The organism is Desulfoplanes formicivorans (genome assembly GCF_001748225.1).
GTDB classification, from domain to species: domain Bacteria; phylum Desulfobacterota; class Desulfovibrionia; order Desulfovibrionales; family Desulfomicrobiaceae; genus Desulfoplanes; species Desulfoplanes formicivorans.
Genome location: NZ_BDFE01000015.1, coordinates 173,015 through 230,685, shown reverse-complemented (window position 1 = coordinate 230,685; position 57,671 = coordinate 173,015). Strand labels below are relative to the sequence as shown.

Sequence of the window (57,671 nt, the reverse complement as noted above, 5' to 3'; positions counted from 1 at the left end):
TTTTTGCCCATGTTTTTGCCATTGAGGCGTTGATCGGGATGATTTTTGCCATGCACGTCAAGGACAAATACCAGCATATTGCCGCAGCCTTGTACGTGGCCGGAGGCTTTGGATGCGTGTTTTCCGGTGACTACGTGACCCTGTTTCTGTTCTGGGAGCTCATGTCCGTGGCCTCCACCTTTGTCATCTGGCTGGGCAGGAACAAGCGTTCCACCCAGGCGGGTTTCCGATACTTCCTCTTCCACACCCTGGGCGGTCTTTTTCTGCTGGCCGGACTGCTGTTGCGGTACGGGGATCTGGGAACCTTTGCCTTTACCGCGGTTCAGCCGGGTTCGGCCCAGCTTTATGACTGGCTGATTCTCCTTGGCTTTTGCGTCAACGCTGCGGTTGTTCCCCTGCACGCCTGGCTGCCTGATGCCTATCCCGAGGCAACCGTGACCGGTGCCGTGTTTTTGAGCGCCTTTACCACCAAGACGGCTGTATACGTTCTGGCCCGTGGTTTTTCAGGATTCGAGATCCTCGGGATCATGGGTGTGATCATGACCATCTACGGTGCGGCCTACGCGACCATTGAGAACAATGCCCGGCGTATTCTCGCCTATCACATTGTTTCCCAGGTGGGCTACATGGTGGCTGGTATCGGTATCGGTACGGCCATGACCGTCAACGGTGCCTGTGCCCACGCTTATGCCCACATCCTGTACAAGGGGCTGCTGTTCATGGCTGCCGGCTGCATTCTCTATGCAACAGGCACTGCCAAACTGACCCGCTTGGGCGGTCTGGCCTCCAGGATGCCACTGGTCATGTTCTGCTACATGGTTGCTGCTGTTTCCATTTCCGGATTTCCCCTGTTTAACGGGTTCATCTCCAAAAACATCACCATTGCCGGAGCTGCCATGTCCCATCACACCTGGCTTGCTCTGGGCATGGAAATCGCTGCTGTTGGTACCTTTCTTTCGGTTGGCATCAAGCTCCCCTATTTCGCGTTCTGGTCCAAACCCGAGTACACCGGCGAGGTCAAGAAATTGCCCGCCAACATGTATGTTGCCATGTTCATGGCCGCCTTCCTGTGTTTCTTCACGGGTGTGTATCCCCAGGCCTTGTACCGGCTGCTGCCGTTTCCCCTGGATTATCATCCCTTTGCCCCCTGGCAGGTGCTGGCTTCCCTGCAGCTTCTGGGATTCACCGGGCTTGGCTTTTACATCTGCCGCAAGGTCATAGCTCCCCACGAGGGGCGGAATTTTGATTTTGATTTTCTCTATCGCATCGTGGGATGGATCGGGCTGTTTCTGGCCAAGTATCCTGTTGCCCTTGTGGATTCCTGGTGGACCTCCGTGTATCGCAAGGTGGGGCTTGCCGGACTTCTGGACATGGCCCGCGGCTCTTCCCGGTTTGATGCTTCGACCATTGACGGGGTGGTGGACGGAACAGCCACTTCGGTTGTGGGGATTGGAGGTTTTCTGGCCAAACTCCAGACAGGCAAACTGTCGGATTATGTGGGCCTCTCCGCCCTGATTGGCGTTGGCATCATTGCTGCGGTCTATTTCATCCTCTAACACAAACATGGCATCAGACCCACGGCCGGGTGCGTTCCTGGCCTCAACCATCTGATCGGAGTCGGCATTCATGACCCTCACGAGTCTTATCGTCTTTCCCCTTGCGGTTTCGTTTCTTCTGGCCTGGTTGCGTAACGACCGGACGATCCGGCTGGTCACCCTGGCAGCCGGTTTCGTGGAAATGGCCCTGGCCTTTCCGCTCATCGGGTTCGACATCCACGCCACGGGTTTCCAGTTCGTGGAGCAGGTTCCCTGGGTTCCCCAATGGGGGCTTTCCTATTACCTGGGCATTGATGGAATCAGTCTGCTCATGATCCTGCTGACCATTCTGCTTCTGCCCCTGTGTGTGCTCTGCTCGTGGAACTACATTGGCAAACGGGTCAAGGAATTCCACATCTGCATGTTGCTAATGATCGCGGTGTGCATCGGGGTTTTTGCCGCCCTGGACATGGTTCTGTTCTATGTTTTCTGGGAAGCCATGCTCGTGCCCATGTTCCTGATCATTGCCGTATGGGGCGGCCCCAGGCGCAAATACGCTTCCATCAAGTTCATCGTGTACACCCTGGCCGCAAGCACCCTGCTTCTGGTGGCCATCATTGCCTTTTATTTCCAGACCGGAACCTTTGCCATTCCTGTCATCATGGAAAGCGAATTTTCCTTCAGGTTCCAGTTCTGGGCCTTTTTGGCCCTGGCCCTGGCCTTTGCGGTCAAGGTGCCCATGTTTCCCTTTCACACATGGCTTCCGGCCGCCCATGTGGAGGCGCCCACTGCCGGTAGTGTATTGCTGGCATCTGTTCTTCTGAAGATGGGCACCTATGGGTTCTTGCGCTTCTGCCTGCCCATGACTCCTGATGCTTCCGTGTATTTTGCTCCGCTGATGATCGCCATTTCCATTGCTTCCATCATTTATGGCGGTCTGGTTGCTCTGGGGCAGAAGGACATGAAAAAGCTCATTGCCTATTCTTCGGTGGCTCACATGGGGTTTGTCACCCTGGGAATCTTTGTTTTCACCACCCGGGGGATTGAAGGCGCGGTCTTTCAGATGCTGAACCATGGTATCACCACGGGCGCCCTGTTCATGCTCGTGGGGGCCATTTATGAACGAACTCACAGTCGGGAGATTGCCGATAACCTTGGTCTGGCCAAATATCTTCCCGCGTATATCGGCTTTTTCGGATTGTTTTCCATGTCATCTCTGGGTTTTCCCGGAACCAACAGCTTTGTGGGCGAGGCTCTGGTGCTGATCGGAGCCTTCCAAAACAACGTCATTGTCGGTGCTCTGGCCATTCCCGGAGCCATGCTCGCAGCAGCCTACATGCTCAGATTGCTGCAGAAGCTCGCCTGGGGTGCTCCTTCCGCAGGTAAGGAATTGCCTGATCTGGACCGTCGCGAGTGGGCCTATATCCTGCCCCTGGCTGTGCTGGTCCTGTATCTTGGTCTGGCCCCTACCCTGACAAGGCTGACCATTGACGCGTCCATTCCCAAAACCATCAAGCGGGTGCAGACCGTGTTGCAGGATAAGCGACCCGATCTGGTTACCCACATGTCCGTCTCCATCCCGATGTCCCGCCAAGGAGTGCAGTAACGATGACCAACTCCCCCATGATTTCCTTCATTGTCACCCTCGGCCCCGAGCTTTTTCTGCTTCTGTTCATTGCCGCCCTGTTTCTGGTTTCAATATGCAGACGTGAAACCGAAAAAACCGAATGGATCGCATGGACCTCTCTGGTGGGCGTTCTCATCGCTTTTGCCGGATTGGGTAGTCAGGGCATGTTTTTCGCCGATGCCTACCGGGTTGACGGATTGTCGCAGTTTTTCAAGCTGGCCATTGCCGTGGGCTTCTGCATCACGGTGTTCAACGGCAAGAAACTTCCCGGAGTGGAACCCTTCAAGCGTACGGATTACTACCTCATGCTCGCCCTGAGCACCTGGGGGCTCATGCTCCTTGCCAGTGCGGTGGAGCTGATGACCATGTTCATCGCCCTGGAAATTTCCTCCTACAGCCTGTATTCGCTCATTTCCCTGCGCAAGGGGGACAAGCCGGCGGCCGAGGCAGCCATCAAGTATATCCTGTTTGGAGCGGCAGCCACAGCCATTTCCCTGTTCGGCCTTTCCTTTATTCTGGCCTGCGCCCACACCTCGTATCTGGGCGAGCTGACCGGCAAGATCTCCATGGATTGTCCCATCGCCATGATCGGAACGACCATGTTTCTGATATCCTTTTTTTACAAGCTGGCCCTGTTTCCCTTTCATTTCTGGTGTCCTGACGTGTACACGGGAGCCACCAACGAGACAGCCGCGTTTGTGGCCACGCTGCCCAAACTCGGCGCTGTTGTGGCCCTGATCCGGATCACCAATCTGGTTTTGCCGGGTGTTGCCATGACCGACGTCCTGGCCATCCTGGCCGCCCTGTCTATGACCTATGGCAACCTGGCCGCTCTGGCCCAGAAGGACGTCAAGCGCATCCTGGGGTATTCCGGTGTGGCCCATGCCGGGTACGTGCTCATGGGACTTGTGGCCGGAACAGCCAGCGGACTTGCTGCAGCCGCTTTTTACGGATTGGCCTACGTCTTCATGAACCTGACCTGCTTCTGGGTTATTGCCCGGATCTCCCCCACCGGTGAAAATCTGGAACTGGAGGATCTGTCCGGCATGTACAAGTACGCGCCAGCCTATGCCCTGGCCCTGGCTGTCGGGGCCTTTGCCCTGGTGGGCATGCCCCCGACCATGGGATTTACGGGCAAGCTCTTTCTGTTCACCTCCCTGTGGGGTCATGGGTACGATTGGCTGGTCATTCTCGGGGCCATTAACACGGCCTTTTCCATCTTTTATTACCTCAATCTGGTCAGGTACGCCTACACCCGTGAGGCACAGTCTCCACGGACCATTGACCTTTCCCCCGGAGCCAGGCTCACTGCCTTGGGACTGGCAGGAATCGTTCTGGTTCTCGGGTGTATCCCCTCAAGCGTGTACCAGACCGCTTTGGCCGCCACCCGTTCCATATGGGGGGTCTAGCTCCCTTGTAGCGAGCAGGATTGATTACGTGGCTACCACCTAACTTTTGTGGCTGCGGGTGATCAGCACACATTCTCAACCGGCTCTGCTTCATCCGCACCATCTTCCTTGCCCTTGTGCTTCATGAACGCCCTGAGGCGTGATTCCCTTGTACGGAATCACGCCTCTTTTTTTGGCGGATTAGCGGCAGGTTTTGCCTGAAGATCTGAAAACGGCACTGTCCTTGCTCTGTCGTAGGTGTTTATGGCGCAACAGAATTTTGACTCTTTTTTCCATTCTGTAGGATTTCATGTACAAGCCTCGCACTCCCTTGACGCACCATGAGGAAACCATGGCCGGGTTGCTCGATCAGAGCCCGGATCAGGGCTCTGATCCCGGTTCCTGGTCGGTTCCCTGGTCGGACCTGATGATGACCATGTTCATCCTTTTTGCGGTTCTGTTTGTCTATGCCAGCGCCAAGCGCGATTTTTTTCGAGAGGTAAGTGAGGCCTTGACTGGTTCAACTCAGGATGTACGTCAAGAACTTGACCGGCCCGAGTCCCGGGTCGCAAAGGTGCGGCCCGTGCACCGGGATATTTCCGCCGGTGTGGAGGCAAAGACCGCTCCCAGCTTGCGCTTAGGCGATGAGGAACAGAGCCAGGACACGCCGGATCGGAAGGCTTTTTCCCTGGAGAAGCCGCTTCTTTTTGACCATCTTTCAGACAAGCTTGAGCCCGAGGCCCTTTCCCTGCTGCAGTCCATGCTCCCTGTTTTGCAGCAATCTCATTTGGACGTGGAAGTCATCGGGTATACTGATGGGATGCCCGTGCATACCCCGACCTTTGCAGGAAATTGGGAACTGGCCATTGCCAGGGCCATGAGCGTTGCCCATTGGCTTATGCATGAGGGCGGTATTGCGCCCTCGAGGATCACGGTGAGCAGCCGTGGAGCCAACGATCCCCGGGTACCCAACACGTCCCGGGCCAACAGAATCCACAATCGACGGGTTGAGATTTTCTTGACCAGAAACCGTCAGGGAACATGATCATGACCAGAAAGAACTTTTATGGAGCGGCCGTGTGCCTGTGTATCTTTTTGATGGCCTTTGTGTTCATGGACAATGGGCTTGCCTTTCTGAATCTGAGCGGGTTGGCTGTTGTTGTCTGCGGCACCCTCGGCGCCATTTTTTTGAGTCATCCTTATGATGCTTTGATCAGGGCATTCAAAACCTGCAAACATATCTACACCACAACCCCTCCCCCGCCAGCGTCCATTGTCCAATCCCTGCTGGAGCTGTCCATCAAGTCCCGCTGTCACGGCCTGTTGAGCCTGGAAAAGAGTGCGGGCAAGCACGGCGTCGCGTTTCTACGCAATGGACTTGAACTCTTGGTTGATGGGTACTCCCAAGAGGAAATCCGGGAAATCCTGTCCATGGAAATGGTTTTTTTCAAAAATCGTCGTCAACAAAGCGAAGTCATCTTTCGGAACATGGGGCGTATTGCCCCGTCTTTTGGGGTGGCCGGAAGCGTGATCGGGCTCATCGGGATGCTTTCCGGACTCGGTGATACCGAGATCATCCTGCAGACCATTCCCATGGCCCTGACCTCGACCCTGTACGGGATCGTTTTCAATCAGTTTTTTTGCACTCCCCTAGCCGAAAGTGTTCGTGGCAGGACCAATGACGAATTGCTCAACGCCTCGATCATTCTTGAGGGAGTACTGGCCATCAGGAAGGAACAGCATCCGCGCAAGCTGGAAAAGCGCCTTGCCTCGTTTCTCGCTCCTGCCGAGCGGTATGCTACAACCCGTGATTTTCAGGCCATTCGCCAGAAGTACATTCGCATGGTACGCACGCGCCACCAGGAAGAAACAGCGGACCTGTCCGGACCATCTGCCGTGACCTCGTTGCACACGGTCCCAACCCGGTCCTGACAGGGGTCCGGGTTGGTGCGTGTCCTAAAATTGTAGGACAACTCTGCAGTTAATCCGTATTCGAAAAAATAAAGCCGCTTGTTTTCAGTATGTTGGAAACAAGAGGCTTTTGCATTTTTTTTCGTTGCTTCTGTCAGACAATACGGGCAAACTGACCACCATGCCATGTTTCGTTTCCCGTTTTCTTCAGGTCTTCGTGATCAGCGTGTCCATTGTAGGCGTTGTCGCTTATTCGGCGGTTTCTTGGGCCGGAAAAAACGACAAGGTGTTTCGGGTCTTTGTGGTCCACAGCTATGGCCCTGATCATATCTGCGGGGCACCGCAGTTTCGCGGCATTGAACGGGCTTTGACCGAACGCCTTGGCAAGGGGCGGTTGGTTTTCGAGCATTTTTATATGCTGACCAAGACGCAGTACATAACCCCGGACGAGATTCGGCAACGGGGTGATCTTGCCTTGCGGGCCATCAAGGACTTTGATCCCGACCTGATCATGACCCTTGACGATAATGCCTTTCGTACCGTGGGCCTTGATCTTGCCGGAGATGCAACTCGCCCCGTTGTCTTTTCCGGGCTGAACAACCCTCCGGAAGTTTACAACCAGACGCACAGGTTCATGCAGTCGCGTTCGTATCCGGGCGGAAATATCACCGGAATTTACGAGAAGCTCTACCTGTACAAAACCCTGCAGGTCCTCAAGCAGGCTCTACCCCAATGCCGTCGGGTTGTGGGCATCACCGACGAGTCCTTCACAGGTCAGGCCCTGTACCGTCAGATGCTCCTGGAAGCCGAGCAGAACAGGGGCTCCTTGCCTGTTGAGTGGGAGCTCCGCCAGGTTCGTACCTTTCGTGAGTACAAGCAGCTCGTTGACGCATTGAACAGGGACACAAGCGTTGACGCCATTTTCCCTCTGGCCTTTCTGCTGGTCGATGAACAGGGCCGTCCGGTTTCGGGCAGGGCCATTTTGTCATGGACCCTTGTCCACTCTTCCCTTCCCGAGCTCGCTATCAACTATGAATTGTGCCGGCTTGGCCTGTTTGGAGGGGCAGCCGTCCATTTCGAATCCATGGGGTATGCGGCCGGGCTTTTTGGTGTTGCAATTCTTGAAGGCCAGCATCCCGGCAATCTCCCCATTGTGGATGCGCCCGAATTCGCCATTGTCTTTAACACGTCTCGTGCGGCCATGCTCTCCAAGAAGATCCCGCTTCCCCTGCTTATGGCGGCTGATGCGGTGTACACCTCCATGCCGCTGATTGAACAACAATAATGAGCTCTTCCAATATTTCTCTGCAGAAACGGCTGCTCAATGCGTGGCTGATTTTCCTGTGTCTGCTCGCCTTGGTGGGCGCGCTTGTTTTCAGCTACATCATCCATCTTCAGCAGCAGACCGTGATTTCCGAACTCCATCGGGAAGTAGTCCTGGTGGAGCAGATGCTTGAAAATCGTCTGCTGTTCAACCGCCGGCATGCGGCAAGAATGGCTGCGGACAATTCCTTGAGGGTTCTTGTTCAGCTCAAATTGTGGTCGCAGGCCAGGAACGTGCTGGCCCAATCAACTTTGCAGGCTTCTGTTCGGGCGGCATGGCTAATGGGGCCGGATGAGACCATCAACTGTGCCTATCCTGTTTCGGAAGCCGATTTCTGCCCCATGGGCTTTTCAGGGCCTTCTGACCGGTTTCTGGTGGCCAAGGGGCGTCTCAACCATCTTGTTCGCAAGCCCATTTACAGCCGAAATCGTCATTTGCTGGGATTTCTGGTTGTCGCCTTTATCTATCCCGAGCAGTCATTTCTTGACCAACTGGGGACGGATCAGCCCCAGTACATAGCCGTGGTTGCCGATAACCAGGTTGTTGCCGCGTCAACCCAGCTTCCCCTGGAGCATTTCACGGCGGAAGATCTGCTTGACCACAAGGAGATCCATCTGGTCAGCGAGGGCGAACCCGCCCATTTCCTGGTGGGAAACACAACCCTGTTTCTTTCCAACCAGAAGTTGGGCATCTATCTTTTGCAGGATTTTGCTCCGGTGCAAAAGCCCTTGCAAACCCTTGGGGTCATCCTGGTTCTTTTTTCCCTTCTGGTGGCAGGCGGTTGTTTCGGATTCTATGCCTACCTCAAGCACCGGATCATTTTTCCCATTGTTGCCCTTTCCCGGGCAGCCCGGGAGATTCAGAAAACCGATTCCATCGCCCCTCTGGAAAAGCTGGTCTATCCTTCTCCCTCCAAGGACGAGATCCGTTCGCTCATCAATTCCTTCAAGGCCATGGCCGGATATTTGAACAAGGCCAGAACCCAGGCGGAATCCGTCAGCGCCATGAAGGATGCCTTTCTTGCTACGGTCAGCCATGAAGTCCGAACTCCCTTGAATGGTATTTACGGCATGACGCAGCTTTTGCAGCGTTCCGGCCTGACCCCCAGGCAGGAGCGGTATGCCTCCAATATGCTCATTTCCATTCACAACCTTCTGGACATCATCAACGATGTCCTCGACATTTCCAAACTCAAGGCCAAGGGATTTTCCGTTCACGAGCAACAGGTTGATCTTGCAGAGCTTCTTGGCTCCATCCAACAGATGCACGTTCCCATTGCCGAGGCCAAGGGGCTTGAACTGCGCCTTGAGTGTGATCAGCTTCCCCGGTTTGTTCGGACCGACTCCCTGCGTCTGCAACAGGTCCTGAACAACCTGGTGGCCAATGCCATCAAATTTACTTCTTCGGGGTATATTGCCATCCAGGCCCGCCTTGAGACCCCTCAGGAGACCACAGGCAGGGTGGCCAGGATCCAGTTTGCTGTCCAAGACACGGGCATTGGCATTCCTGATGATCGTCAGGATGTCGTTTTTCAGCCGTTCACACAGATCGACGACGGCTTGGCCCGAAAATACCCTGGTACGGGCCTTGGTCTTTCCATTGCCTCGAAAATCGTTGCCTTGCTGGGAGGCGACAAAATCATGGTTCAAAGCGCTTGCGGCAAGGGAAGCAGGTTTTTTTTCTCTCTGGATTTGGAAGTCATGCACGAGATGCCCGCAGACAGCGGGGAGGCTGCAGACGGCTTGAAAGAGGGAACGTGTCCGTGTTCTGCAGTGCCTGCCTCATACCAGCATCTGCGCATTCTGGTGGCCGAGGATAACGCCATGAATCAGGAGTTGATCCTTGAAATCTTTGAGGTGCTCGGCATTGGCAAGTATCATGTGTGTGCAAACGGCACTGAAGCGCTCACCGCGCTGGTGGACCATCCCCATCGGTACGATGTCCTGCTTTTGGACATTCAGATGCCCGGGATGGATGGTTTTGAAGTGGCCAGAACCATCCGGGATCAGGGCAACAGGATCCCCATCATTGCCATGACCGGGCTGGCCAGTGACAAGGATCGCACCAAAAGCCGCATCAGCGGGATTGATCATTTTCTGACCAAACCCTTTACCCTCACCGAACTGGAAACCATCCTCGTCTCCCTTGCCGGATAGATCGCACCTCCGGCATTGTTCTTCATCAAACAGCCAAGGGCCCCCAGTGCTTTGTTGTAACGTCAAGCACAGGGGGCCCTTAGCTGTTTGTTCTGGAAGCTGGCGATCACGTTGCGCCATGGCGTTGATGCATCACGTTCAGGGCGCGTTTTTCGTGGGTGACGCAGTGTCTGGTTGCGTTCCCGGCCTTGGCTCGGGAGAGCTCGTTTATGGGGATGAATGCCGGCCTGCAATCAGTTTTCGAACCTTTAACAGACCCCTCAATCCACCTGCCTGACCATATTGGTTACATTTTCTTGTCTCTGACGATCATCTGTTCTTTGCGCAAGGGACACCATTCGGGACGCTTTTTTTCTTCATCCGGAATCTGCTGGTAAACGACCGAGGCGACCTTGCATTTTCTCTTGCCGTCAATCACCTGGTGAAAGGGGCAGTCATTGCATTTGCTGACCACAAAAATCATGTTGTATCCTCCTGGTTAACAGCGTTGTGGACCCACGGGTTCACTGCTTTGTACACGTGGGTGTGCTTGTTGGTGACGATTTATGTCGTGTTGTTCTGGTCATCGTTTAAAAAGGAAGCCGAAGGGCCAGGATGAACGGAACCAGTACCGGGACCAGGCAGGTCAGCACGATCCCGTTGATCACCGAGGTCATGGCGTATGCCTTGCCGGAATATTTGACAATGATCGGCAGGGTTGTGTCCATGGTGGTGGCTCCTCCGCTGGCAATGGGCCCCAGGGGGCCGACAAGTCTGACCATGACGGGAGCGGCCAGAATGGTGGTCACTTCCCTGACAATGTTTGCCACCAGGGCGATGGTGCCCAGTTCATCCCCCCTGAGCTGCGAGAGGAGCACGCTGGACAGGCTGTAGTAGCCAAATCCGGCACCAACGGCCGCTCCTGCAATGACATCAATATCAGCCAGAGCCAGGGAGATGAGGGAGCCGCCCGCAAGGGAACCAACAACCACTGCAATGGGCACGATAAGGTCTTTTTTCCCGACATTCAGGATATTGTGCAAAAATTTGCCGTCACTGCCCATGCCCATGCCCACCAGAAAGATGAGCGCGTACAGGGTGCCCATTTCCAGCGAGGTTGTCAGGTATTCCTCGGGGATCATGCCGCATAGTCCTCCCCCTATGCCGAGCATGAAAAAGCCGATCAGGATGCAGGTGTCTTTCATTCCCGATCACCCCAGACCTTGGCGAGGAAAAAGGCACAGACAATGCTCCCGACCACTGCGGCCAGGGCCAGGACAAGTCCGGTCAGTCCCAGATGCGGCAGATCGGCCATGAGCTGCTTGTCCACGCCCAGAGACAGGCCCAGGATGAACAAGAGGGTGTACAGGGCCAGGTCAGCAAGACGTGATCCAAGATGCAGCAGGTTCTGGTGACCGCGCATGACAAATCCCAGGGTTATCCCGGCCATGAATATTCCGATAATTGTCAGCATGTTTGCAATTTGGTTGTGCGTTGATCACGCGTGGTTGATGCATGCCCCCAGGGCCTGGTGAATATGTCCGTTACTGGCAAGAATGTCACGGTCGCCGAGGTGGTAGGGTTTGCGGGCATCAAATCGGGAAACCCGGCCCCCGGCCTCGGTGACCAGCAGCATGCCTGCGGCCGTGTCCCATGGTTTGAGACCGATTTCGTAAAATCCGTCCACCCGCCCGCAGGCCGTATAGGCCAGGTCCACGGCAGCCGCCCCTGCCCTGCGTACGCCCTGGGCATTGACAAGAACATGTCTGAGGCTTTGCAGAACAGGATCAATCTCCTGGTCGATATCATAGGGAAAGCCCGTGGCGATGACGCTTGCGCTCAGTTCTTCTGTTTGGGAAACCCTGATGGGTTTGCCATTGCAAAAGGCACCTTGGCCCTTGATGGCGTGAAACAACTCACCCATGACGGGCAGATTGACAACCCCGAGCACGGGTTCCCCCTGTTCCCACAGGGCAATGGATGTGGCCACAAAGGGGATTTGGTGAACAAAATTGGTTGTGCCGTCAATGGGATCAATGATCCAGGTCGAGGTGTGCAGACCCGAGGACGCGTGGGTCTCCTCCGACCAGAACGTTGACCCGGGAATGATCGCCCCGAGGCGGGAGACCAGCAGATTTTCCACCTGGACATCAGTTGTGGTGACCAGGTCGATCCTGCCTTTGTGCGATACATCCTTGGGCCGGGACCAATCCTTTTTGATGCGTGCGCCCGCTTCGTGGGCCGCATTGATGACGTGTTCCATTACCTTGGCGTACATGGGTGCTCCCTGTTGACGTACAGATGACGATCAGCTTGCTTTGCCGATCATTCTGGTTTCCTGGTATTGCCAAGAGACTTTGACAGGTTTACTGTTCAGGCAGATTCTCATGCAGTGGTTGTGCGCTGTTTACGGGTTTTCCCGAGAGGCGTTTTTGTCAACCGATCTTAAGCCCGGGAGGCTTTATGCGTTCGTATCGCCTGTTCGCCCTGCCCTTTGTTTTTCTTTGTCTTTTTGTCTTGTTGTGGGGTTGTGCAACCTTGCCCACCCCTCCCCTTGTCCATCCGTCACGTGCGGGAAGCGATCTTGATCTTGCCGCGATCCTGGAACATGTGGACCAGTACCAGACCTATTTTTCCGCCAGGTCCTTCAACCCGTCAGGACTCTTGTTTGTACCCAGAAACTCCCCGTTTGTCCTGATCCCTGAAAATCGGGGCCTGGGTCAGGGATGGAATCCGGTGGAAGACCCTGCGGCCATTACGACCATGGTTGCGCTGATCAGGGAACGGGACCGTCTTGAACAGCCTGCGCTCAAGGCGCTGCTCAGGCCCCTGGACTCCGGTGCAACGCCCACCAGGGACGATATTCTCGGATATGTTTTCAGTGCCCGTTCCACCTATGCACGCAAGATGGATGACGATCCTGTTACGTACAAAGTCTATCAGATTCCCGAGATTCCACGCATGGGGAACAGGGATGAAAAAGGCTTTTTGTGGCGGGGAGGATTCAGACGCTGATCCGTTAGCATCTTTGTCGTCATCCTTCATCACGGCCGGGTCATGATGGCGATACCGCCCCTGGTTGTGTGACGCTGGTCAGTGATCCCGTCGTTGACAGCTCTGCAAAATCTTCGATAATTCATGGCCGTGGTTATCTTGGTCTGTAAGACAAACCACTTGAGATATCACTTTTTTCCTGGGACCGCTTACTTGTCTATGCCAGAAGCGTTGTCCGTACACCCTTTTTTGCGAGGACACCATGAACGATTGGCTGAGCCTGACCGCCATGGCCCGACGTCTTCAGATCCCGGAACCAACAGCTCGTCGCTATGCAAAGCTTTTTTCCGATTACCTGCCCCACCGTAAGGTGGGACGCATGACCCTGTACGCCCCTGATGCCGGCCCCATTTTGACCAGAATTTCTCAGCTGTATTCCGACGGACATAAAAAGGACGAGGTGGAGGCCCTGCTCAAGCAGGAACTGCCCAAAACCATTGATGTGGCATCTTCCCCACTGTCCGAGGGCCGGTCCCTGGTCAGGTCCGACAATTCTGTCCTGCAGGAAAAGTTGTTCCAGTTTCTGGAAATTGTCAGCGATCAGAGCCGCAAGATCGACGCTCTCATGGAGCGTGACAATCAGACGTCAGCGACCATTGCCCGGCTGCAGGAGGAGCTTGCAACCGAAAAGGCCCGCCGTGAGACCCTTGAAAAGACCTCTGCCCAATACAAGCAGGCCCTTTGCACCCTGTATCGCGGGTACAAGGATCACCATGCCCTCATCCAGGCCCTTCGGGATCAGCCCCTTGAGTCCGGTTCCAACCCAGCCATCGACCGCATCAGCAATCGGTTGACCCAGCTTGAAGACATGTTTCTCGAGGACATGGGCAAGCTGCAGAAAATGATGAATCATGTCTTGAAAAGTCAATGATCACCAGGTGGCCTGCCAGTGATTTTCTCGTCATTCCCACGGGGTGATGCGGGGAAGGGCTATGGATTCCAGGCTTGCTGCAAGTTTCTCCGGGCTCACGGATGCGGTGCCCACGTGGCCGACCACAATGCCGGCTGCGCAATTGGCGATCACGCAGCTTGTCAGCAGATCCAGGCCGCTGCTCAGGCAAAGGGCCAGCACACCGATGACCGTATCCCCGGCACCGGTCACGTCATAGACATTCTGGGCAACCGTGGGGATATGCAGGGTGGGTTGCCCCTGTCTGAACAGGGCCATCCCCCGGCTTCCCAGGGTGATGAGCAGGTTGTCCAGTTGCTTGTCCTTGAGGATTCTTGTGCCCACTTCCAGAATTTCCGGGATGGATCCCATGGGGCCATGGGCGCTTTCCCCGGCCTCCTTGGCATTGGGGGTCATGATGTAATGCCCCTTGTACATGGGGTAGCTTTCGATCTTGGGATCCACAAGGACCTTGTCCAGTCCTCCCCCGTGCTGCATGCTCTCCAGAAGTTCCTCTGAAATGACGCCCTTGCCGTAATCCGATACCACCGCGACCTGGTATTGTGATCGCAGGGATGCGAGTATGGAGGCAAACCGCTTCCAGGTTGCAGACGACATTCTTTGTTTCTTTTCCTGATCCACGCGCAGCATCTGCTGGTTGGCGGCAATGATTCTGGTCTTGATGGTGGTTGGGCGAAGGGAGGTGACCAGGTGGTGATGGATGCCTTCCTTGTCGAGCATTTGGGCGATTTTTTTCCCTGCGGCATCGTCTCCCACCAGGGATACCAGGCAGGGATTACCCCCAAGGGCCCTGATGTTCCGGGCCACGTTGCCCGCGCCCCCCAAATTCCAGGATTCCCGTTCCACCTGCACCACAGGCACTGGTGCCTCGGGAGAAATTCTGTCCACGCATCCCCATTGATAGTGATCAAGCATGCAGTCGCCTACAATGAGAACGGGTTTGCCCTGAAGTCGTTTCAATCCCTCAAGCACATCGGTCTTGCTGACTTGGTCCATGGGTGTTTACTCCTGATTATCCACGTGCCCGGCACCCTGTTCCATGATGCGCAACACCCGTTCCCGTTCCCTGGCATTGGCATAGGACAGGGTGATGGATCCCTTGGCTGGTCCACCGCTGACCCGAAGGGAAAGTCCCTTGCGTTTCCCCAGCACCTTTTCAATGGTTGTTTTGCATTCCTGGCAAAAACGCTTGTTTGCCGCCTTGTCCTTGAGGTCGTCAGCAGGGCTGTCTTTGGCAGGGGCCGCATTCATCTGTCGAACCAGGGCTTCGGTCTGCCTGACGTTGAGATGGTTTTTCACCACCTTGTCATGCGCCGTCTTTTGGCTGTCCGGATCATTTAGGGCCAGATAGGCCCGCGCATGGCCCGGCGTGATAACGTGAGCCGCCAGATCCTTCTGGATGGAGGGAGGCAGGTTGAGCAGGCGCATGCTGTTGGCAATGGCCGACCGACTTCTGCCCACCTGCCGGGCGAGTTCTTCCTGACTCAGCTCCAGTTCCTGTTTGATACGTTCCAGGGCCATGGCTTCCTCAATGGGATTGAGGTCTTCACGCTGGAGATTTTCGATCAGGGCGATGGCCAGGGTTTCCTTGTCATCAATGTCGCGCACCAAGGCGGGGATGGTTTTCAGGTCGGTGCGCTGACTGGCGCGCCATCGGCGTTCACCGGCCACGATTTCATAGCCGTGGCGCGCTCCAGAGCGGGGACGAACCAGAATGGGTTGGAGAACGCCCTGACTGCGGATTGATCGGGCCAGCTCGTCCAGACTTTCCTCGACAAATTCCTGTCTGGGCTGGGAGGGATTGGGAAAAATATCCGTGAGGGGAATTTCCCTGATTTCCAGACGTTCATCTGTTGTATCCGGGGTGCTGCCCTTGAGCAACAGATCCAGCCCCTTGCCTAGTCCTCTGGTTTTGACGCTCATATCGTTACCTTGCTTTTTCGTGCACCATGGTTATAAACCTGACAGCCGTCAGGGGATCGTCCGGACAATCCCCTGATTGTTGCGGTACGAGAGCCGTGGGCTTTCCAGAACCAATGTCTTGTGGTGATGTCGACAAAATACCTTGTGTCACGCTTGTTTCACAACATACGAACGGAGTTGGCGAATATGAAAAAAAAGAAAGATATAACAGCTCTTTATGATAAGCAGGGGAACATGTTCGGCATGTTCATTTCCCCGGAACTCTGGGCGGCCATTCACAAGGACGTCCAGCCGATCATCGACAGGTACCTTGAAAAGACCCGGACTCCCCTTCCCGAGCCCATGGACGATTGGAATCGCCTCATGGATTTCTGGGATTTTGCCTATGAGGTGGACATGGATGTCACCTGCGACCTGTGCGGCAATACTACTCAGGATTGGCAGGCCGATGATCCCCGGAAATTCCGTCTTAAGGCCGCCAATATCGGCGGGTTGACCTGCTTTGAATGTCTGGCATGCAAGGCCAGGGTGACCAAGCAGCATTTCAAGGACAAGATTACCTGCTTCTGCACCCCTTTTTGCGATCACAAATAACGCATCTACCCCCGTTCCAGAACTTCGCGGGCCAGGGAGATATAGGCCTGGGTTCCCGTGGATCGGATGTCATAAGTGATGGCGGGCTTTCCATGGCTTGGTGCCTCGGAAAGCCTGACGTTCCTCGGGATTTTCGTCGCAAAGGTCTTTTCCGGAAAATAGGTTCTGACTTCGCGTTCCACCTGAAAGGAAAGGCGGTTGCGTTTGTCGAACATGGTCAGCACCACTCCCATGATTTCCAGCCGCCGATTCAGCCTTTTTTTCACTGCTTCATAGGTCTGTAGCAACTGGGCAATTCCTTCCAGGGCATAATACTCGCACTGCAAGGGAATGAGCAGTTCCCTGCCTGCGCAAAGGGCATTGATGGTCACCAGCCCCAGGGATGGGGGGCAGTCCAGAAAAATGTATTCGTACTTCTCTCCAATGCTTTCCACCAGGTTGGCCACATAAAATTCCCGTTCCCGTCGGTCCACCAGTTCCAGGTCGGCCCCCACAAGATCATGGGTCGACGGAAGAACATGGAGGTACGGGAGTTCGGTTTCACACACGGCGTCACGAACCCGTGTCTCATCAAACATGGCCGTATACAGGTTGTCTTCCTGCTCTCCCACATCAATTCCCAATCCGCTTGAGGCGTTGGCCTGAGGGTCGCAGTCCACGATCAAGACCTTTTTTTCCATCACGGCCAGCGATGCCGCCAAATTGACGGTGGTCGTTGTTTTACCCACCCCCCCCTTCTGATTCGCCACAATAATCGTCCGAGCCACTTTTGCCTCGCTTGTTGGTTGAGTATTGTTTCACGTGAAACATGAAGTGACGGCCATTCGTCACGGTGTATACTGGGATCAATGATTCGGTGTCAATGGAAAAGGCATCAAAACCACGGTGGATTCTGTGTGCGGCGGGAGGTGGGGACCCGCAGGCAATGCAGGCTCTTGCGCTGGATTCGTGACGTCTTGGGCTTGGGATGGATGCCCTTTCCGCAAGGCGCTGTTGGCAAGGTTTTCTCAGCTGGAGTGTGTCACACACGCCCAGCACGGGGTGCTCAAGGGTAATGGGCAGAGGTGAAAAGATGTTGTGGTGGCGATCAATGGAGGTGTGAGCGGGCTGCCAGGGCATGCCCGCTCAGGAATCAGGTTGCTTCAACTGATGTGGTAGTATTCCTTGTACCAGGCAATGAATTGACCAATACCCTCTTCAATGGGGGTTTGGGGTTTGAATCCCGTGTCGTGAATGAGGTCATCCACGTTGGCATAGGTGGCCTCAACGTCGCCCGGCTGCATGGGAAGCATCTCCTTGATCCCCTTGCGTCCCAGCTGCTCCTCGATAACCTGGATGAAACGGCCGAGTTCAACGGTATTGTTGTTGCCGATATTGTAGATTTTGTAGGGGCAGGGGGCCGAACCCGGATCCGGGGCCTTGGCATCCCAATGGGGATTGGGCTTGGGGGCGCGCTCTGTCACGCGGACCACACCTTCGATGATATCGTCAATATACGTAAAGTCCCGTTTCATTTTGCCCTGATTGAAAACCTGCATGGGCTTCTGGTCGAGAATGGCCTTGGTAAACAAGAACAGGGCCATGTCGGGCCGACCCCAGGGGCCATACACGGTGAAAAAGCGGAGTCCTGTACAGGGAAGGTTGTAGAGATAGCTGTAACTGTGGGCCATGAGCTCGTTGGATTTTTTGCTGGCCGCATACAGGCTGATGGGGTGGTCGACATTGTCGTGAACGGAAAACGGCATGGATGCGTTCAGGCCGTAAACCGAGCTGGACGAGGCGAATACGAGGTGTTGCACCCTGGTGTGCCGGCACCCTTCAAGAACATTGGCAAAGCCCAGCAGGTTGCTGTCAACATAGGACAGGGGGTTCTGGATGCTGTACCGGACACCTGCCTGGGCCGCCAGGTTGACCACATGGGTGAAAGCGTTGGAGGCAAAAAGCTGCTGCATCCCCTCCCGGTCGGCCAGATCCAGTTTGAGAAAGGTGAACCCGTCTCGGCCCTGGAGCAGGGCCAGGCGATCCTTCTTGAGCTGTACGGAGTAATAATCATTCAAATTGTCAATGCCCGTGACCGTGTGGCCCATGTCCAAAAAGCGTTTGCAAAGATGAAAGCCGATAAATCCGGCTGCACCCGTGACCAATATGTTCATAAAGTCTCCTGACGTGTAGAGGATAAACGAGTTCTTCCTGGCGGGTTACAAGCACGAAACCCTGCCCGGGTCAAGAATGCCAAAAGCCCGAAGGCACGGCCTCCGGGCTTTTGGCATGGACAGCGATCAAAGGCTGCTACAGCAGGGGAAAATACTTCTTGATTTCATAGTCCGTGATCTGGGTACGGTAATCATCCCATTCAACCTTTTTATTATCGATGAATTTGTTGAAGATGTGCTCACCCAGAGCTTCGCGTATAACTTCGCTTTTTTCAAGGCAATGGACTGCCTCGATAAGGCTACCGGGGAGGTTGTCGATTCCCTTGGCCGTGCGCTCGGCATTGTCCATCCTGAAGATGTCTTCTTCCACTGGCGGTTCAAGGATATAGTTCTCTTCCATGCCCTTGAGCCCGGCAGCGAGCATGGACGCATAGGCCAGGTAGGAATTGCACGCCGGATCAGGGGAGCGGAGTTCAATGCGGGTGGCCGCTTCCTTGCCGGGTTTGTACATGGGTACGCGCACCAGGGAGGAGCGGTTGCGCCGCGCCCAGGCAATATACACCGGGGCCTCATAGCCTGGAACGAGGCGTTTGTAGGAGTTGACCCACTGGTTGCAGATGGCCGTAAGTTCCTTGGCATGCTTGAGAATGCCGGCAATATAGGATTTGCCTTCGGCGCTCAGGCTGTATCCGTCCTTGTCATGAGCGTCGAAAAAAATGTTACGACCGTTTTTGAACAGGGACTGATGCACATGCATGCCTGAACCGTTCTCCCCGAACACGGGTTTGGGCATGAACGTGGCGTAACATCCATGCTTGCGGGCCACTTCCTTGACAATGACCTTGTAGGTAATGGCCGTGTCGGCCATTTTCAGGGCCTCGTCGTAACGCAAGTCAATCTCGTGCTGGCTGGGAGCAACCTCGTGATGGGAGTATTCGACCTTGATGCCCATGCGTTTGAGAGAAAAAATGATATCCCGGCGAATGTCATTGCCAAGATCCAGGGGAGGCGCATCAAAATAGCCGCCCAGATCGGTGTAGGACGGTTCACGGTCGTTTTCAAAGAGAAAAAATTCAAGCTCGGGACCGACATACATGGTGTATCCCTTTTCCGCAGCCCGTGCGAGCATGCGTTTCAGGGCGTAGCGGCTGTCCCCTTCATAGGGTGTGCCGTCCGGTTTGACGATATCGCAAAACATCCGGGCAACAGGTCGTTCCGTGGGACGCCAGGAAACCATCTGAAACGAGGAGGCGTCAGGAAAGGCGATCATGTCGCTTTCATGGATACGGCAGAATCCCTCAATGGATGAACCATCAAAACCCATCCCCTCTTCAAAGGCGGCCTCGAGCTCACTGGGAGTGACCTGAAAACTCTTGAGGGTTCCCAGAACATCCACAAACCAGAACTGGACAAAGGAAATGTGATAGTCCTGAACGGCCTTGATGACATCATCCGAGGTCTTGCAGTTGAAAATGGGATATTCTTCCATAATGCTTTCTCCTGGCAAAGAGGTGGCAAAAACATGCGTCATGGGTTCATGACATGGATTCGAACGCGACCGTGATGTACGGTTGAACATGAAGATGCACAAATAGACAATTTTGTAGATAATGGCCAGCAGATTATTGCCACCAGTGAAGAGCCTTGTCCCGGAGAAGTTCGTAATCCCCGGCAGCGGCCAGGCCAAGCATCTTCAGATGTTTGCGGATGGCCGCTGCCATGAAGGGATTGTTGTCGCACAGGGCTGCGAACAAAGGGCCGTCCTGGACCACCATTTTCCGGGCCGCTTCCATGCGTCGGGCAAAGGATGGGGTAATGAATTGCCTGAGGCCGTCCTCCTGGTCTTGGGCGCAGAAGTAGGCCAGAGTTCCCACGTAATTGAGCCCCTGAATAAAGGCCATGGCCTTGTCGTGACGGGTGGGGTCGGTTCGAAAGGTGGTCAGGGAACACATGGCACAAACCTCTTCCAGTCGTTCGGCAGCAAGGGGGTCTCGAGCCGGGCAGATGGCCATGCGCAGCTCCTCGTCACGCGGCTGCGGTCCGAACAGGGGATGGGTGCCGACAACAGGTCCGGAAAAGGCCTGAAGCATTTTTTTTACGGGCAATGTTTTTACGGAACAAAGATCAGCCAAAATGGTGGTCGGCTTCAAAAGGCGGGAAATTGCGGCCAGACACGCATCCATGGCCGGAATGGGTACGGCCAGGAGCACCAGGTCCACCGTGGGGATGACCCGGCAAAGGAGGTTGATGTCCATGGGCAGATCAAATCCATAGACATCCAGACCAATGTTCAGGAACCGGTCCATGAAAAAACCGCCCATGTTGCCGCGAGATCCGAAAATGGCCACTTTTTGCAAAAATGGTGAAATCATTGGGTATCCTGCCTTATCAAGCAGCATGATAATGGGTTTGCAAGGATTTCCTGACAAACCATGTCAGGTTGGGGACGGTCAGGCTGCCAAGGAAAGGTGCTGTCGTGATCATGACTTTTGCTCCGTGCAACGCGCAGGTGCCAGCCATCCCCGGCCGCTGTCGAGTTCCTGTGGCAAGAACCGAGAGGTCGCGGCCTCATAATAAAGCGCTGCGCAAAGGCATCACGAAGATGCAACGTGCCCCTTGGGAATACGGGCCCAGAGATCCCAGAAATCGGGAAAGGATTTGGAGACGCATTCGGGGTCATCAAAGACAATCCTGCGCCCGCTGCATTCAAGAAGACTCAGACTCATGGCAATGCGGTGATCGCTGAAGCTTGCAAGGGAGAGCATGTCTCCGGCTTGCATGGGCCTGGGATGAATAATCAGGCCGTCGTCCAGAATGGTCACGTCCTGCCCTGCCAAACGCAGCTGGGAGGCAACGGCCTGCAGGCGATCGCTTTCCTTGAATCGCAAGTGAGCCACACCCCGAATTTCGGTGGGACCGGTTGCAAAACAGGCTGCCGTGGCCACGGTGGGAACGATATCCGGGCAGAAAGACATATCCACCCGTGTGCCGGTCAGGCGTGAGGGAAAGACCGTGCATCCGTGTGCATCCCACACGGATGCTGCCCCCATGGTTTGGAGGATGTCGAGAATGGCCCGGTCCCCCTGCATGGAATCGGGACGAATGCCGTGAACACGAACAGGCAGGGAGCCTACAGCTCCGGCAGCCAGAAAATAGGACGCATTGCTCCAGTCCCCTTCAACATGATAGTTCTGGTCCATGACATATTGCTGCGGTTTAACCCGAAAGCGAACGGATTCAGGGGAGACGGCCCTGAGGGATCGCCAGTCCACAGATTCCCACAGATTGCCCGTTTTGGTCTGGACATCAACATGAACTCCGAAATCTTCCATGACCTGAAGAGTAAGGGCCACATACGGCCAGGAGACCACCTTGGTCCCGGCAAGACTGATGGTCACGGAGGTTGGGGCACATGGAGCCGCAAGAAGCAAGGCGGACAAGAACTGACTGCTTTCGGAAATATCAATGGCAATGGTATCGCCCAGGGTGCCGGGGCTGCGGGCGATAAGAGGGAGAAATCCCTGCTTGTCTTCAAAGGTAAAGGACACCCCCCACTGGGAAAGGGCTTGGATCAGCGCGGTCATGGGGCGATCATGCATCCGCCCTGCTCCATGCATGCGGAATGTGCCGGCAAAAGCGGCAAGCACTCCGGCAAGGAGTCGGCATGTGGTCCCGGATTCACCCACAAAGAGATCAACCGTATCGTCTGGAAGGTGACGGGTGGGCACGCCCTGAACATGCATGGCGTTGTGGGAAAGGCGAAACCGCGCGCCCAAAGCGGCAAGTCCTTCCCGGGTTCGGGCCAGATCGTCACTGGCCAGGACATTTTCGACCACGGCCTCGGATGTTGACAAGGCAGCGCAGATAAGGGCTCGATGGGACAGGGATTTGGACGCGGGAGCGGTAATGGAAATGGTTTGCATGATGGTCAGGGGGTTAAGGATGAAGGGAAAGAGCCCGGCATATCATGCGGACCACGTGGTGTAGCTGCCAAGAACACGCAATGACTGGGATTGATCCCGAAGCCTGTCCATGACGGGCTGTGCGTCAGGAACACTCAGATCAGCCTGGACATCAATAAAAAAAGCGTACTTCCATTTTTCAAAACGAAGGGGTCTTGATTCCAGTTTGGTCATATTGATGTGTGCCTCGGAAAAAATGGTCAAAACGCGCTGCAGAGCTCCGGGTTTGTCGGGAAGGGTGAGCAAAAGGGATGTTTTGTCTCTGGCTTCACCGGCATAGGGTTGCCGGGTGAGAATGAGAAAGCGCGTCCAGTTGTCGGGTTCGTCCTGGATATCCTGGGCCAGACAGCGCAGGGTTGCTCCCGAACCCAGCGTGACATGGCCGATGACAGCTCCTCCCGGATGTTGGAGAGCCAATTCCACGGCAGCTCCCGTACTCACCGTGGGCACGAGTTCTGCCTGGGGAACGGTATTCCTGAGCCACCGGGTACATTGGGCCAGTGCCTGGGGATGGGAAAATATATGGGAGACGCTTTCAAGATCCTGGGTCCTGCCGTGCAGACAATGGCTGATGCGCGAATAGGTTTCCGCCTGGATGGAAACGTCATAGCGCAGAAAAAGATCCATGCTCTGCCCTACTCCGCCGTTGAGGGAATTTTCAAAAGGCACGATTCCAAGGCGGGTCTTGCCAAAGGCAACCGCCTGGAACACGGATTCCAGATCACGCTGGGGAATGTAATCAAGACTTGATCCCAGCGCCTCCACCCCGGCATAATAGGAAAAGGTTCCCTTGGGACCAAGATAGGCCACGGTAAGGGGGGCCTGGAGCCGGCGGGACGAGGACATGATCTCCCGATAGATGCGGCGCAGATGTTCGTTGGGCAGGGGACCGGTATTAAGGCGTTCCAGATTGAGGACAAGGTCCTTTTCCCGTTTGGGATTGAGAATGGGAAATTTGCCTTTGGCCTTGATGGTTCCCACCTCGAGACTGAGGGCGGCCCGCTTGTTCAAAAGCTGGAGCAGTTGGGAATCGACCTCGTCGATCTGGTGTCTGAGCTTGCCAAAAGGTTCGTTCATGCCCCCCCCTATTCGCGGATGTCTTCCTGGATGCGCATGCCGAAATGGCGGCCTGCTGCATCCTGATGGCAGAGAATACGATCTCCGGGAGCCAGGAGAACCACGCTCACGGGTGTTCCGTCATCCCGAACCAGGCGTATGGTTTCGGCGTTTTGCAGAAAAACGCACCCGGTTCGTTCGCCCATTCGGGCGGTAACCATGAGCATGGGGCGGATTTCCGTTTTACAACGGCCAACAATGGCCGTGGAGGCCTTGCCGTCAGCGCCCACGATGAGCACTTCCCGGCCTGGAGCGAGTTCCTCAAGATAGGCGGTGCGGTCTTCGGGAAGCATGGCGTAGGAATGGACACCGCCGGCATTGATGCGAAACGGCCGTGGAGCCACATACGGGTTGGTTTCGGTTTCCGCGTGGACCAGAAAGGAAAATCCGCTGGTATTGCCCACAAGCATGCCCTGACCGGTGTCAAGGAGGGACAGGGTGTCCACGCATACGCGGTGGCCGAGTCCCACCGGGGTGATGGCCATGATTTCCGCGGATTCAAGAAGCACGGTGCCTTGGGAAAGTTTCATTTCGCGAACAATGTCTTTAAGTTGGGTAATGGCCTGGGGCACAACAACCAGGGTCGCAACTCCCTTTTCCAGAATGCCGGCGCCAACGCGGGCCGCGTTAAGGGAATCCACTTCAAGGCCCAGGGCAGGCTCTTGAGCCAGAATGTTTTCCACGGGAATGATTTCCCATCCGGTTTCAAGGATGACCGTACGTTGTGCAGTTAGGGCCGCAACAACATCTGTTTCGTCGTCCTTGCACGTCAGTGCCTTGAAGATGACCGCGTCCGAAGGGATGACCGCAACGCGGCCAAGGGCTTCGATCTCCTGAACATGTTCGGGTTCGGCAATAATCGCATCAACTCCTGACTCCAGGGCAAGGGTGACATCGTCCTGGGAAAAGGGAATGGCTTTGAAATAAATGGTTCGGCGCATGGAAAGTATCCTTATTGAAAATCAGTATAAACGCTCGGCTGGTTGTTCCTGCGCAACACGCGTGCAGGGTGGGGCAAGGACAGGAAGATCGCACGTCCTCATGGCGTGATCCCCAGAGCATGGTCACCTGGATGACCGAAAATCCGCAGGCAAAGGTCATCATCTGTCCCTCGGGATTGCCCATGCTGGCGTGCCGGGGGCCGCTGGAATGAATGGCGAATACCGGGCATGCCTGTCTAGGCGGCCAGCATGGTTCGTGCTCTTTCCAAACCCTGGCCCTGATGAACAATGGCTCCAAGGGCGTTGACCAGACTTGCGGGATCAGGATCCTGGAAGACATTGCGCCCAAGGGAAAGCCCTGCTCCACCGGCTGCAACTGAATCATGGGCCATACGCAGAATGTCGTCGCGGGTATCCATTTTGGGACCGCCGGCAATGACAACGGGAATCGAACACCCTTGGCACACCCTGGCGAATGAATCAATATCACCCGTGTAAGGGACCTTGACGATATCAGCTCCAAGCTCCTCTCCAACCCGGGCACAATGGGCCACGACCGAAGGGGCCATGGAATTGGAGATTTTGGGCCCGCGTCCGTATACCATGGCCAGCAGGGGCATGCCCCACTCCTGGGCGGCATAGGCCACCTGGCCCAGATCCGCGAGCATGGTGGATTCGGTTTCGTCGCCCAGGTTGACATGCACGGACACGGCGTCAGCACCCATTTTGACGGCTTCTTCCACCGTGGCCACGAGGCGTTTGGCATTGGGACGGGTGGAAAGGTCCGTGGACGCGGAAAGGTGGATGATCAGGGCAAGATCACGGGCGTGTCCTGCATAGGCCGAACGGACCAGTCCCTTGTGCATGAGTACGGCATCGGCCCCGCCTCTGGCCACGCTGTCAACTGCCTTGTGTGGGGAAATCAGTCCGGGGATGGGCCCGAGACTGGCGCCATGATCCATGGGAACGAGAATGGTTTTTCCGGATGAGGCATTGAGGATGCGCTCCAAACGAAGATCTTTTCCTGCCTGCATGATGTCCTCCCCGCAATTGCGGATGGTGGGTTGGCGGGTCGGGGCGGACGGCGACGGCCGAAAAAAAGGGCCGCCGGCGTGTCGCCTGCGGCCCTTGGGGTACATGTGTATGCGTGATAAAAAGTTACACCTTCCCGTCCAGACCACAGGTCAACACAAAATAATACCAAAAAAAGAAATATGCGTTGGAAAAAAGAGTCTGGTTGGGAGTATTCATGCGCTGTGAATGCCCGAGGGATGCGGGGGAGTCAAGAACTTTTTATGCCTTCCTGTTCAAGGCCCGACAAGAAAGTGCGGGCAGAAAGGTGGCCGTCTGGCAAACCTTGCCCGGTTTGTTCCGGCCATGCCCGGCGTGGCACCTGGTGTGATCCCCTCTGCATCCGTTTCTGCCAGAACGCTGGTAGCAAGGAACATGCGGATGAAAATTGCATTGACAAGACCCCGAGCAGATGAGGAAAGAAAGGATGCACATGTTCAAGGGGCGTGTTGTGCACGCTCTTCGTCCTTTCACCGTAACCCGCCATTTTGTTTCACATGGAACATTCTTCTTGCAACACCCTTCGACCTTTGGGGCAGGACAGGATTGTCCGTTACCTGGACAGTCTTGCCAGCAATCCTCCCCACGCCCTCCTTCTGGAAGGAGGCGACGTGACCTCCCGTTTTGCCCTGGCCCAGTACTGGACGGCACTGCTCAATTGTCCGAACCGGCAGCCTCCGTGTTCCAGCTGTCCCACATGTCTTCAGATACAGGACCAGGTGTTCAGGGATATGGCCATCGTGGATGGCCGGGAATCCCAGATCCTCATCAGTGATGTGCGCACGGTGCGGGGGCTCATGGGGCAGCCTCCCCATGGCAAGGGAACGCGGGTGATCATCCTTGCCGAGGCCCAGAACATGGAGCCTCCTGCCGCCAATGTCCTGCTCAAGTCCATGGAGGAACCTGGGCCGGGCAATGTTTTTGTCCTCCTGGCGCCCCAACGGGGGACCCTTCTGCCAACCCTGGTTTCCCGGAGCTTTGTGCTTACCCTGCCGTGGCAGAAAGGTTTTGCACCCTCCAAGGACATCCTGGAATGGGAACAGGCCCTGATCCATTTCATGAAAACGGGTCAGGGCTGGTTTGCCAGGACCGGGAAGAAAAACGAGGTGGATGCCCACTTGGCCAGGAAAATGCTTCTCCATTGCCAACAGGGCGTTGTCCTCTATTCCAAGGGAGAAAACGGGACCGAACTAAGTCGCTATCTGAAAAATATTCCCCAACCCGTTCCCTTTGACAGGCTGGAACATGTTCTGGCCCACGGGTTTTACCGTCTGGACAAGCGGGTCAATCCGGCTCTGGTCATGGACTGGGTTGCTGTCCGGTTTTGGAAGATGGTTCACCAGCATTCGTGACCAGGTGTGGCATTATTGAACCCGCTGGGTTGCGCAGGAGGTGGGAACGCAGCAGGATGGTGCAGGAAAACGGATGTGCCGGCTCATGATCAATTGCCAACGGGATGAAGCTATGATGACCGACCACGACATTTATCTTTTCAAGCAGGGACGCCACTACCGTCTTTATGACAAGCTTGGTGCCCACCCCACGACCATGAACGGGCAGGCCGGGACCTGGTTTGCGGTGTGGGCGCCCAATGCGCGTTCCGCCCATGTCATCGGGGCCTTTAATCAATGGAACCCCACAGCGTCTCCCCTTTCGGTCCGTCAGGACGGATCCGGTATCTGGGAGGGATTTGTGCCCGGTGCCCGTGTCGGGCAGGAATACAAGTTCCGGCTCGAACAGGGAAACGGTGGTGGCGTGGCCGAAAAGGGGGATCCTTTTGCCGTGTATTGGGAAGAACCTCCGCGCACGGCATCGAGAATCTGGGAGCTTGATTACCAGTGGCATGACCAGGAATGGATGGACCAACGCAAGGCCCAAAACAGCCTGCAAGCTCCCATGTCCATCTATGAAGTCCATCTGGGCTCATGGAAGCGGAGTCCGGACGATCCGGACGGTTTTCTGGACTACCGGTCCATGGCCCACCTGCTGGTGGAGCATGTGACCGCCATGGGGTTCACCCACGTGGAGATCATGCCGATCATGGAACATCCCTTTTACGGATCATGGGGATACCAGACCGTGGGCTATTTCGCGCCTACAAGTCGCTACGGCACTCCCCAGGATTTCATGTACCTCATCGATCATCTGCATCAAAACGGCATCGGGGTCATTCTGGACTGGGTGCCCTCCCACTTTCCGGCAGATGCCCACGGGTTGTCGCGTTTTGACGGCACCCACCTCTTTGAGCACGAAGACGCGCGCAAGGGGTTTCATCCGGACTGGAACAGCTCCATCTTCAACTACGGCCGGTATGAGGTGCAGGCCTATCTCATCAGCAGTGCCCTGTTCTGGCTGGAAAAATACCATGCAGACGGGTTGCGGGTGGATGCCGTGGCCTCCATGATCTATCTGGATTACTCACGCAAGGAAGGGGAATGGATTCCCAACCAATATGGCGGGAACGAAAACCTGGAAGCCCTTGATTTTCTGCGCCGACTGAACATGGCCGTGTATGAAAATTATCCCGATGTGCAGACCATGGCCGAGGAGTCCACGTCCTGGCCCATGGTTTCTCGTCCCGTGTACCTGGGAGGCCTGGGGTTCGGCATGAAGTGGAACATGGGGTGGATGAACGATACTCTGAGCTATATGTCCAAGGACCCGGTGCACAGAAAATTTTATCATGACCAGCTGACATTCGGCCTCTGGTACGCCTACACGGAGAATTTCATTCTTCCCCTGTCCCATGACGAAGTCGTGCACCTGAAGGGGTCTCTTCTGGATAAAATGCCTGGTGATTCCTGGCAGAAAAGGGCTAACCTGCGTCTTTTGTTCGGTTACATGACCGGTCAGCCCGGCAAGAAGCTGCTGTTCATGGGAGGAGAGTTCGGCCAATGGCGGGAATGGAACCATGATGCGTCCCTTGACTGGCATCTTCTGGACCAGCCGGCTCACCAGGGCATCAGGGACTGGGTCAGGGATCTGAACCTGGCATATACGCGCGAACAAGCCCTGTACGCGGGTGATTATGACCAGAACGGCTTTGCCTGGGAGGATTGTCATGATTCGGACCAGAGCGTGCTGACCTTTTTTCGCCAATACCAACAGGAGGTCATTCTTGTGGCCTGCAATTTCACCCCGGTTCCCCGATACCGGTATCGGGTCGGTCTGCCCCGGGGAGGAACCTGGCTGGAAATCCTGAACAGTGATGCCACGGTGTATGGCGGAAGCGGCGTGGGCAACAAGGGTGCGGTGGAAGCGCGCCATGCAAGCTGGCATGGTTTTCCGTACATGACCGAACTGACTCTGCCCCCACTGGCAGCCGTTTTTTTCAAGCCTGCTTCCCAGCCGTGAGGGCTCATTTCATGAAGCATCGGGCAAGCGGCATTCTTTTGCACATTACCTCCCTGCCTTCCAGATACGGGATCGGAGACCTGGGTCCAGGTGCCCATGCTTTTGCGGACTTTCTGGCCCGTGCCCAACAGACGTATTGGCAATTGCTGCCCCTGACACCCACCAATAGCGGAACAGGCAATTCTCCGTACAACGCCTATTCGGCCTTTGCCGGCAACCCCCTGCTCATCAGTCCGGATGTTCTTGTTGCCCAGGGGTATCTGAGTCCGGAGAATCTTGGTGCCCTGCCCTTGTTTGCGGACGATCGGGTGGAATACGCCCGGGTGGCAGCATGGAAAGAGCAATTGCTGCGCATTGCCTTTGAAAACGGTCTTTCCTGGCTTCCGGGGCGAACAGGATATCTGGATTTCAAGACGGCCAACGGGTGGTGGCTCGAAGACTACGCCCTGTTTGCTGCCCTGAAGCAGCATTTCGAGGGCCTTCCCTGGTACTACTGGCCCAAGGATATCCGGTTCAGGCATCCGGGGGCTCTGGATGAATGGCGTGAACGGCTGAGCATGGAAGTGGAGCGGGAGCGCTTCAAGCAATTTATTTTTTTCGAACAGTGGGAAGCGCTCAAGGCCCATTGTGTTGGGCTCCATATCCGGCTTTTTGGTGACATGCCCATCTATGTGAGTCTGGACAGCTGCGATGTCTGGTCACATCCCGAATTGTTCGAACTGGACGACAACCTGCTGCCCATCCACGTGGCAGGTGCTCCGCCCGATTATTTCAGTGAAAAAGGACAATTATGGGGCAATCCCGTGTACAATTGGGAGCACATGGCGGCCAGCAACTTTTCCTGGTGGATTGATCGGTTACGGCATAACGGGATGCTTTATCATACGGTCCGTCTGGACCATTTTCGGGGATTTGTGGCCTTCTGGCAGGTTCCGGCTGGATCCAAAACTGCCCGCAATGGGGTGTGGCGGCCGTGTCCGGGCAAACAGCTCTTTCAACTGGTCCAGAAACAGCTTCCCGACCTGGATATTGTTGCCGAGGATCTCGGACATATCACCCAGGACGTCAGGGAGCTCATGGCGTATTTTGGATTTCCGGGCATGAAAATTCTCCAGTTCGCCTTTGGCGATGACCTGCCAAACAACCCCTATCTTCCTCACAATATCGACAAGAACAGTGTTGTGTATACGGGAACACACGACAACAACACCCTCAAGGGCTGGTACCAAAAGGAACTGGCTCCTGAGCAAAGAGCCTTGGTGGCCGAATATCTGGGAACGGACAGTGACTATCATGCCTTGCATGCGGCCATGATTCGCGTCGCCATGATGTCCCGGGCCGATCTGTGCATCCTTCCTCTGCAGGACGTTTTGACCCTGGGGCACGAGGCCAGGATGAACACGCCTTCACAGCGGGACGGCAATTGGGGGTGGCGGGTTTTGCCGGACCAGTTGTCCCGTGATCTGGCCAGCAAGCTGGCCCGCTGGACATGGCTCTACGGACGGGAGGGGGCCAGGCAGCAACGAAGCGCTGCCACGGAGTGACAGGTGTTTATGGAGCCCGGGATTGTCTGGAAAAGGGGTACGTAATCCAGTCACAACATGAGGCCGAAGAGACGGACAGGACGTGTTCGTGGCCGGGCGAAAGCGGCCACGGCAGAATCAGGAAAGCATGTATGACCGGGCGATCAGATACATGTCGTCATAGGTGACCTGGCGGATCAGGGCCAGGGCAAGTTCAACGGACATATCCATCTTCAATTCGGTTTCTTCCAGGATTTCGCGTTTTTGCAGGTTGAGGCGGTATTTGATGAAGTCCTTGTCGAAACCGTCCTTGATCAGGGTCAACCCCTCGTTGAAATAGTTGCATCGGACATGCTGCAGAAAGGGATCAAGGCCCCCTGCCCCCTTGCGGCGGACAAGCATGCAAAAGACAACCAGAACAATGAGCATGGCTTCGGGCTTCATGCGCAGGTTCAGGGCCAGGAACTTGCGATGGTTGAACGAGGCATTCTCCAGGTTGGCGATGATCAGTTGAGCAACCTCGAAAACCTGTTTTTCAAAAACCGGTGAGATGGGAAATTTGGACAGGAACCGAACCATGACCTTTTGGGGATTTTCATTGTCCGCGATCCCCAGAATGGCAATGGCCATGAGTACGAATTTTCGCTGGAGATCCGCAAGAATGACCTTTTTTTTGACCGCGGCAAAACAGCGGATGGAGGCCGCATCCAGGGAGGAGGTACACAGTTCGAGAAGGTGCCGGACATAGGCTTCCCTGGTGTGCGCGGCTTCGGTTGCCAACAGGTTCGGCTTTTTCTTTTCCACAAGAACTTTTTTGAGGGAAAGCCAGTAGGCGGCCACGCCTTCCAGCGGCATGTCAACCATGTCGAATTCCGCAGGAAGTTTACGGGTTTCCCGGGTTCTGGCGTCAAGGAGCAATGCCTTTACACGGGCATTGATGTCACGTGTTTTTTCCATGATGAGAATGGGTTGGATGCCAAGGGCAGACGCCTGGACGGATGCGTGCTCCGTGAAGTCAGAACCATAAGTCCATTGACGTCAGGACCGCCGGGCTCATTCGAAGCAGAATTCCACCACAAAATGGCCGAATTTGGTTTCAAAGGGAATGACAATGACCGCCGCCCTGGTCATGTGGCTGATCACATGATTGTCGCCCATGATGACCGACGGGGTGGACCCCTGGAGTTTGAGTCCCATCTCGGCAAGTCCCAGCCGGGCGTGTCCGGAAATCATGTTGGATATTTCCCCCACCGCATCCTGCACGTCGTTGAAGATGTCATCCACATCATCCCCGAGCATCTGCTTGACGATCTGGATTGCACAGGTCTTGGAAAAGGAAATGGCAAAGGTGCCGTTTTTTTCACCTGTGATCCCGATGATCGCGGACACATCACCCTTGGCAACCTTTTCCTTTTTGACATACGGCGTTCCAGGTTTTGATTCCAATCCGGCCATTGTTGACAGAATATTTTGGGTGGCTTTGATGAAAGGCTTTGCAATCTCTGCGTCAGTCATCCGATTCTCCTTGGACCGTTGATGGTGATGGTGTGTGGACGGTATGCGATCAGCTCGTTGTCAGGAAACCGGTGCCGGGATCCTGGAACGGGATGAACGTCCGATGTGCACGAATCCGGATCGCCCAACCCCTGATGCTACCTGGGCTGCAGGTTGATGTTTCTGACTCCCATGGCATTGTACAAGGCTGCCAGCGCCTGTTGGTAGTCGGCCAACGCCTGTGTTTTGTCGGCCTCGGCCTGGGTGACGTTGGCCTGGGCGTCCAGGACATCGGTATTTGTTCCCACCTGGGCCTCGTACCGTGCCTTGGCCATGCGAAAGCTTTCCCTGGCCGAGGTCAGCGCCTTTCTGGTCACCTCAATGCGCTCGATGCTTTCCTTGAGGGTGTCATAGGAGGATTTGACCTGAAAGGAGATTTCGTTTTGCAGGTCGGTGTAATCATGCTCCAGGGCAGCGATCTTTTCCCTGGCCTGTTTCCATGCGTGGTAATTGGCTCCGGATTCGAAAAATTTGTAGGAAAGGGTTACCCGGGCTGTCCAGTAGTCATTGTTCTGTTCGTCAACAATATCGTTGCCGTAGGCATCGGGTTCATCACCGTGGGAGTAGTAATCAACGTCTGCAGCCAGTTGGGGATAAAAGCCGCTGGCAACCATTTGGGCATTCTTTTGGGCCATGGCAATGGACTTGGCCGCGATTTTCATATCGGGCCGATGGGCAAGGGAAGTGTCCAGACAATGCTGCAGATCCCGGATAAAGGGGATGAACTCCAGGGCGCCCACGTAGTTGACATCCTTTTGAACGGGAATGTCCAGCAGGCTGTTCAGTCTGGACATCTGGACCCTGACGGCGATCTGGGCGGCCAGGAGCTGCTGCTCGGCACGGGCCACGTCCACCTCGGCCTGAAGGACGTCGAGCTTGGGTCGCAATCCCACTTCGTAGTAGGCGGTTATGACCTTGAGCTGGGACTTGAGGCGGGTCAGGGAATCTTTGGCACTGCGCACATTTTCCCGGGCCTGGAGCAGGGTCAGGAAGGTTCGCTGGACATTGAGGATGAACGCCTGGCTGGCCTGCTCCAATCGGGCCGTGGCCACATCCCTGGCCAAACGGGATTTTTCCAGATTGCTCAGGAGCCTGAATCCGGTGAACAGGGGCTGGTGCAGGTTCAGGTTGAGCATCCAGTCGTCCTGAGCCATGCCCGCCAGGGGTGTATCATGTTCCTGGCGCAGATACCGGTAATTGGCGGTCATCGAAGGGCCAAGACCGCCCTTTGCGGCATCAACACCGTATTCCGAGGCTCTGATCTCCCTGCGTAGCGCCTTGAGTTGCGGATTGTCCCGCAGCCCCTTGGCAATGCATTCCTCCATGGTCAGGGTCAAAGGATCCTGAGCGCCGATGGCATATGGTGAGCCCAGCAGCAGACATACGATGGTCAGAACAACGGATCGGAATGGCATGGGGTGCATGAGATGGTCCTTGAAGCAGGAGTTTGGGATATCTGTTCACAAAGATGCCCTGCGAAGAGCAATAGACCACTCTTCTTCCAATTCATCCCAAAAATCAAGGCATGCCAAGCCATGGGAACCTTGGTGGCGGGCGTTTTGTGGATGTCCCTTGGCCGGTTTGATTGTGAGGGCAGAAATCTATTGAAATTTTGCCTGATACGGACTAGATGATCGTTTCAGAACAATTGATTCAAATATCCATCAAGCCCATTTCAGCCAATCCGTTTTATTGAAGGAGGACGCCATGCTGTATACAGGAATCATTCTTCTCACAGGACTCTGTTCCCTCGGCCTTATCCTCTGGGCCCTGCACAACGAACACGGCCACGTCGAGGAATAACAGGTTTCACCTTCATGCTTCCGTAGCTCAGCTGGATAGAGTGCCGGACTTCGAATCCGTGGGCCGCAGGTTCGAATCCTGCCGGGAGCACCAGTAAATTCAAGGGCTTACACAGAAATGTGTAAGCCCTTTTTTTGGTGGCAAATATTGGGATGCAACAGCGTTCAATGAAAGGCTTATCTTGCCCTCTTGGCCGAAACCTTCTGTGTCCAAGATGATGTCACCTCTTCAGAGATTCATGCTTTCTCATTCCTCGTCCATTCGCTTTTTCATGGCCTCCACCCGCCGATTGTAAAAATCCACCACCGCCCTTCTGGGGAGCATGCCGATGAGGGTATAGGGATCCCCTTCCTTGACTACCGGCAGGCTGTCGATGTTCTTGATGGTCAGCCGGGCCAGGACCGTGTTCAGGTCTTCGCTGGGGGTGGTGGCGATGATTTCCTTGGTGCCGATATCGCCCATGACCACCAGATCATCCAATCCCTTGTCGAACAGAATCGCCCGGATGTCTGTGGACGAAAAGATGCTCACAAACCGGTTCTGTTTGTCCACAACCGGGAAATAGTGCTGTTTGGTGTGGCTGAAGATTTCCTTGAATCGGGACATGGGCATGTCGTTTCTGACCAGGGTCGGCTGGACGAGCCGGTCTTTCAGATCGCGGACCCGGATGGACTCCAGGACATCCACGAAAAAATCACCCGCATGGGCCGGAGAATCGATCTTGTTTTGGACCTGCTTGACGTAAATGGTATATTTTCTGGAAATCATATACGCAATGGAGCAGACAAGAAGGCTCGGCAAAAGCAGGTGGTAGGAGTTGGTCATTTCGCTGATGAAGATGATCGTCGAGATGGGGGTGTTGGACACGGCCGTGAAGAATCCGGCCATGCCAACGACCACAAAGGAACCCGGATGGTTGACCAGTCCGGGAACAAGCGTGTTGGCCAGTTTGCCCACCACGCCGCCCACTGCCCCGCCAATGACCACCGAGGGGCCGAACACCCCGCCCGAACCGCCCGAGCCGATGGTGAAGGAGGTGGTCAGGATCTTGCCGATGCAGATGGTCAGCAGAAACAGAATGGACAGTTCGTTGTTGATGGCCTGCTGCATGTAGCCGTAGCCAAAGGACAGGGTCTGGGGAAGAAAGAAGCCGAATATGCCGGTAATGAGCCCCCCAATGGCCGGTTTGACATGGTTGGGAATCTTCCATTGGCGAAACAGGCCGGTCACGCCGTAAAAGGATTTGACATAGAGCCATCCGAACCCGGCCACGACAAGGGCCAGAACCGTGTACGGGAGAAGCTCCACGGGATCGCGGAAAGTGAAATCAGGTGAATGGAACAGGGAGCCCCAGCCAAAAACCGAGCAGAACACGCAATAGGCCACCACCGAGGCCATGCCCGAGGGGATGAGAACCTCGGGTTCGATGTCCGGATCCTTGTACAGCACTTCGGCGGAAAACAATGCTCCGGCCAGGGGAGCCCGAAAAATGGCGCCAATGCCTGCACCCATGCCCGCGGCCAGCATGATCCGGCGTTCCCGCCGGGAAAGTTTGAGTCTGGTGGCCAGAAATGATCCGAATCCGGCCCCGATCTGGGCGATGGGCCCTTCACGACCGCCTGAACCGCCCGATGTCAGGGTGATGGCCGAGGCAATGGTCTTGATCACCGGCACCCTGGCCCGGATGAGACCGCCCTTGTTGTGGTAGGCGTCAATGGCCGCGTCCGTGCCGTGTCCCTCTGCCTCGGGCGCAAAGGTGTAGACCAGAAATCCGCTGAGCAACCCGCCTACGCAGGGAAGAATCAGGAGCATGTACCGGAGCAGCTCGTTTTGAGGCTGGGGGAACATGGAATGCTCCCCTGCTGGCGAAGGGGGATGGTATCCGGCCAGCTGGTGCATGAAGAAGTGGAATCCCACATCACAGAGGACATGGAAGATCATGGCCCCGAGACCGGCCACCAGACCGATTCCCACGCAATAGAAGGTCCACTTGCCGACCACGGAAAACGTGGTTTGAAAATCTTTATCTGTCATTCACAATCCTTGAGCTTTGTCAGGCCAAAGGTAGCGGAGCCTGCCGGATGGCTGGCTGCCGAAAGGGTGTGTCCCCTGGCACGTCTGTTCGAGGGGGGCGCAGGCTCCACGGCGTCCCCTTAAGCAATCCTTGTATGCGGTTGATGGCGAGGCTGTTGGTGCGCTCATAGGGTACAGATCTGTCTTGATCCTTACAACATATTCTAGGCCATGCGCCAAATCGTGTTTTTTGACATCCCATGGATCATTCATTATGCAGGAACGTTTCTGCATTCAATGGAGACCATCCCTTTCGTCCCCTTCAACAACGTCCATTCATTATGTCCAAAATACAAAAGATCAAGGGATTTGCCGACTTGTTCCCTCCGGAAAGCGACAAATTCGTGTTTATGGAGCAGACAGCCCGGGACATTTTTTCCCGATACGGCTGTCAGGAAGTGCGGCTTCCCCTGGTGGAAAAAACCGAGTTGTTTGCCCGGTCCATTGGCGAGGAAACCGATGTGGTCCAAAAAGAGATGTATACCTTTCCGGACCGCAAAAACCGTTCTCTGACCCTTCGACCCGAGGCGACCGCCGGGGTGGTCCGGGCGTTTATCGAAAACAAGATCCATTCCCTTCACCCCATTGCCAAGCTGTTCACCTGCGGTCCCATGTTCCGGTACGAACGTCCCCAAAAGGGACGCATGCGTCAATTCCATCAGATCAACGTCGAAGTTCTGGGGACCGATGCGCCCCAGGCCGATGCCGAGCTCATGTTCATGGTCTGGTCGTACCTCAAGGGGCTGGGGCTGGACAAGCTGTCCATTGAGATCAATTCCCTGGGATGCCGCGAGTGTCGACCGGTTTTTCATGAGCGGCTGACCTCTTTTCTGGAAGGTCTTGATCAGTCCCGGTTGTGTGAGGACTGCCAGCGACGGGCGTCCACCAATCCCTTGCGGGTTCTTGATTGCAAGGTTCCCACGTGCAAAGAGCTGGTCAAGGATGCTCCGAAAATCAGCGATTCCCTGTGCCCGGGGTGTCGGGACCATTTTGACACGGTCCTGTCCATTCTGGATCAGGCCGGCCTTGCCTACGAGCACAATGAACGGCTGGTCAGGGGATTGGACTATTACCAGCGAACCACCTTCGAGGTCGTGTCCCATGACATCGGAGCCCAGGCCTCTGTGGCCGGCGGAGGGCGGTACGACGGGCTGATCAGGCAGCTCGGTGGCCCTGATCTCCCGGGACTGGGCTTTGCCTGCGGCATGGAGCGTCTTGCCCTGCTCCTGGACAAGATCGGTTCGCCTCAGCTTGATTTTTTCCTGGCCGTGCTGGATCAGCAAGCCCTGAACAAGGCCATGATCATTGCCCAGAACTTGCGGGACAAGGGGTTTGCCGGGGAGGTCAGTTTCGAGGCCAAGTCTGTCAAGAGCCTTTTGAGGCAGGCCAACAAGTTGGGGGTCAAGACCTGTCTTTTGCTGGGTCCCGAAGAGCTGGAAAAGGATCAGATCATTGTCAAGGACATGGCCACGGGCGCCCAGAAGGCGGTCAGCCAGAATGATCTCGAACAGGCGTTGGGATTGCAGTGTTAAAGAAGTAGGCAGTGCGCAGGTTGGGAAGGATACAGCCTCTCATTGCCCGTGCATGCCTGCGCCAACCAGAATTATTGGCAGGGGCAGGTACGGGGGCTCCGCAACAACGCAACACTTGGGCATTTTTCATCCACGAGCAGTGGCCTGAATGGTGGCGAACTTTCCTACATTTTTGAAATTCTATCTCGCCATCATGACAATTACCTGAAATCATTCATCATATATCGTAATATTTCACATCTTTTATCCATTACCCTTTATCCTTCAAAAAGGCATTTCCATGGACGAACGACGCACCGACTTGCAACTTGATACACTTGACGGCTGGAAACGAACCCATACCTGTGCGCAGCTGCGTGCAACGGATGTGGACCAGGAGGTCTGCCTCATGGGGTGGGTTCAGTACAGGCGTGACCACGGCGGGATCATTTTCATTGATCTGCGGGACAGGACCGGCCTGACCCAGATCAAGTTTTCCCCGGAAGAACATCCGGAAATCCACGAGAAAGCCGGCCATTTGCGCACGGAATTTGTCCTGGCCGTCAAGGGGACGGTTCTGGCCCGGCCCGATGACATGATCAATCCCAACATGGCCACCGGTGAGATCGAGGTTCTGGTCAGTGCCTTCAAGCTGCTCAATACGTCCAAGACGCCTCCCTTTCTCATTGAGGACCGCGTGGACGTGTCCGAAAACCTGCGCCTCAAGTACCGGTATCTGGATCTGCGTCGCCCCCGGTTGGCCAAAAATCTTGTGCTGCGACACAAGACGGCCCAGAGTGTGCGTCGTTACCTGGACGACTTGGGCTTCATTGAGACGGAAACTCCCATTCTGACCCGCAGTACACCCGAAGGGGCCAGGGACTTTCTGGTGCCCAGCCGGGTCAATCAGGGATCCTTCTATGCCCTTCCCCAGTCTCCCCAGCTGTTCAAGCAGCTGCTCATGGTGGGCGGGCTGGAACGGTACTATCAGATCGTGAAATGCTTTCGGGACGAGGATCTGCGCGCCGACCGGCAGCCGGAATTCACCCAGATCGATATCGAGATGTCCTTTGTGGAAGAAGAGGACGTCATGACCATGGCCGAGGGCATGATGCAGACCGTGTTCAGGGACACTCTGGGGATTGAGATTCCGACCACCTTTGAACGCATGACCTATGACCAGGCCATGGAGACCTACGGGGTGGACAAGCCGGATCTGCGATTCGGTTTGCCCTTAAAGGACGTGACCTCCATTGTGCGCGGTTCGGGATTCCGGCTGTTTGCCAAGGCCGAGCTGGTCAAGGCATTGAAGGTCGAAGGCGGTTCGGTGCTTTCCAGAAAGGAAATTGATGATTATACGGATTTTGTGCGTATCTACGGGGCCCAGGGGTTGGCATGGATCAAGATCAAGGAAGACACCTGGCAGTCGCCCATTGCCAAATTTTTAAGTGACGAGGAACGAGCCGGGCTGACCAAGACCCTGGGACTTAAGCCCGGAGACATCGTCTTTTTTCAGGCAGGCGCGCCGGACATGGTCAATGCGGCCTTGGGCAATCTCCGTCTCAAACTGGGCGAACGCTTTGATCTCATTGACAAGGATGCGTACCGTTTCGTCTGGATCACCGACTTTCCCATGCTTGAATGGAATGCCGATGAAAAACGGTGGACCGCCATGCACCACCCGTTTACCTGCCCCCAGGAAGGTCATCTGGAATATTTGAAGACTGATCCGGGCAAGGCCCGGGCCAAGGCCTATGACATGGTCTTGAACGGCAATGAAATCGGAGGCGGATCCATCCGCATCCATTCGACCGAGTTGCAGCAGGAAGTGCTTGCGGCTCTGGGTATTGGCGAGCAAGAGGCCGAAGACAAGTTCGGGTTCCTGCTCCACGCCATGGAATACGGTGCTCCTCCCCACGGAGGAATCGCCTTTGGCCTGGACCGTTTGATCATGCTCCTTGGGGATGTTGACTCCATCAGGGACGTGATCGCCTTCCCCAAAACCCAGAAGGCCACCTGTCTGTTGACCGATGCCCCCAATGCGGTGGATCGGAACCAGCTTCGGGAACTGGGCCTGCGGCTTCGGGAAACCTCCAAGAGTGAATGACATGAATAAGAAAATAGTGACCTATCCCGATCCCATTCTGGCTCAAAAGAGCGTGCCTGTTGCGGACATCACCCAGGAAGTGCGGACCCTGGCTGATGACATGGTCGAGACCATGTACTCCAACGACGGGATTGGTCTGGCCGCTCCTCAGGTGGCCGAAAACATCCGTTTGGTGACAGTGGACATTTCCGGCCCCAAGGAACGGGATGATCTGCGCATTCTGATCAACCCGGAGATTGTGGAGAGCTCCGGAACCACCGAGTCTGAAGAAGGATGCCTGAGCGTGGTCGGGTACCGGGCCAAGGTCAAACGCGCGGCCCGGGTGGGGGTCAAGGCCCTGGATCTGGACGGCAATCCTCTGGAGATTGAAGCCCAAGACCTTTTGGCCATTTGCCTGCAGCACGAAATCGATCACCTTGACGGCATATTGTTCATTGATCATATCAGTAGACTCAAACGAACACTTTACGAAAAGAAGCTGGCAAAATGGTTGAAAACCAAACGACGCGACGCAAAAAAATAGTCTTCATGGGCACGCCCGGATTTGCGGCCGTGATCCTGGACGACCTCCTTGCCTATACAGGTGGGGAGGTCGTTGGTGTTTACACCCAGCCTGACCGGCCCTGCGGCCGGGGCCAGGTCTGCAAACCTTCCGAGGTCAAGCAGCTGGCCCTGGAAAAGGGATTGCCCGTGTACCAGCCGGAGCATTTCAAAGAGGAACAGGATCGTCGGGTTTTGGCCGATCTCAATCCCGATCTGCTGGTGGTGGCGGCCTATGGGCTTATTCTGCCCCAAACGGTTCTGGACATTCCTCCCCTGGGGGCCATCAATGTCCATGCCTCGCTTCTGCCCAAATGGCGCGGGGCCGCTCCGATTCAACGGGCGATCATGAACGGGGATCATGTCACCGGCATCACCATCATGCAGATGGAAAAGGGGTTGGATTCCGGCCCCATTCTTTTGCAACGGGCCATGGGCATCGGCATCAACGACACGGCCGAATCCCTGCACGATGATCTGGCCGCCATGGGCGGAAAACTGCTTGTGGAAGCCCTGTCCAAGCTGGATCAGGGGCTCATTCATCCCCAAATCCAGGCGCATGATCTGGCCACCTACGCGCCCAAGCTCCAGAAATCCGAAGGACTGGTTGACTGGAACCGTCCGGTTCAAGAGGTTCACGATCAGATTCGGGGGCTTTTCCCCTGGCCCGGCACCTGGTTTTTCTGGGAGCGCAAGCCGGGCAAGACGGTCAAGCTGACCCTGTATCCGGGTAGCATTGGTGATCCCGTGGCTCAGGGCACGCTGCCCGGAACCTTTCTGGGCATGCGCGGGGACAACCTGGCCATTGCCTGCAAGGACCGGGAATATCTCCTTTCCACCATCAAACCCGCAGGGGGCAAGCCCCTTGAAGCCAAGAGCTTTTTTTGCGGGTATTTGTCCTCGGTGTGTTAGCAGGAAACAGCTTCGCACCCTTTGAAGGTCATGAGACCCGGGTCCCTGTCTCTTCCCTTCCACACCATATCTCATCAGCCGCATGTCCAAAAAAGACCAGAATCTCCTAGCCCTGGAAGACGCCATCGAATCCACGTATGTGGCCAGAAAGCGTCTTTTTATCGGCCTGATCACCGGGACATCGGTGCTCATCTGTCTGATTCTGGTTTTTTTGTGGCTCATCCCCACGGTGGGGCTTGGCTCCATTCACCCTGTTGTCCCCTGGATTTTCGGCTCGGTGATCCTTATGGCCATCCTTTTGGTGGCCTGGTCCTCCCTGGCCCTTGTGCTGAACATCCTGCTGGGCAGAAAAGTTTTTTTGTCCCGGAAGATGCGCGGGCTGACCATCAAGCTTTTTTTGCCCCTCATGACCATGCTCGGGCGGTTTCTGAACATTCCCAAGGCAAAGATCCGGGCTTCCTTCATCAAGGTGAACAATGAGCTTGTTCTGGGAGAAAACAAGCAGTATCTGTCTCGGGACATGCTCATGCTTATGCCCCATTGTCTGCAGAACAGCCGGTGCAAGATCCGCCTGACCTACGACATCAATAACTGCAAACGTTGCGGCAAATGTCCCATTGCCGGCCTGCTGAATCTGAGTGATACCTACGGGGTCACCCTGGCCATTGCCACAGGAGGGACCATTGCCCGGCGTATTGTGGTGCAGAACAAACCCAAATTCATCATTGCCGTGGCCTGCGAGCGGGATCTGGCCAGCGGTATCCAGGATGTCTATCCCCTGCCCTGTTTTGGAGTTCTGAATCAGCGTCCGTACGGCCCCTGCCTGGATACCCAGGTGCCTCTGGAGCATGTGGAGTGGGCCATCAAGCGATTTCTGAAAAAAGACGCCAACCGTGAACGCAACGTCCACCCCACGCCGGGCACTGGCTCTGACAAGGAACAGGCCTGAAACACCCCCTGTGTCCCTTTCTTTTCAAGTCTGTTGTTGACGGCTCATTACGCACCTTTTTGCCCTTTCCTCCATGAAATCCTTTTCTTCTGATTCTCTTCCTTTGGCTCGCCAGGTGGCCTTACAGGCGATATATCGCTGCCTGTACAAGCATCAGGATCTCCAGTTCGCCCTTGACCAGGCCCTTGATACACCGCGTCTTTCTCACAGGGACAAGGGGTTGGCCACGGAACTGGCCTATGGGTACGTGCGTAACAAGACGCGGTCGGATTTTCTGGTGACCTTTTTTTTGCGATCACCGGACAAGTTGCCCCGTGTTTTCATGCTTGTGCTGGGCATGGCCGCCTATGAACTGGCCTTTTTGGACCGGATCCCCGCGTATGCCACGGTGGATTGGGCCGTCCAGGGGATCAAGCTCTCGTGGGGGAAACGGCTGGCTGGTGTTGCCAATGCCGTACTCAGAAGGATCGGTGATCTTGGCCCAGCGGTTCACGAGCCTGATTGGTACCGTCAGGATGATCCGGATACCGTGACCTTTTTGACCCGCTACTATTCCTGCCCTGAGTGGATCGTGCGCCTTTGGCTGGAAAGCTACGGGATGGACACCGCCTGCGAGGTGCTGGAAGGGTCCATTGCCCGTCCGGCCCTTGGCTTGCGATGTGGCCCGGATATGGATCCCGAAAGCCTTGCCCTAGAGGTTCAGGATCTTCTGCTGGCCCGGTGCGGCAGGAGCCTTGCCTTGCAACAATCTTTCGATCATCTGGATGAGTTGCTGCGTCAGGGGCAGGTTTCCCGGCAGAGTTATGCCGCGCAGATGGCCCTGAGTGCCCTTGAACCCCTGTCGTGGCCCACCCCCATTTGGGATGCCTGCTGTGGTCGTGGCGGAAAAAGCATGGCCCTTTTGGAACAGGGCTGCTTCCCTGTCTGGGCCAGTGATCTGCACACGGGCCGATTGGCCGGCATGCAACAGGAATGCAGGCGTACGGGGAGGCGTATTCCCCTGTTTCGGGCTTCGGCCAAAGAGACTCCGCCCTTTCGTACCCCTCCGGGAACCATTCTCCTGGACGTGCCCTGTTCCGGTCTGGGCGTGCTGGCAAGACGTCCCGACAGCAAGTGGAAGCGCACACCCAGGGATGTCAGCGCATTGATGGCAACCCAAAAGGCCATCTTGGAGAACGCCTGGAACGTTCTGCCCACAGGAGGGGTCATTGCCTACATAACCTGCACGTTGAACCCGGCGGAAAATCAAGACCAGATTGCTCGATTGTGCAAACGCCACAGGAATGCGACCATTGTCAGGGAATATGCAACAAAAAGCCGGGAAGGCCTGGGGGAATTTTTCTACGCAGTAACAGTGCGCAAAGCATGAGGCCGGTGCCAGAATACCAATGATACCGTGACCGGGCGTTTTGGATACGACCTGTTGTTCAGGCGGAGTCCTGATCCGGTGAAGCCGTGCGCTCCGGGATCGGCTCTTGTCCTGGCCCATGCAGGTTGCGTTGACGAGAAATCGTGAGCCGGTTATAATGATCATTTTCCTTCTGGCCTAAGGAGGGCACATGATCATTCTTGCGGGAGACTGCCATGGAGATTTCCGGGAAGTGCTGGCAACCGTTGCAGGGTATTCCCCGGACACCATTGCGGGCATTTTTTTTCTGGGAGATCAAACTCCCAACCGCCCTCTTGAACAGGAGCTGGCCCCTCTGGGAACACAGCTCCTTGCCAGAACGTGGTTTATCCTGGGGAACCATGATTCGGATCACCCGCGTTTTTTGCGCAATCATCTGGGCATGTGGGACCATCATCTTCACAACAAGGTGATCACCGTGGATGGAGTGCGTATGGGCGGCGTGTCCGGGATATTCCGCAAAGACATATGGTATCCTCCGGAAAAGGCGCTTTGGCAGGATCGCACCTCCTTGGGGAAGCATGAGCTGTTTGAAGGCCAGCTTCCCTTGAAACACTGGACAACCATTTTTCCCGAGGATCTTGCTGCCCCTTGGGAGCCCATGGACATCCTGCTCACCCATGAAGCACCGGGTTCTCATGCGTACGGATTCGATGTTCTTGATCATTTTGCACGGAGGAGGGGCGTTCAATGGATTTTTCATGGGCACCACCATGAAGACTCCATGGGAACCCTTGCCCCGGGAATCCAGGTGGTTGGGCTGGGGCTTTGCCAGTGCATGGTGTGGGATCCCTCCATGCTCACACACGCCCACGCAGCGGTGAGCCGTTCCGGTTCTGTGACCTGACCGCCTGGTGCAAACCGTCATGGCGGCCATCCTGCACATCATTTTCAACTGCAAGCTGTCCGGCCGAACGCATCGGAACGTATCGGAAGCCCGAAGGCGACTGGCGGTCCGCTGCGCTGCATGGGGTTTTGCACCCCTGAAATGGATTCGTTCAGCTCCTTTCCCCCCTCTTTACCACGTCCAAAGGCCATCCATTGCATGCAATGGATGGCCTTTGGGGTTGGGATGTCGTGTTACCGGTCCACCGCGTATCCAGACCGGGGTCTATCTGTTGTCTTGTACGTCTTTTAGCGGATGAGACCGAGGTGTTCCAGGGTTTCATACGTGACTGCACCCGTGGCCAGCTTGTTATCCTGCTGGTATTTGACCATGCTTTTCTTGGTCAAGGGTCCGTAGATGCCGTCCAGGGGGCCGGGATCGTATCCTTTGGCTGCCAGAGCGTTCTGGATTTTGGCAATGACATCGGGGGTGGTGTTGGTTTCACACAGGATGCGCTTCCATTCCAGATGGCCTTCTGTTGTTTTGACCGTACGCGTCACGGTTGCGTACTCGGCAGGGACTTTTGTCACTGCGGTTCGCGCCGGTTCAAGAAGCGTTCTTACCTTGACGGTCTTGTACTGGGCCGGGATGACCACCCGTTCAACCCGGGGTTCTGCAACAAGCACGCGTTTTTTAACGGTCTTGTACTGGGCCGGGATGGTGACTTCCTTGGTTGTGGGAGGCGTTACCATGATCTGTTTTCTGACGGTTTTGTACACAGCTGGAACTTCCACCAGACACATGATTTCACCCGTGGTATTGTCGACCCTTTCCGTGGGTCCCCGACCCTTTTTCCATTCCTTGTGGGCGGGCTTGAGCAAAATTCTTTCTTCCTGCCATTCATAAACAGCAGGTACGGTGACCAGGCGTGTCGAGGCCTCGGATACCAGAACCTTTTCTGTTCTCCATTCATATTGAGCCGGGATGGTGGTCAACTTTTCCGAAGCTTCCTTGACCAGCACCCGTTCTTCCTTTTCCCCGTATTTTGCGGGAATGACCGTCAGGGTTTCGGATTCTCCCTTTCTCAGGACACGTTCCTTTTCGGTGGTGTAAACAGGCGACACAAAGACCCGGGCGTAACATTCGCCGACTTTGGCTTGAGGAGGCAGAAGAACCGCTTCGGGGGGCATCATCTTCATCTGCGATTCCATGGCCGGGGCCTTCTGGGCACTCATTTTTGCAAGAGCCTGGTCTTTCTGCATTAATTCTTTTTTGTACTTGGACAGGGATGCGTCTTTTTCGGCAGAAGTCTTTTGGAGTTTTTCAATCTGGGCCTGTTTTTGTCCGAGTTCCTGCTGGAGGACCGTCACCTGTTGCGGCATTTGTTTGTGCGTACACGCGGTCAGAAAGACCGCAGCCATGGCCATGAGGAAAATCTGTTTCCATTTCATATGCATCTCCTTGGTAAGGTGTTTTCATGTGAGTGGACAATAAGAATACAGTCCAAGTAATTATAAAGACATGCTTGGATGCAAAGTATAAACAAGTTTTTAAAATTTTGTAAACACAAAAAATATATAATTACATGGTGTATTGCCATGGACACATACAAGCCATGAAAATAAGTCTCATTTGGATTTTTTATTCGCAAAAATAATCTGCATTATTAAGTAAAATGTTGTCATACACTGATTGTTACATAAACGTTATAAGGTTAATTCATGGTGATGCCATTGTTTTGATGCTTAAACATCAACTCCATGTACATGGTCTATGTTGTTGGTCAGCATCTTGTGCCGGCAGGTGCGTGCTGTTTTGGGTCGCGTCCCTTGGCGATATCGCCAGAAAAATCCTTAAGGAATCATGAAAATGAGGGAGTCCGCAAACATGGATTGCCTGGCCTTCTTTTTTCTTTTATCCAGCAGGATGCGCCTGCTTTTCCGGTGGCGGGGCTGTGGCCGCATTGTTGGCAGAGCAACGTACGGATGTGCTTGGTCTGATCACGGTCTGCGGCAATCTCGATCATGCTGTGTGGACAGCCATGCACAACATCACCCCCTTGTACAACTCCCTTAATCCTGCCGACCAGGCGGCACGGCTTTCTTCCCTGCCACAGGTTCATTTTGTGGGCAAAGCAGACCGTAACGTCACCCGGGCCGTGACAGATGCCTTTGTATCCAGGCTTGGTCCTGGTGCACCGGTGACCATTCAGGTACTGCCGGGATTGGCGCACGGAGGCGAAGCCTGGGTCAAAGCGTGGCCCGCCCTGCTCGCCGGGATTCCCTGGGACCTCTGATCACGGCATTCCCTTGTGGATCCGAATCGCATTTCATTATTATAATTAGCCGGTTCTTCTAGACTTTTTTATATATACTTTGTATTTTATTCATGTCGTACTACACTTAACATTTAACATTTCGTCGGTCGGCACCAACTTCATGTATACGAGCTCTTCCCAGGTGGACACTTCGGTTCTTTATTTCAGTCAAAGACTGATGGATGCCCTTGCGGTCATTCATGCCGGTCCGGCCACCTACATCCATGCCCCCATGGGGTACGGAAAGACCGTTGCCGTGCGGACATACCTTGAAACCCACAAGGCCCGGTCCATCTGGGTCTCCGTATTGACCCGTGATCAATGTTCTTTTTGGCAGGATTTTTGTCACGTCCTGCGCAGGACCCTGCCCCGGGAGACCGCTGTTCTGGAAGATCTGGAAAAGCTCGGCTACCCCACTGATCCCTCGAAAATGGACGCGGCCAGGCGGATGTTCGCTCGACTGGCGTTCCCGGCTGAAACCGTTCTGGTTTTTGATGACGTACACCTTTTGCCGGATGCCGAGGAAGAGCGATTGTTCCGGTTCTGTCTGCTTCTTATCCGGCAGGGCTTTGGCCATCCCATTGTCTTTATTTCCCGCCACGCCCCGGGCAAAGAGTATGCGGAATCCCTGCTCAAGGGAATGATCGCTGAAATCAACCCGTTGCTGTTTGTTTTCAGCAAGGAAGAGATAGCGGCCTATTTCAGGCATTGTGGCATACCGTTGAAAGATGCGGAAGCCGCACATCTGCTCAAGGCCACTGGCGGATGGATAAGCGCGTTGTATCTGTCCCTGCTGCATTACATCCGGCAGGGACAACTGGCGCCTCCCTTTGAAGTGGCAGATCTGCTGGCGAGCCAGGTCTTTGACAGGCTTCAGGATGAGACACGAGAACTGCTGCTCGTTCTCTCTCCCCTGGAGAGCTTTGCCATTCCCCAGGCCAGGCTGTTTTGCGACAATGCGGAAAACGTTCTTGGAGATGTCTTTCAGCGCAACGCCTTTGTCAGCTACGATCCCATCACCGGGCATTACATGCTTCATGCCATGTTCCGGCAATTCCTGCTTGCGCGGTTTGACAGACTCCCCGTGGGAAAAAAACAGGCGATCTGCCTGCGTCATGCCGAATGGCTGGTGGACCATGAAGAGGTACGTAAATCCATCAAGCTCCTGGGCAGAGTCAGTGATTCCACCAAGGCCCTTGAGCTGTTGAACACGTTTGTGGAGCGTCTGCCGGTCACAGAAGGCAATGGCCTGTTGCTGGCCCTTTTTCGTTCATTTGATCCGGCACTGATGGAAAGGTATCCCGACGTGATGTTTCGCTATGCCATGGCCGCCCTTTGTGCCGGGGACATGCCGGTCTTTTCGGACGTGCTGGATCGTTTGGGGCGCTATTGCGCGTCACTGCCTGAAGACGGGCGGGAAGCCAACGGCTGGCGGGGAGAGCTGGAGCTTTTGTTCGCTCTTACCAAGTACAATGATATCGAGGCCATGTCGGTTCATCACAAACGGGCGGCAGTTTTTTTTGACCGGTCCGGAACCAGGAAAAGTCGCCTTTTTGGACAGGACCCGTGGACATTGGGCTCTCCTTCGGTGCTGTATATGTTTTATCGCCAGAGCGGGGCACTGGAGGAAACGGTTGCCCAGATGCGTGGATGTCTGCCGTATTATTCGGCGTTGACCGGCATGCATGGAGCCGGTGCGGAAGACGTCATCCTGGCCGAGGCCCGTTACAATGCCGGGAGGTTTAGTTCTGCAGCCATAGCCTGTCACCAGGCTCTGACTGCGACGCAAAAGCATGGTCAGATCGGTCTTGAGATCTGCGCCCGCTTTCTGCTGGCCCGGCTCGATATGCAGCAGGGCCAGTATGACAAAGCCATCAAGCAGTTGGAAACCATGCGCCACCGCGTGGAGGCGGCACGGGCCTTTTCCCTGTTGCGGACGTTGGACCTCTATACCGGTCTACTGCATGTTGACATCCAACGACCGGAGAAGATTCCCTCCTGGCTGCTGCAGGAAGGAGAGGATGATCTGTATGCCTTTGCCGGAGGGTGCTCGTACCTGGTACTGGGCAGTGCCCTGCTGCAGAGCGGAAAACATGCGGAGCTGGTCGGCCGATTTTCCCGGCTGCTGCGGGAAGGAACGTTCAGCAAGAATCTTTTGTTCACCATCCATGCGCACTTGTTTATGGCTGCGGGCAATACCGGTCTGGGATTTTGGGCGGAGGCGGAGGCGGCACTTTTTTCAGCCCTTGATCTGGCTCTGCCCGACAGACTGTACATGCCCTTTGTGACGATTGCTGTTTTTTTGCCGCAACTGAAAAGTCTCAAGACCCACAAAACATACGGCCATGGCATCCGGCGCATTTTGCAACTCTCCTTTTCGTTTGAGAAAGCCCGCAACAGCATCGTGTCCCGATATTTTTGCGAGGAGACCCTTTTGCTCACTCCCCGGGAACGCGAACTTGTCCAGCTGGCCATGACAGGCATGACTTATAAAAAGATAGCCGCTGCCACCGGTCTGGCCCCCAATTCCGTCAAACGCTACTTTGCCACCCTGTACAAGAAGCTCGGCGTCAGCAGCAGGGAACAGCTGATGCAGTATCTTGCCGACAACAAGGGAAGTTCCTTGTAGTTGTCTGTTCTGTGCCCTTGTCATGGCCCTGGTTCAGGGGCGATGATACCTGCTGATAGTATGTATCTGCATGAAATAACAGGGTGTGTTATTCGTTCTCTCTCCTGGTGAGAGCGCGGCCATGTGTTTGCGTTGGGAGAGCACCGCATCCTGCCCCAGGTGGGATGCAATTATCTCTGGCTCTCCAGGGAGAGCTACACAACGGATGCCGACAATGATGCCTGGGACATGCACGCCTCGTCTCTTGACGAGCACCAGGTCTATTGGGTGGCCACCCTTGGCTGGCTGACCAGCACCCAGGTGGGTCGGGTCGAGGTGACTCCGTCCGTGGCCGCGGGAGTCCGTTATCTGCTTACCGACGATGACATGGATGTTGACCTGTCTGTTCCCGGAGCAGCGCCCGTTACAGTCACCTCCGAGCAGGACGACCTGACAGCTACTCTTTCCGCTACAGTCGCCTTTACCCAGGATGATTTCTCCCTGGAAATGACCTATGCCGGAGAATACAACGACGATACAACCGCCCACACCGGTCTGATCCGGGCCAGCTTCATGTTCTGATCACGGACACGTTCATTTATCCGTCTCCAACCAAAAACGCCCCTTTAACGGGGCGTTTTTGGTTGATTTATCCGGCAACAAGCTGTTTTCAACGCAGGTTTCTTTTTTCTCCGCAAGCTGTACATGTCTTTTGTGAGGATTGCCGGTTTCTCATCGCAGTTGAAAAGTCTCAAGGCCCACGAAATATACGGCCACGGCTTTCGGTGTATTCTGCCCCTTCTTGTTTGAGACCGCCCGCAACAGCATCGTGTTCTGATATTATTTTGAAAATCCCTTTCAACAGGCCATGACAGAGACATGATCTGAAAAAAGGTAGTTGCTACCGGTCTGACCTCGCATGGCGTAAAACACTCCTTTGCCCCCTGCACAACCCGTTCGGCGTTAGCAAAAGCAGCTGATGCCATATCTTGCCGACAACAAGGGAAGTCCCTTGCACCGGACCGCTTGTGTCCTGTCTCCGGGGCCCTCCTTGTTTTTGTTGTGGCCTTGATTGCAAGCGGATAAATTTTTTATTTGTTATAAGATTATGAAATAATGTGATTTGTTTGTTGAATATCACCCTGGGTGATATTGCGGCCAATTCATATAACCGCATAAAGAAAACTGAATATCGGGTTGTCTGATATGCAAGTTTTTCTTTTGTAAGCAGAATGTGGCCTGTTCTATATTTTCAATCCAACGGAGTATACGCTATGAGTACCTTGTTATGTTCTGACATACATGTCAGCATGATCCGACGCAGGACTCTCTGGACATGTTGGACGATGTTGGTCGCCCTGACCGCAGGCCTTTTATTTTTGGGGGCAGCCCCTGCCCGGGAGGCTTGGGCGGAAGAGATCATTGATGTTTCTAAGGGGGATAATTCTGTAAACACGGGTAGTTACACCAAAAGCATCACTGGCAGTGGCATCACAGGTATTTATTCAAATGCTGCCAGCATCAAAAACAGTGGTAACTTTGATCTCACTGCAACTGGTGGTGATATGAGTTCTTGTGGTAGTAATGCTTTTGCTAATGCCGAGTCTAATGGTGTTTATATCGATAATAATACAAGCAATAGCTATGATATCTATAACACTGGAAATATTACCTTGAAAGCTATAGGCGGCAATGCGACTATTGACGATTCATCTACTGATTTTTATAGTGCCTTTGCCGATGCTATGTCCAAAGGAATATATCTCTATACAGATAGCTATGTATATAATACTGGAGATATTTTTGTGACTGCCACAGGTGGGACGGCAACAGGTTATTATACTAAACAGGCTGATGCCTTTGCCGAAGCCTATGGCATCTTCAATAAAGGCGATGGCGACGTGTATAACACGGGACCCATCACCCTGACGGCCATGGGTGGTACGGCAACGAGTAACAGTGGCTCTGCCGATGCCTATGCCTATGCCTATGCCGAAGCCTATGGTATTGATAGCGGTGGCGACGTGGATAATACAGGGGCCATTACCACGATCGTCACAGGTGGTACGGCAACGAGTAACAGTGACGTCGATGTCCAGGTCCGTGCCTATGGCATTGATAGCGGTGGCGACGTGGACAACACAGGGGCCATCACCGTGAGGGCCACAGGGGGTACGGCGGAAAGTAGCACAAAAACTGCTTCTGCCCAAGCCACAGCCTGGGGCATTGGTAGCAAAGGCGACGTGCATAACACGGGGGCCATCACCCTGACGGCCATGGGTGGTACGGCAACGAGTACCAGTGGCTCTGTCAATGCCTTTGCCGAAGCCTATGGCATTTCCCTTAATATGTATGGTAGTGGCGATGTGTATAACAATGGAGATCTTACCGTGACCGCCATGGGTGGTACGGCAACGAGTAACAGTGGCTCTGCCGATGCCTATGCCTATGCCTATGGCATCTCCACTGAAGGCGGTGACTACGTGTACTACAACACGGGTGATCTTACCGTGACCGCCACGGGGGCGAATGCGACCCTTGATGGTTCGGGTAGTTTTTATACTTTTACCAAAGCCTATGGCATCTTCAATGAAGGCGATGGCAACGTGGACAACGCAGGGGCCCTCACCGTGAGGGCCACAGGGGGTACGGTAACGATTACCAGTGGCTCTGCCAATGCCGATGCCTCTGCCGAAGTTTATGGTATCTCTAACAAATACGATGTGCGCAACACAGGGGCCATCACCGTGAGGGCCACAGGGGGTACGGCAACGAGTGACAGTGGCTCTGCCGATGCCGATGCCGATGCTTATGGCATTATTAAGACATATAGTGGCGACGTGTACAACACGGGGGCCATCACCGTGAGGGCCACAGGGGGTACGGCAACGAGTGACAGTGGCTCTGCCGATGCCTCTGCCGGAGCGTATGGTATCTATATGGATGCTTATTACTATAGTGGTGACGTGCACAATACAGGGGCCATCACCGTGAGGGCCACAGGGGGTACGGCAACGAGTGACAGTGGCTCTGCCGTTGCTGATGTATTTGCCTATGGCATCGTAACCAAAGGCGAAGTGTACAATACGGGAGACATCACCGTAAGCGCCACAGGGGGGGGAACGGGAAGTAGCTATGCCTTTGGCATCTGCTTCTTAAAAGGCGAGAACACCCTGACCAACACGGGCGTCATCAGGGCCTTCGGGGATAAGGCCTATGAGGTTTATCTGGCAGACAATTCAAGCCCTACCGTTACCCTGAAGGATACCTACAACATGAATCTGGATGGCGATCCAGACACCGGCTCCATCTATGTCGGTTACGGATCCACCCTTGACCTGAACAACGCCCTGCTCTCCCTGACCGCCGTGGGCAACGACTTTCAGTGGGATACCGAGTACACCATTTTCGAGACCAATGGCACGGGAAAGGTGAATGGATCTTTCAGCGGGACCACGGCCAAGAATCCCGCTGTTGTTGCGGCGTACCATACTCGGGGGACGGAAGACAGTTCGGACGATACGGTTTCCCTCTCCTATCAGCCCAAGGCGTCCCCTTCTCTGACCGGGATCAATCAGCTCTCCAGCACCATCTCCCTTGCCGGAAATCTGGTGGGGCAGAACATGGCCAATCATTTTTTTCAGCCCGGACTGGCACAATCGGACAAGTCTGCCTCCCGTCTCTATGCCGATTCCGGCATGGTGATGAGCGACGCTTCGGCGTATTCTCCCGGGGCCACCCGAATCGTCTACATGACCCCCTATTACACCAATATGGACCGGGATGCTTCTCCTGTGGGGTATGACGCTAATACCATTGGTTTTATGGCCGGTTATGAGCTCAAATACGACAATCGACTGCTTGGTTTCCATTTTGGTTCCGCTTATACCGATCTGGATTTCACGGGGACAGGCTACTCGAATAATTCCGAGGATCAGAATCTCTTGAGCGCAGGCGTGCACGCCATGGGAGCCATGGATGAGTGGACGTTGCGCGGCCGGGTGACCGGATTTTACGCCATGCACGACTACGAGGGGCTGACCGGAACCAATTTGGAAATGGACGAAGACGCCGACTACAACACCTGGGGGATCAATGCCCAGGTGATGGGCGGCCGTGTGTTTGAGTTGGGAGAACACCGTATCCTGCCCGAGGTGGGATTCAATTATCTCTGGCTCTCCAGGGAGAGCTACACAACGGATGCCGACAATGATGCCTGGAACGTGCATTACTCCTCTCTGGACGAGCACCAGATCTATTCGGTGGCCTCCCTTCGCTGGCTGACCAGCACCCAGGTGGGTCGGGTCGAGGTGACCCCGTCCGTGGCCGCAGGAGTCCGCTATCTGCTTACCGATGATGACATGGATGTTGACCTGTCCCTTCCCGGTAGCGCGCCCGTTACAGTCACCTCCGAGCAGGACGACCTGACAGCTACTCTTTCCGCTACAGTCGCCTTTACCCAGGATGATTTCTCCCTGGAAATGACCTATGCCGGAGAATATAACGACGATACAACCGCCCACACCGGCCTGATCCGGGCCAGCTTCATGTTCTGATCACGGCCTGTTCATTTATTCGTCTCCAACCCAAAACGCCCCTTTAACGGGGCGTTTTTGCGTGATTTATCCGGGAACAAGCTGTTTTCAACGCAGGCCCCCTGCACTATATCAGGGAGTTGTGAGTCACACACATGAACCAGAAAAAGGCGAAATCTGGATTGGCTGCAACGACTTGACGTGCAGTATGAACAGAGAGGGAATCAACCAAGGCTAGAAATAAGCTAGAAAACGCAAAAAAGGCCGACTTTTCAGTCGGCCTTTTAGCGGCATTCAAGGGATTTGGTGAATCATTATAAGCGTTTAATGGTGGAGCTGATCAGGATCGAACTGACGACCTCTTGAATGCCATTCTTATTTAATTTTAAACCCTTTTTGTCTATAATCTATTAAAATAAATAGCTTTTTTGAGAGCCGTCGTCGCCGTTTGTCAAAAAAAATGTATGTGCATAATGTGTATAATATCAATATGTTGGCAAATAGCGATTCCAGGGTTGGTACATAGTTGGTACACGATTCATTATTTTTTGCGGGGCGTAGCGGAGTAAAAAATTCAGAGTATGTATTTATCACTGTTTTTATAACTATTTAACATTATTTAACTTTAAAATTTTTTAGCCGCGTACACTAACAAGCCTATCCAGTGTTTTAGCTGTGAATACCTTCCCTCTAGTTGCAATAAGCAGTTTTCTCATATCTTCCCGGCGAACGGCAAAGCCCCCTGTGTCAGGGAAGTTGTCGCCTCTTCTGAAATTCATCCAGACGATTATAGCCTGTTTTGATTGTTATAACTAATTGAAAAAACGGAAAATATTCCCGATTCCTGGCGCATTTCACTGGCTGTGATGGGCGTGCATGCGGTGAATAAAATCAATAGATTGGCATGGTGCTCGGCGAGAAGGCTAGAAATAGGCTAGATTTTTTGGAAAGGAAATATGCGGCTATCCTTACGCTCTTATTGCCAAAATGCCGGTTGAAATTTTTAAGGCAGGAATTTCTAGCCCGTTTGGCTGATTGTCAGGATAGTGGATTAACTTCAACTCCTCAAGTCTGGAGCAGGATCATTTCTGGAGGTGTTGCTGACAGGGTTTTCCAAAGAAGAACAAAAAGGGTTTCCAACTCCTCGAAGGAACGGCATCTTTTTTACCCAGGGACCAATTGTTTCATGTTGTTTCATCTACCATCCATGATTGGTATTTCAGGGCGCAATGGGCCAACTTGTTGATTTGTTTACCCTACATCAGATGGGGTGGATGGTAGAGCCAATCGGTCATTATTACAGTAGGTTAAACATGAAAAATTCGAAATTTTCATTTGCAAAAATTTACCGGACCCCAAAAAAGGGGGAGGTGGATGGTAAAACGGTTTTCAACCCTTGCAAGACGTGGGTTTTGGGAGTAAGAGTCTGAAACATTGCCCCGACTTGAGGGGATTGAGACCCGAAATGACTTTGCCGTTCGGGAGTTCTTTCTTTGTCTGAAACATTGCCCCGACTTGAGGGGATTGAGACTCACCGAACGAGCTGTTGTTTACAAGCTGGCCACACCAGTCTGAAACATTGCCCCGACTTGAGGGGATTGAGACAAAAAAATGGCAGGCATTCTTGTTTGAATGCCTGCCATTTTTATTGGCAAAGGAATTGCGGAAGGCGGTCCGACACAATTTTATTGTTAGGCATTTATAACTGCAATCATAGTTTTTTTTGAGAGGCTCAATCTTTATTTAAAAGAAATGCTAACCCAGCAACAGTGAGAGTACCTATAACACTTAAGGCACCAAGTGCTGCCCCTTTTGCGAAGCCAGCTTCATGGCCTTTCTTGTAACCTATTTCTTCACCTGCTTGATAACCTTTGAAATCATCACTACGTTCCTTGGAAAAAATATATTCCTTGGCTTGTTCTGAAATATCTGGCTCTCTTAACAATCTTTCCAGCAGTGCCCGTGCAGCATCAATTGATAGTCTATTAAGTTCTGCGAAATACTTAAGTTTGTCTTCATTGTGTAATGTATCTTTAGCTTTTTTTCTAAATGTATCATCCATATTAGTATCCCTTAAAATTTGTCTAATGCTTTGCTCACCGGTAAATTAGGAGCACAGCGAGTAATTTATCCGCGTGCAGCAACTTGTTATACAGATCAGTCGACATGCATCGCATTGCTTGCATACTCCTCTAGAACGGGCATCAGCTCCTCCAGCCTCTTCTTGGCTTTAAGGTCATCGCTATTGGTGATCAAGTACTCCTCTAGGTACTTCACTTCGAGATGCACTAGATCAATGCTTATGCGCTGCAGCCAATTTGCTGATCCTAGGTTGTGATATTCCCAGTTCCGATTGAAAAAAGGGTTTTCGTAGTAGGGAATCGCGTCAATTACAGTGGCATCCAAACCGCACTTTTCGAGTATAGCCCGCAAATCCTCAAGCAAACTTTCGTCGCTTTTATGGAATGACTCAAGCAAATGCTCGATGCCCGCAATCGCATCATGCGCGCTTTGCATTACTTCAAAAAAACTAGCCTTGCCGTTGACCTCCATAGCCAAACCAGAATCTTGGAAAACATGTTCCAGCTTGTTGGTGCGCTCGATTTTTTCCCAATACTCGTCCATTTGATCTTTGAGCTTATAAAGGACGGCTTCATCGATTTTAAAGTTGGACTTCTCAAATAGTTGCTCATGATTCAGCTTCATTTCTTTGAGTTTTTCCACCGGATATCGGTCAACGTCATCTGTTTCGATATGATGGGGGTAACACAGCAGAATCAGGTTCTCATAGCTTCGACGGTACTCATCGTCACTGTCAGGGTTGAATCGCTCTCCGCCGCTGCTCGCCGCTTCGATATGACAAACCTGTGCGATAAAAAGGTTGTCACCATTTACCAGAGGGTGAGTACAGCCTGGAAACGCGCACTGGTTGCCGGAGCGAGCAAAAAGCGCTCTTAAAGTTTCCAATTTAGGTGATAATCGAGGCATTACTTCCCTCTTGTATAATAAGGTTGATCCTGCAACAGTTTAGTGGAGACCCAGTTAAGCCAGTTCCTGATAATCAACCAAGAAAATGGGTGAGCAATATCTCTAAAGATTCAGGTGCTCCTCAAATAACATGACAATTTTTTGCCAGACATCACCTTTTAGTGGTTTGCCCATATAGCATCACGTATTTGTATGACACAACCCCCCTCGTTAAGATTTTTTTGAAAAAAATGGCAAAAAAATTTTCTAATTTTGTGATAATCCCGAGAGGATGATTTTCGCCAAGGCTATCCTCGCTTTACTCTTGCCCGCCATAATTCTTGGATTCCCAAAATTTTTTGGTAAACCCACCCACTAGGATACCCCCCTTCCCCTCGGCAGCGTCGCCGACATCTTTTCTAATATTCTTCCGCATCCCACACGCATATTCTTCCGCATTCAAAAAATGCGGAAGAATATGCCCGCTCGAGCATGATGCAACGTTTTACTGTATAAAATACACATATTATACTGCACATTGTCCATTACATTAATTCGAGCGGGCATTGGGTATCCCTACATTGGTTTACCCAAAAAAAATGCAATCCATACTCAGTAAATCAAATAGATCGAATATAGTCGATTCAGTGAGATGCTTATACATACCACTGAAGCTTGCATTTTGATTTCTTCGTATTATAATTGTTGTTGAATGTAAAATACGGAGATTGATAAAATGAAAGTAAAAAATATTATTGAAACTGCACAAAAAATAATGCAAGAAATTGGAGAAAAAAAATTAGAAGATAAAACGAAAAATGAATACATGAAAATATTCAAACAAATAACAAAGGATAAAGATGGTTTTTTATATGAAGGTTCAAAAAGCTACTATTACAAGAAGAAGGCTGCTTTGCGGTATTGTATAAAGCAATATATGGTGTTGTATCTCAGGAAAATGAATTCAAATTCTCTGGATGAAAGTAATCTCCAAAAAAATAAAAGGATGTTACTCTATCTCATCAAGTTATACCAAGAAC

Annotated in this window: 47 protein-coding genes and 1 tRNA gene (2 of these 48 running past the window's edge); 27 read left to right on the top strand and 21 right to left on the bottom strand. The window is 54.1% G+C overall.

All coding sequences use genetic code 11. The features are described 5' to 3' along the window. The 7 genes from DPF_RS05970 to DPF_RS05940 form a co-directional block, all read left to right on the top strand. Positions 1–1,556: the 3' portion of a Na(+)/H(+) antiporter subunit D gene (locus tag DPF_RS05970; protein ID WP_069858031.1), read on the top strand. The gene continues 220 nt to the left of window position 1, outside the view; 1,556 of the gene's 1,776 nt are visible here — the last part of the coding sequence; its start codon lies off the left edge, out of view; its stop codon occupies positions 1,554–1,556. 70 nt (positions 1,557–1,626) lie between these two features. Beyond that, positions 1,627–3,141, top strand: a complete 1,515-nt coding sequence (locus DPF_RS05965; protein ID WP_069858029.1) for a complex I subunit 4 family protein — start codon at positions 1,627–1,629, stop codon at positions 3,139–3,141. 2 nt (positions 3,142–3,143) lie between these two features. After that, on the top strand, positions 3,144–4,571 hold the full coding sequence (locus DPF_RS05960; protein WP_231702141.1) for an NADH-quinone oxidoreductase subunit N: 1,428 nt from the start codon (positions 3,144–3,146) through the stop codon (positions 4,569–4,571). A gap of 289 nt (positions 4,572–4,860) precedes the next feature. Beyond that, on the top strand, positions 4,861–5,595 hold the full coding sequence (locus DPF_RS05955) for an OmpA/MotB family protein (RefSeq protein WP_083254502.1): 735 nt from the start codon (positions 4,861–4,863) through the stop codon (positions 5,593–5,595). Positions 5,596–5,597: 2 nt separating this feature from the next. Continuing rightward, the gene (locus tag DPF_RS05950; protein ID WP_069858025.1) at positions 5,598–6,482 is read left to right on the top strand and encodes a motility protein A; all 885 of its coding nucleotides are present in this window, start codon (positions 5,598–5,600) and stop codon (positions 6,480–6,482) included. A gap of 160 nt (positions 6,483–6,642) precedes the next feature. Next, complete coding sequence (locus tag DPF_RS05945; RefSeq protein ID WP_141721069.1) at positions 6,643–7,746, top strand: ABC transporter substrate-binding protein; 1,104 nt, start codon at positions 6,643–6,645, stop codon at positions 7,744–7,746. Then, entirely contained in the window at positions 7,746–9,941 is a 2,196-nt protein-coding gene (locus DPF_RS05940) for an ATP-binding protein (RefSeq protein ID WP_069858021.1), read from the top strand. Before DPF_RS05945 ends, DPF_RS05940 begins: the two co-directional genes overlap by 1 nt. A 286-nt stretch (positions 9,942–10,227) precedes the next feature. On the opposite strand, the gene DPF_RS14020 is transcribed toward DPF_RS05940, so the two are convergent. From DPF_RS14020 to DPF_RS05925, 4 genes are all read right to left on the bottom strand, one after another. Beyond that, on the bottom strand, positions 10,228–10,404 hold the full coding sequence (locus tag DPF_RS14020) for a hypothetical protein (protein WP_176724179.1): 177 nt from the start codon (positions 10,402–10,404) through the stop codon (positions 10,228–10,230). A gap of 106 nt (positions 10,405–10,510) precedes the next feature. After that, positions 10,511–11,125 carry a LysO family transporter gene (locus DPF_RS05935; RefSeq protein ID WP_069858018.1) on the bottom strand — a complete coding sequence of 205 codons (615 nt, stop codon included), beginning with the start codon at positions 11,123–11,125 and terminating at the stop codon, positions 10,511–10,513. Further along, positions 11,122–11,394: a LysO family transporter gene (locus DPF_RS05930; protein ID WP_069858016.1), complete on the bottom strand. Its 273-nt coding sequence runs from the start codon at positions 11,392–11,394 to the stop codon at positions 11,122–11,124. The genes DPF_RS05935 and DPF_RS05930 overlap by 4 nt, the downstream gene beginning before the upstream one ends. Before the next feature lie 24 nt (positions 11,395–11,418). Next, positions 11,419–12,198 (bottom strand): inositol monophosphatase family protein, encoded by a 780-nt coding sequence (locus DPF_RS05925; RefSeq protein WP_069858014.1) that lies wholly within the window; start codon positions 12,196–12,198, stop codon positions 11,419–11,421. Between the two features lie 185 nt (positions 12,199–12,383). Here DPF_RS05925 and DPF_RS05920 point away from each other — a divergent pair, with 185 nt between their 5' ends. Next, the gene (locus DPF_RS05920) at positions 12,384–12,935 is read left to right on the top strand and encodes a hypothetical protein (protein ID WP_069858012.1); all 552 of its coding nucleotides are present in this window, start codon (positions 12,384–12,386) and stop codon (positions 12,933–12,935) included. 241 nt (positions 12,936–13,176) lie between these two features. Next, complete coding sequence (locus tag DPF_RS05915) at positions 13,177–13,845, top strand: hypothetical protein (protein WP_069858011.1); 669 nt, start codon at positions 13,177–13,179, stop codon at positions 13,843–13,845. A 30-nt stretch (positions 13,846–13,875) separates the two neighbouring features. Here the strand turns inward: DPF_RS05915 and DPF_RS05910 are convergent, their stop codons facing one another. Together DPF_RS05910 and DPF_RS05905 are read right to left on the bottom strand one after the other, a co-directional pair. After that, on the bottom strand, positions 13,876–14,880 hold the full coding sequence (locus DPF_RS05910) for a bifunctional heptose 7-phosphate kinase/heptose 1-phosphate adenyltransferase (RefSeq protein WP_069858009.1): 1,005 nt from the start codon (positions 14,878–14,880) through the stop codon (positions 13,876–13,878). 6 nt (positions 14,881–14,886) lie between these two features. Continuing rightward, positions 14,887–15,807, bottom strand: coding sequence for a ParB/RepB/Spo0J family partition protein (locus tag DPF_RS05905; RefSeq protein ID WP_069858007.1), 921 nt, complete (start codon positions 15,805–15,807; stop codon positions 14,887–14,889). Positions 15,808–15,993: 186 nt separating this feature from the next. On the opposite strand from DPF_RS05905, the gene DPF_RS05900 reads away from it, so the two are divergent. Beyond that, a complete protein-coding gene (locus DPF_RS05900; protein WP_069858005.1) occupies positions 15,994–16,401 on the top strand; it encodes a hypothetical protein in 408 nt (135 codons plus the stop codon). 5 nt (positions 16,402–16,406) lie between these two features. Here DPF_RS05900 and DPF_RS05895 read toward each other — a convergent pair whose 3' ends face one another. The 7 genes from DPF_RS05895 to DPF_RS05865 form a co-directional block, all read right to left on the bottom strand. After that, on the bottom strand, positions 16,407–17,168 hold the full coding sequence (locus DPF_RS05895) for a ParA family protein (RefSeq protein WP_069858003.1): 762 nt from the start codon (positions 17,166–17,168) through the stop codon (positions 16,407–16,409). Between the two features lie 375 nt (positions 17,169–17,543). Beyond that, positions 17,544–18,554 carry an NAD-dependent epimerase gene (locus DPF_RS05890; protein ID WP_069858001.1) on the bottom strand — a complete coding sequence of 337 codons (1,011 nt, stop codon included), beginning with the start codon at positions 18,552–18,554 and terminating at the stop codon, positions 17,544–17,546. A 136-nt stretch (positions 18,555–18,690) separates the two neighbouring features. Then, positions 18,691–20,043: a glutamine synthetase family protein gene (locus tag DPF_RS05885; RefSeq protein WP_069857993.1), complete on the bottom strand. Its 1,353-nt coding sequence runs from the start codon at positions 20,041–20,043 to the stop codon at positions 18,691–18,693. Between the two features lie 133 nt (positions 20,044–20,176). Continuing rightward, positions 20,177–20,926 carry a prephenate dehydrogenase/arogenate dehydrogenase family protein gene (locus tag DPF_RS05880; protein WP_069857991.1) on the bottom strand — a complete coding sequence of 250 codons (750 nt, stop codon included), beginning with the start codon at positions 20,924–20,926 and terminating at the stop codon, positions 20,177–20,179. Positions 20,927–21,148: 222 nt separating this feature from the next. Next, positions 21,149–22,477 (bottom strand): 3-phosphoshikimate 1-carboxyvinyltransferase, encoded by a 1,329-nt coding sequence (gene aroA / locus DPF_RS05875; protein WP_069857990.1) that lies wholly within the window; start codon positions 22,475–22,477, stop codon positions 21,149–21,151. Between the two features lie 42 nt (positions 22,478–22,519). Further along, positions 22,520–23,593, bottom strand: coding sequence for a prephenate dehydratase (gene pheA / locus DPF_RS05870; RefSeq protein ID WP_083254499.1), 1,074 nt, complete (start codon positions 23,591–23,593; stop codon positions 22,520–22,522). A gap of 8 nt (positions 23,594–23,601) precedes the next feature. Further along, positions 23,602–24,573 (bottom strand): 3-dehydroquinate synthase II domain-containing protein, encoded by a 972-nt coding sequence (locus DPF_RS05865; RefSeq protein WP_069857987.1) that lies wholly within the window; start codon positions 24,571–24,573, stop codon positions 23,602–23,604. A gap of 14 nt (positions 24,574–24,587) precedes the next feature. Between DPF_RS05865 and DPF_RS14215 the strand changes: the two genes are divergently transcribed. Beyond that, on the top strand, positions 24,588–24,785 hold the full coding sequence (locus DPF_RS14215) for a hypothetical protein (protein WP_141721068.1): 198 nt from the start codon (positions 24,588–24,590) through the stop codon (positions 24,783–24,785). 24 nt (positions 24,786–24,809) lie between these two features. Here the strand turns inward: DPF_RS14215 and DPF_RS05860 are convergent, their stop codons facing one another. Beyond that, positions 24,810–25,607: a 2-amino-3,7-dideoxy-D-threo-hept-6-ulosonate synthase gene (locus DPF_RS05860; RefSeq protein WP_069858768.1), complete on the bottom strand. Its 798-nt coding sequence runs from the start codon at positions 25,605–25,607 to the stop codon at positions 24,810–24,812. A gap of 534 nt (positions 25,608–26,141) precedes the next feature. Between DPF_RS05860 and DPF_RS05855 the strand changes: the two genes are divergently transcribed. From DPF_RS05855 to malQ, 3 genes are all read left to right on the top strand, one after another. Then, a complete protein-coding gene (locus DPF_RS05855) occupies positions 26,142–26,996 on the top strand; it encodes a DNA polymerase III delta subunit-related protein (RefSeq protein WP_069857985.1) in 855 nt (284 codons plus the stop codon). An 85-nt stretch (positions 26,997–27,081) separates the two neighbouring features. After that, complete coding sequence (glgB, locus tag DPF_RS05850) at positions 27,082–28,998, top strand: 1,4-alpha-glucan branching protein GlgB (protein ID WP_069858766.1); 1,917 nt, start codon at positions 27,082–27,084, stop codon at positions 28,996–28,998. Between the two features lie 11 nt (positions 28,999–29,009). Further along, positions 29,010–30,542: a 4-alpha-glucanotransferase gene (gene malQ, locus DPF_RS05845; protein ID WP_069857983.1), complete on the top strand. Its 1,533-nt coding sequence runs from the start codon at positions 29,010–29,012 to the stop codon at positions 30,540–30,542. 117 nt (positions 30,543–30,659) lie between these two features. Here the strand turns inward: malQ and DPF_RS05840 are convergent, their stop codons facing one another. The 3 genes from DPF_RS05840 to DPF_RS05830 all read right to left on the bottom strand — a co-directional run bounded on the left by DPF_RS05840 (position 30,660) and on the right by DPF_RS05830 (position 33,499). Further along, positions 30,660–31,478 carry a hypothetical protein gene (locus DPF_RS05840; protein WP_083254498.1) on the bottom strand — a complete coding sequence of 273 codons (819 nt, stop codon included), beginning with the start codon at positions 31,476–31,478 and terminating at the stop codon, positions 30,660–30,662. A gap of 96 nt (positions 31,479–31,574) precedes the next feature. Then, complete coding sequence (locus DPF_RS05835; protein WP_069857981.1) at positions 31,575–32,036, bottom strand: chemotaxis protein CheX; 462 nt, start codon at positions 32,034–32,036, stop codon at positions 31,575–31,577. Between the two features lie 137 nt (positions 32,037–32,173). Further along, on the bottom strand, positions 32,174–33,499 hold the full coding sequence (locus DPF_RS05830; protein WP_069857979.1) for a TolC family protein: 1,326 nt from the start codon (positions 33,497–33,499) through the stop codon (positions 32,174–32,176). A 395-nt stretch (positions 33,500–33,894) separates the two neighbouring features. Between DPF_RS05830 and DPF_RS05825 the strand changes: the two genes are divergently transcribed. Continuing rightward, a tRNA-Arg gene (locus DPF_RS05825) sits at positions 33,895–33,971 on the top strand. Between the two features lie 153 nt (positions 33,972–34,124). Here DPF_RS05825 and DPF_RS05820 read toward each other — a convergent pair. Continuing rightward, positions 34,125–35,912, bottom strand: a complete 1,788-nt coding sequence (locus tag DPF_RS05820) for a chloride channel protein (RefSeq protein ID WP_069857977.1) — start codon at positions 35,910–35,912, stop codon at positions 34,125–34,127. Between the two features lie 320 nt (positions 35,913–36,232). Here DPF_RS05820 and hisS point away from each other — a divergent pair, with 320 nt between their 5' ends. The 7 genes from hisS to DPF_RS05785 all read left to right on the top strand — a co-directional run bounded on the left by hisS (position 36,233) and on the right by DPF_RS05785 (position 44,225). Beyond that, positions 36,233–37,483: a histidine--tRNA ligase gene (hisS, locus tag DPF_RS05815; protein ID WP_069857975.1), complete on the top strand. Its 1,251-nt coding sequence runs from the start codon at positions 36,233–36,235 to the stop codon at positions 37,481–37,483. 280 nt (positions 37,484–37,763) lie between these two features. Next, the gene (aspS, locus tag DPF_RS05810; RefSeq protein ID WP_069857973.1) at positions 37,764–39,569 is read left to right on the top strand and encodes an aspartate--tRNA ligase; all 1,806 of its coding nucleotides are present in this window, start codon (positions 37,764–37,766) and stop codon (positions 39,567–39,569) included. A gap of 1 nt (position 39,570) precedes the next feature. Continuing rightward, complete coding sequence (def, locus tag DPF_RS05805; RefSeq protein WP_069857971.1) at positions 39,571–40,092, top strand: peptide deformylase; 522 nt, start codon at positions 39,571–39,573, stop codon at positions 40,090–40,092. Further along, the gene (fmt, locus tag DPF_RS05800; RefSeq protein ID WP_069857970.1) at positions 40,056–41,021 is read left to right on the top strand and encodes a methionyl-tRNA formyltransferase; all 966 of its coding nucleotides are present in this window, start codon (positions 40,056–40,058) and stop codon (positions 41,019–41,021) included. Before def ends, fmt begins: the two co-directional genes overlap by 37 nt. An 82-nt stretch (positions 41,022–41,103) precedes the next feature. Then, positions 41,104–41,970, top strand: a complete 867-nt coding sequence (locus DPF_RS05795) for a DUF116 domain-containing protein (protein ID WP_069857969.1) — start codon at positions 41,104–41,106, stop codon at positions 41,968–41,970. A gap of 73 nt (positions 41,971–42,043) precedes the next feature. Beyond that, the gene (locus tag DPF_RS05790) at positions 42,044–43,339 is read left to right on the top strand and encodes a transcription antitermination factor NusB (protein WP_069857968.1); all 1,296 of its coding nucleotides are present in this window, start codon (positions 42,044–42,046) and stop codon (positions 43,337–43,339) included. Positions 43,340–43,529: 190 nt separating this feature from the next. After that, positions 43,530–44,225, top strand: coding sequence for a metallophosphoesterase family protein (locus DPF_RS05785; RefSeq protein WP_069857966.1), 696 nt, complete (start codon positions 43,530–43,532; stop codon positions 44,223–44,225). A 287-nt stretch (positions 44,226–44,512) separates the two neighbouring features. Here DPF_RS05785 and DPF_RS05780 read toward each other — a convergent pair whose 3' ends face one another. Next, positions 44,513–45,655 (bottom strand): peptidoglycan-binding domain-containing protein, encoded by a 1,143-nt coding sequence (locus DPF_RS05780; RefSeq protein WP_176724177.1) that lies wholly within the window; start codon positions 45,653–45,655, stop codon positions 44,513–44,515. Between the two features lie 503 nt (positions 45,656–46,158). On the opposite strand from DPF_RS05780, the gene DPF_RS05775 reads away from it, so the two are divergent. From DPF_RS05775 to DPF_RS05760, 4 genes are all read left to right on the top strand, one after another. After that, positions 46,159–46,500 (top strand): hypothetical protein, encoded by a 342-nt coding sequence (locus DPF_RS05775; RefSeq protein ID WP_069857962.1) that lies wholly within the window; start codon positions 46,159–46,161, stop codon positions 46,498–46,500. A 142-nt stretch (positions 46,501–46,642) separates the two neighbouring features. After that, positions 46,643–49,150, top strand: coding sequence for a LuxR C-terminal-related transcriptional regulator (locus DPF_RS05770; protein ID WP_083254497.1), 2,508 nt, complete (start codon positions 46,643–46,645; stop codon positions 49,148–49,150). A 123-nt stretch (positions 49,151–49,273) separates the two neighbouring features. Then, positions 49,274–49,711: an autotransporter domain-containing protein gene (locus DPF_RS05765; RefSeq protein WP_141721067.1), complete on the top strand. Its 438-nt coding sequence runs from the start codon at positions 49,274–49,276 to the stop codon at positions 49,709–49,711. Positions 49,712–50,934: 1,223 nt separating this feature from the next. Beyond that, a complete protein-coding gene (locus DPF_RS05760) occupies positions 50,935–53,685 on the top strand; it encodes an autotransporter outer membrane beta-barrel domain-containing protein (RefSeq protein WP_069857956.1) in 2,751 nt (916 codons plus the stop codon). A 1,711-nt stretch (positions 53,686–55,396) separates the two neighbouring features. Here DPF_RS05760 and DPF_RS05755 read toward each other — a convergent pair. Further along, a complete protein-coding gene (locus DPF_RS05755) occupies positions 55,397–55,726 on the bottom strand; it encodes a hypothetical protein (RefSeq protein ID WP_069857954.1) in 330 nt (109 codons plus the stop codon). Positions 55,727–55,821: 95 nt separating this feature from the next. Further along, positions 55,822–56,652 carry an HNH endonuclease gene (locus DPF_RS05750; RefSeq protein WP_069857952.1) on the bottom strand — a complete coding sequence of 277 codons (831 nt, stop codon included), beginning with the start codon at positions 56,650–56,652 and terminating at the stop codon, positions 55,822–55,824. A gap of 715 nt (positions 56,653–57,367) precedes the next feature. On the opposite strand from DPF_RS05750, the gene DPF_RS05745 reads away from it, so the two are divergent. Beyond that, positions 57,368–57,671, top strand: the 5' portion of a protein-coding gene (locus DPF_RS05745) for a site-specific integrase (RefSeq protein ID WP_069857950.1). It continues 698 nt past the right edge of the window; 304 of the gene's 1,002 nt are visible here — the first part of the coding sequence; it begins with the start codon at positions 57,368–57,370; its stop codon lies off the right edge, out of view.

Bases quoted from the DNA above. Each gene is read 5' to 3' on its own strand.
- DPF_RS05965 (WP_069858029.1), top strand. From the start codon at position 1,627: ATGACCCTCACGAGTCTTATCGTCTTTCCCCTTGCGGTTTCGTTTCTT.
- DPF_RS05960 (WP_231702141.1), top strand. From the start codon at position 3,144: ATGACCAACTCCCCCATGATTTCCTTCATTGTCACCCTCGGCCCCGAG.
- DPF_RS05955 (WP_083254502.1), top strand. From the start codon at position 4,861: ATGTACAAGCCTCGCACTCCCTTGACGCACCATGAGGAAACCATGGCC.
- DPF_RS05950 (WP_069858025.1), top strand. From the start codon at position 5,598: ATGACCAGAAAGAACTTTTATGGAGCGGCCGTGTGCCTGTGTATCTTT.
- DPF_RS05945 (WP_141721069.1), top strand. From the start codon at position 6,643: ATGCCATGTTTCGTTTCCCGTTTTCTTCAGGTCTTCGTGATCAGCGTG.
- DPF_RS05940 (WP_069858021.1), top strand. From the start codon at position 7,746: ATGAGCTCTTCCAATATTTCTCTGCAGAAACGGCTGCTCAATGCGTGG.
- DPF_RS14020 (WP_176724179.1), bottom strand. From the start codon at position 10,404: ATGATTTTTGTGGTCAGCAAATGCAATGACTGCCCCTTTCACCAGGTG.
- DPF_RS05935 (WP_069858018.1), bottom strand. From the start codon at position 11,125: ATGAAAGACACCTGCATCCTGATCGGCTTTTTCATGCTCGGCATAGGG.
- DPF_RS05930 (WP_069858016.1), bottom strand. From the start codon at position 11,394: ATGCTGACAATTATCGGAATATTCATGGCCGGGATAACCCTGGGATTT.
- DPF_RS05925 (WP_069858014.1), bottom strand. From the start codon at position 12,198: ATGTACGCCAAGGTAATGGAACACGTCATCAATGCGGCCCACGAAGCG.
- DPF_RS05920 (WP_069858012.1), top strand. From the start codon at position 12,384: ATGCGTTCGTATCGCCTGTTCGCCCTGCCCTTTGTTTTTCTTTGTCTT.
- DPF_RS05915 (WP_069858011.1), top strand. From the start codon at position 13,177: ATGAACGATTGGCTGAGCCTGACCGCCATGGCCCGACGTCTTCAGATC.
- DPF_RS05910 (WP_069858009.1), bottom strand. From the start codon at position 14,880: ATGGACCAAGTCAGCAAGACCGATGTGCTTGAGGGATTGAAACGACTT.
- DPF_RS05905 (WP_069858007.1), bottom strand. From the start codon at position 15,807: ATGAGCGTCAAAACCAGAGGACTAGGCAAGGGGCTGGATCTGTTGCTC.
- DPF_RS05900 (WP_069858005.1), top strand. From the start codon at position 15,994: ATGAAAAAAAAGAAAGATATAACAGCTCTTTATGATAAGCAGGGGAAC.
- DPF_RS05890 (WP_069858001.1), bottom strand. From the start codon at position 18,554: ATGAACATATTGGTCACGGGTGCAGCCGGATTTATCGGCTTTCATCTT.
- DPF_RS05885 (WP_069857993.1), bottom strand. From the start codon at position 20,043: ATGGAAGAATATCCCATTTTCAACTGCAAGACCTCGGATGATGTCATC.
- DPF_RS05880 (WP_069857991.1), bottom strand. From the start codon at position 20,926: ATGATTTCACCATTTTTGCAAAAAGTGGCCATTTTCGGATCTCGCGGC.
- aroA (WP_069857990.1), bottom strand. From the start codon at position 22,477: ATGCAAACCATTTCCATTACCGCTCCCGCGTCCAAATCCCTGTCCCAT.
- pheA (WP_083254499.1), bottom strand. From the start codon at position 23,593: ATGAACGAACCTTTTGGCAAGCTCAGACACCAGATCGACGAGGTCGAT.
- DPF_RS05865 (WP_069857987.1), bottom strand. From the start codon at position 24,573: ATGCGCCGAACCATTTATTTCAAAGCCATTCCCTTTTCCCAGGACGAT.
- DPF_RS05860 (WP_069858768.1), bottom strand. From the start codon at position 25,607: ATGCAGGCAGGAAAAGATCTTCGTTTGGAGCGCATCCTCAATGCCTCA.
- DPF_RS05855 (WP_069857985.1), top strand. From the start codon at position 26,142: ATGGAACATTCTTCTTGCAACACCCTTCGACCTTTGGGGCAGGACAGG.
- glgB (WP_069858766.1), top strand. From the start codon at position 27,082: ATGATCAATTGCCAACGGGATGAAGCTATGATGACCGACCACGACATT.
- malQ (WP_069857983.1), top strand. From the start codon at position 29,010: ATGAAGCATCGGGCAAGCGGCATTCTTTTGCACATTACCTCCCTGCCT.
- DPF_RS05840 (WP_083254498.1), bottom strand. From the start codon at position 31,478: ATGGAAAAAACACGTGACATCAATGCCCGTGTAAAGGCATTGCTCCTT.
- DPF_RS05835 (WP_069857981.1), bottom strand. From the start codon at position 32,036: ATGACTGACGCAGAGATTGCAAAGCCTTTCATCAAAGCCACCCAAAAT.
- DPF_RS05830 (WP_069857979.1), bottom strand. From the start codon at position 33,499: ATGCACCCCATGCCATTCCGATCCGTTGTTCTGACCATCGTATGTCTG.
- DPF_RS05820 (WP_069857977.1), bottom strand. From the start codon at position 35,912: ATGACAGATAAAGATTTTCAAACCACGTTTTCCGTGGTCGGCAAGTGG.
- hisS (WP_069857975.1), top strand. From the start codon at position 36,233: ATGTCCAAAATACAAAAGATCAAGGGATTTGCCGACTTGTTCCCTCCG.
- aspS (WP_069857973.1), top strand. From the start codon at position 37,764: ATGGACGAACGACGCACCGACTTGCAACTTGATACACTTGACGGCTGG.
- def (WP_069857971.1), top strand. From the start codon at position 39,571: ATGAATAAGAAAATAGTGACCTATCCCGATCCCATTCTGGCTCAAAAG.
- fmt (WP_069857970.1), top strand. From the start codon at position 40,056: ATGGTTGAAAACCAAACGACGCGACGCAAAAAAATAGTCTTCATGGGC.
- DPF_RS05795 (WP_069857969.1), top strand. From the start codon at position 41,104: ATGTCCAAAAAAGACCAGAATCTCCTAGCCCTGGAAGACGCCATCGAA.
- DPF_RS05790 (WP_069857968.1), top strand. From the start codon at position 42,044: ATGAAATCCTTTTCTTCTGATTCTCTTCCTTTGGCTCGCCAGGTGGCC.
- DPF_RS05785 (WP_069857966.1), top strand. From the start codon at position 43,530: ATGATCATTCTTGCGGGAGACTGCCATGGAGATTTCCGGGAAGTGCTG.
- DPF_RS05780 (WP_176724177.1), bottom strand. From the start codon at position 45,655: ATGAAATGGAAACAGATTTTCCTCATGGCCATGGCTGCGGTCTTTCTG.
- DPF_RS05770 (WP_083254497.1), top strand. From the start codon at position 46,643: ATGTATACGAGCTCTTCCCAGGTGGACACTTCGGTTCTTTATTTCAGT.
- DPF_RS05755 (WP_069857954.1), bottom strand. From the start codon at position 55,726: ATGGATGATACATTTAGAAAAAAAGCTAAAGATACATTACACAATGAA.
- DPF_RS05750 (WP_069857952.1), bottom strand. From the start codon at position 56,652: ATGCCTCGATTATCACCTAAATTGGAAACTTTAAGAGCGCTTTTTGCT.